Origin of the sequence: Rhodococcus rhodnii NBRC 100604 (genome assembly GCF_001894925.1) — a bacterium.
Lineage (GTDB): Bacteria > Actinomycetota > Actinomycetes > Mycobacteriales > Mycobacteriaceae > Rhodococcus_F > Rhodococcus_F rhodnii.
On record NZ_BCXD01000031.1, the window covers coordinates 1 to 42190 of the forward strand.

Consider the following 42190-nt stretch of genomic DNA (forward strand, 5'->3'; position numbering starts at 1 on the left):
AGTAAGTGCGGTCGGAGAAGCGCGTCAACCGTCGATGGCGATTTGAGACGTCCGACACATAATCGACAGTGGCCGTGCGGTTTTCGAGTGGGGCCGTACACGATCTTGCGGATTTGGTCACCTGTCCGGTTGGTTAGGCTCGCTTGCCGTGACGGACATGAATACGGCAACCGGACCGCCGACATCTCTTCCACCGGGCGCTCGCCGATACGGGCAGCGTCTGTACCCGCGAGGGGACCCGAGCCGCGCGCGACTGTGGGCGACCGCCACTGCAGTGGTGGGGATTCTTGCGGCGATCGCGATCCCATTCCTTCCGGTGCAGCAGACGGAGGCGAGGATCTCGTGGCCGCAGAACAATTCGCCGACCGGGGTGACGGCACCATTGGTGTCGTACACACCGACCGATCTCGAGTTCGGTATTCCGTGTGTGGCCGTCGGGGAGTCGGCCAGCGCGGGTGGTGGGACGGTGGTGTCGACCGCGCCGCTCGGGGCGGCCGAGCCGGACCGGTGGGCGTTGTCGGCGCGGGTGACGTCCGGCGAGGGCGACCAGCCTCGCAGGTTGGATGTGGTTGTCCGGAACACGGTTTTGCTGTCGGTGCCGGTGGAGTCGCTGTCGGGGGCCGGATGTGTGGTGTCGGTGTCGTCGACGCCGACTCGTACAGTTGCTGCCGTCACCGGTAGTGGTGATGGTGACGTCGAGCAGATTTTCGATCGGGATCTGCGGCCGCAGATGGTGGGGGTGTTCTCGGGCCTCGACGGTGCCGCGCCGGACGGACTGCGGGTCGACGCGACACTCGACACACGGTTCACGACGTCGCCGACAGTTCCGAAGCTGGCTGCGATGCTGTTGGCGGTGGCGGCGACTGCGCTCGCGTTATGGTCGCTGCACCGACTCGATGCCGCTGATGGGCGACGCTCGCGCCGGTTCCTTCCGCGATCGTGGTGGTCGTTCACCCGCGTCGACGCGGTGGTGGTCGGTGTGCTGGCGTTGTGGCATGTCATCGGTGCGAACACCTCTGATGACGGCTACCAGCTCGGAATGGCCCGTGCCGCGGGCGAGGCCGGCTACATGGCGAATTACTTCCGGTGGTTCGGTGTGCCGGAAGCCCCGTTCGGGACACCGTACTACGACCTTCTCGCCGCGATGACGCATGTCTCGACTGCGAGTGTGTGGATGCGGTTACCGGCGCTGGTGGCGGGTCTGCTCGCGTGGTGGTCGATCAGTCGAGAGGTTGCGCCGCGGCTCGGTGCCGCGGTGCGTCGAACATCGGTACCTCTGTGGACCGGGGCGTTGGTGTTCCTGGCGTTCTGGCTGACGTTCAACACGGTCTGCGGCCGGAACCGATCGTCGCGACTGGTGTGCTGCTGACGTGGTGCTCGATCGAACGAGCTATCTCGACCCGGCGTCTGCTGCCGGCGGCAGCAGCGATCCTGATCGGGGCGGTGACTGTCACCGCAGGCCCGTCCGGGATCATCTGTTTCGCCGCGTTGATCGCCGGCGCGCGCCCGATCGCTCGGATCATCGCTGACCGGGCCCGCGCCGTCGGGTACGCCCCGTTGCTGCTACCGATGGCCTCTGCCGGTCTCGTCATTCTGGTGGCCGTCTTCTCCGACCAAACCTTCGCGGCGGTGCGGGAGATGCAGCGTGTCCACGAGATTTCCCCCAACTCGCCGTGGTTCGAGGAGTACCTGCGCTACCAGTGGCTGTTCCAGGACGGCGCCGACGGATCCCTCGCGCGACGCTTCGCGGTCTTCACCATGGTGCTCTGTCTGATCACCGTGATCTTGGCGATGTTGCGTCGCGGCGGCCGAATCCCCGGTATTGCGCCGGGGCCGGCCCGGCGGATCGTCGGCATCACGATCGGCGCGATGGTGCTGATGATGTTCGTTCCCACGAAGTGGACCCATCATTTCGGGATCTACGCCGGCCTGGGGGCGTCGGTGGCGGTCGTCGCGGCGGTGGCGGTCGGGCCTGCGGTGCTGCGGTCTCGCCGCAACCGGGCCTTGTTCGCGGCAGCGGTAACCGCGCTCGTGTCGGTGTCCTTCGCCGGCCGGAACGAATGGTGGTATTTGTCGAGCTGGGGTGTGCCGTGGTTCGACAAGGCGCCCTCGATCGCCGGGAACGGATTCGCGGTCGCACTGTTGGCGGTGGCCGGCCTGCTTCTGGCAGTGGCGGCGTGGTTCCACATCCATCCGGTCGCCTCGACCCGCACCGACCCGCCATCGCGGTGGTGGGCGATTCCGCCCTTGACGGTGGCCGCTGGGGCCATGGTGTTGTTCGAGGTCCTCTCGTTCGCCAAAGCTGCGGTCTCTCAATATCCGGGGTACTCGGTCGCCCGCTCCAACGTCGACACCCTCGTAGGTGCGTCGTCGTGTGGTCTCGCCAACGATGTTCTCCTCGAAACCGACCCCAACGCGTCGATGCTGCAACCGTTGTCCGGCGCCCTCGCCACGGCCCTGTCCGCCGGTGGCGCGGACGGGTTCACCGCCAACGGCGTGGCACCGGACCTGACCCCGGACGACGAGGACCTGGCTTCCGGTACGGCGAACACCATCGACCGCACCGGCGACGACCAGAAGACCTCGGGAGAAACTGCCGGCACCGGCGGCGGCTTCGGCGGCGAAGGCGTCAACGGCAGCACTGTCGCGTTGCCATTCGGCCTCGATCCCGCCACCACACCGGTGCTGGGGAGTTACGGCAGCGACACCGCGGCTACTGTCACCACCGACTGGTATCGGCTGCCCGAGCCCGCGGCCGACGGCTCACGCGGGGACATCGTGTCCATCTCCGCCGCTGGCCGGATTCGCTCGGTCGATCGGGACGGCATCGAAACCTACGGACAGAAACTCGAACTCGAATACGGTTCGACCGACATTGGCGGCGCGGTCACTACGCTCGGGTCGATCGTGCCGATCGATATCGGTCCTGCACCGTCGTGGCGGAACCTGCGCGTTCCGCTCGAGCAGCTTCCGCCCGACGCCGATGTTGTGCGGATCGTCGCGGCCGACAACGACATCCAGAAGGACCAGTGGCTCGCCTTCACCCCACCCCGGGTGCCGCAGACCCGCACCCTGCAGGATGTTCTCGGTCGTGACACCCCGGTGCTCCTGGACTGGACCGTGGGCCTGAACTTCCCCTGTCAAGACCAGATGCTCCACGTCGACGGAGTCGCCGAAGTCCCCGAGTACCGGATCTCCCCGGACCGGCCCGGCGCCGTCGTCACCGGGCTTTGGCAGGACCACTACGGCGGCGGCCCGCTCGGCTGGACCCAGGTCCTGCTCGGTGCACGCACCATCCCGTCCTACCTGAACCACGACTGGGATCGGGACTGGGGCTCGATCGAACAATTCGTACCGATCGACCGCGAAGCGACCCCAGCGCAGATCCACACCAGCACCACCACCCGATCCGGCTGGTGGACACCAGGGCCCATCAATATCGACTCCTGACCGCAAGGCCTCGACCCTGCCGTCGTTTCGCGTCGTTCCCGCCCGCGCAAGGACGGGAACGACGCGAAGCACGGGCGCAGTTCGGCGAACCTTGTCCAGAGGCCGCGAGGGTCAGGACCGGTTGCCGGCGGCGCGGCGGTAACCGCGGATCGCGGGCCAGGCGAACAGCACGATCGCACCGAGCGACCACGCGAGTGCCTTGATCAGCGGCTCGGCGACAGGGCCACCGAGAGTGAGGCCACGCATCGCGTCGATCGCACACGACATCGGCTGATTGGCGACGAATCCCTGCATCCACGTCGGATACGCGCTCGTCGGGACGAACCCGGAGTTGAAGAACAGCAGGAACGACGTCGTCAGCGAGAGCAGTTCGACGAGCGGCACCTTCGAGGAGTTCACCGCGAGCGCCGTCACGAGCGTCGCGAAACCGATCCCGAAGAGCAGCGGGATGCACAGCATCATGATCCCGGGCAGCAGACCCTGATCGAACCGAAAGCCCAGTGCGAATCCCACCGACACGATCAGCGCCGTCGTCACGACGATCCGCACCGCCTCGGCGAGGAGTCTGCTCACGAGCCCCGCGGCGCGATGCATCGGCAGCACCCAGAAGCGCGCGAGCAATCCCTCGTCGCGTTCGCGGCGCAGCGCGAGCCCACTGGCGATCGATCCGAACATCGCACCGACGAGCGTCATCAGCGGGGTCGTGCCGTAGATGCTGTCGACGCCCGTCGCGTTGGTGATCGAGATGCCGAGCACCGCCCACAGCATGAGCAGCATCACCGCGGGATACACGACAGCCTGCACGATCGTGTACGGATCCCGCCGCCACCGCAGCAGCAGCCGGCCCGCCTGGATCCCGCTGTCGCGCAGCAGCGACCGCAGCGACGTCTCGGGGGCACGATCGGCGTCGGCGAAGCGCAGCGCGGCGCCGTGCCGGTCGTCGCTCACCGTCGCGGCCGCAGCCGGCGCGGGTGCGTTCGCGGGCTTCACCGTCGTCATGGGTGTGGTCCGGTCCTCCCTGATCTGAGGGTTCGCCGTGATCGGGGGGTCCGCCTGGTGCTGGGGTTCGCCGCGTGCCGGGGTCATCCGCGCCTCACATTCGCCCACACCGCGAGCGGAACGAACACCGCGAGCAGGCCCACACACCACAGCAACGACGGCGTCGCCAGGTGCCACGTGATCGATCCGTCCGCCATCGCGCGCATCGAGATCGAGAACTGCGAGATCGGCTGATTGCGGACGAAACCCTGCGCCCACTCGGGGAACTGGGTTACCGGAACGAACCCGGCCGAGAACATTCCGAGCACCAGTTGGGGGATCGTCAGTGTCTGGCTCGTGATCTCCGGCCGCCGCACCAGCGATCCGAGCGCGTCGGCGGCCGTCGTCAGGACGAACGCCACCAACAGCGCGAACACGCAGAACAGCACGGCGTCCCGAAGCCCCGACTCGAAGCGGAAGCCGATGACGTGGCCGTAGATCAGTGCCGCGGTGAGCGAGACCGTCGCGTGCGCGAGACTCGCCGTCATGCGCGCCGCGAGCGGAACCCCGGTCGTCACCGGCATCGTCTGGAACCGCGAGTTCATTCCGTTTGACGCCTCGGTCGCCGCGCGATGCGCCGCCGAGATCGCCGTGAACGCCATCGCCTGCAGCACGATGATCGGCATCACGAACTGCGCGTAGTCGATTCCCTGGAACCGCATCACGAGCCGCAACGGCAGATAGAAGCCGACGGTGAAGATGAGCGGCGCGAGCACGGCGACGAAGAACTGGCCGTACACCACCATCGTGTGCAGATTGCGGCCCGAGAGCGCGAGCCACTGCCGGCCGGCTCCCGTCAGCGTTCCCGCGGTGTCGGGACGCCGATGCCGGCCACCACGCCGCGACCCGGTCGGAGCTAAGAGCGAACCGTCGACGGCCGCCGTCACGAGTGCGGCCCCGTCGGCGCATCCCGGTGCTCGGCGCGGTCCGGCCGGGGCGTCGGGTGCGAAGCCGCGGGATCCCCGGGGGGCTCGGTGGTGGGCGCTGGGGGACCCGCGGGCTCCTGCGGATCCACACGCCGGGTCTCGCCGGCGGGCTCCGCGTCGGGCACGCCCGTGAGGGAGAGGAACACGTCGTCGAGCGACGGGCGGCGCAGCGCGACGTCGGCGAGCGGGATCCGCCGGGCGTCGAGCATCCGGACCACCTCGGTGAGGGTGCTCGCGCCGCCGGGAGCCGGGATCGCGACGCCGTCGGAATCCACGCGCACCCGATCCGATCGGCCGCCGAGCAGGTCGGTGAGCGCCGCGCGCACCGCGGGCAGCGCCGCGGGATCGGCGGGCACGACGTGGCACCAGCTCCCGCCCGTGCGCTCCTTGAGCTCGTCGGCGGTGCCCCGGGCGATGACGGTGCCCTTGTCGATCACGACGATGTCGTCGGCGAGGAGGTCCGCCTCCTCGAGGTACTGCGTCGTGAGCAAGATCGTGATGCCCTGCTCGCGCAGTGCGGTGACGAGCGACCACACGCCCTGGCGGCTGCGCGGATCGAGCCCCGTCGTCGGCTCGTCGAGGAAGATGACCTCGGGCCGCGTGACGAGGCCGCACGCGATGTCGACGCGCCGCCTCATGCCGCCCGAATAACCGGCGACCTTGCGGTCCGCGGCCTCCTCGAGGTCGAAGCCCGTGAGCAGATCCGCGGCGCGGGTGCGTGCATCCCGCTTCGACAGACCCATGAGCCGACCGAAGAGCACGAGGTTCTCGCGGCCCGTCAACGACTCGTCGAGCGCCGCGTACTGCCCCGTCATCATGATCGAACGCCGTACCGCGGCAGGATCGCTCGTGACGTCGTGACCGGCGACGAGCGCGCGTCCGCGGTCGGGGCGGATCAGCGTCGACAGGACGTTGACGGTCGTCGTCTTACCGGCACCGTTGGGGCCGAGCAGGCCGAGGACCGATCCTCGGGGGACCGTGAACGACACCCCCCGGATCGCGTGGACGTCGCCGAAGGACTTCTCGATCCCCTCGACGACGAGCGCGTCGTCGCCGCCCGTGCGCGTGCGTCCGGTCGGTGATGCTGCTGCCGTCTCGGGAGGTGGCATGAATCCGAGTATGTCATGCGTCACGAGCAGTCATGGAGGGTCCACACCGCCGTTCACCTGCGAATTTCACAGTAACGCCGAGGCGCTCTCGCGCGATGGAGCAGCCTCGGCGCAGCTCACGCGGGTGTGACCCACGTGGTGATCCGCGCCGTGACCACGGGGGTGCCGCGGCGATCACGGATCGTGATCGGAACGGTCAGGTCGACGCCCTCGGTCAGCGACGCGAAATCGGGAATCGCGTCCAGCGTCGCCTCGGCGGTGAGCGACGTCGTCGCCTTGGTGAGGTACTCGACGCTCATCTCCTTCGGGATCCATCGGTGCGTCGCGGGGACCGTCGCCTCGCACAGCATCCCCATCGACACCTCGGCCAGATTGCACGCGGCGATCGCGTGGAACGTCCCGAGATGGTTGTGCACGCCCCACCACTTCGGGGCGCGCACCACGCAGCGGCCGGGCTCCATCGTCTCGACGGTGGGCAGGATCGTGCCGAAGTACGGCACCCGCACGCTCATCCCCGCGGAGAAGAGGGCGCGGCCGAGGCGATTCGCGGGCAGCTTCTGCCACATCCGGTAGGTCGGGGAGGGCGGCGCGGCGGCGTCGGTGGGGGCCGGTGAGTTCATGGATGTGATCTTACTCATCGGTAAGTTCGTGTCACGTCGATCACGCTTCGCTCGCGTCGTCGCATCTCGCCGGCGCGTTCGCTACCCTCGAACGAGGCAGTGGTGTCGCCGAGCCGACGCACCGCCGGATCTCCGGGTCCGAGTGGGGCGAGTTGAAAGCGTTCGGGTCGATGCTGCATACTGTTCAGGTTGCCTTCGATCGGAACGTGGCTGCTCTGCGGCCACGGACCCACCGGGGCAGAAGTCGCGAGGTGAATCACGCGTTCCGCGCGTGCGCCGCCGGCGGCCGATGCAAGACGAGTTCTCCGGAACTCGACACTGCAACACGACAAACGAAGCAGTACCCCGCGCCCATCACGGGCGCATCCGGTGCGATCCGTCGTGCGTGTGTCCCTCGGGATGCATGCCGGGGGAGAAGCGGCGCGGCGACACGCCCGACCGCGTGGACCGGAGAACCATGACAGATGAACAGCGGCAGCGGATCGAGTCCACGCGCATGAATGTGCCTCGGTCGCGGAAGGTGTTCTCTCTGTTCGGGTTTCACGAGCTTCGGCTCGCGGGGTCACTGCGGCAGACGAGGTAGGACGGCTCGACCGGGCCGGGCTACACAACGCGGCAAGAAAAGGACACTCAGCGTGGCGGGACAGAAGATCCGCATCAGGCTCAAGGCCTATGACCATGAGGCGATCGACGCGTCGGCGCGCAAGATCGTGGAGACGGTGACCCGCACCGGTGCTCGCGTCGTCGGGCCCGTGCCGTTGCCGACCGAGAAGAACGTGTACTGCGTCATCCGCTCGCCTCACAAGTACAAGGATTCGCGCGAGCACTTCGAGATGCGTACTCACAAGCGGCTGATCGACATCCTCGACCCGACGCCGAAGACCGTCGACGCGCTCATGCGCATCGATCTTCCGGCGAGTGTCGACGTCAACATTCAGTGAGCCCGGAAGACGCAGCGGAGATAACACATGACTAACCAGATCAAGGGACTCCTGGGCACCAAGCTCGGCATGACCCAGGTCTTCGACGAGAACAACCGGGTCGTCCCCGTGACCGTCGTCAAGGCCGGGCCGAACGTCGTGACCCAGATCCGCACCGAGGAGCGCGACGGCTACAGCGCCGTCCAGATCGCCTTCGGCGCCATCGACCCGCGCAAGGTCGTCAAGCCCGTCGCCGGTCAGTTCGCCAAGGCCGGAGTCACGCCGCGCCGCCACATCGTCGAGCTGCGCGTGTCCGACGCCGCCGAGTACGAGGTCGGCCAGGAACTCACCGCCGAGGTCTTCGAGGACGGCGCGTTCGTCGACGTCACCGGCACCTCGAAGGGCAAGGGCTTCGCCGGCACCATGAAGCGCCACGGCTTCTCCGGTCAGGGCGCCTCGCACGGCGCACAGGCCGTGCACCGCCGTCCGGGCTCGATCGGTGGCTGCGCCACGCCGGGCCGCGTCTTCAAGGGAATGCGCATGTCGGGCCGTATGGGCAGCGACCGCGTCACGACGCAGAACCTCTCGGTCCACAAGGTGGACGCCGAGAACGGTCTGCTGCTGATCAAGGGAGCGATCCCGGGTCGCAAGGGCGGCCTCGTGATCGTCAAGAGTGCAGTGAAGGGTGGTGCACGGGCATGACCAGCACCGAGACCAAGTTGACGCTCGACGTCAAGATCGCCGGCGGCGGAACCAACGGCACCGTCGATCTGCCGGCGGAGATCTTCGACGCGACTGCCAACATCGCGCTGATGCATCAGGTCGTCGTCGCACAGCTCGCCGCAGCGCGGCAGGGCACGCACTCGACCAAGACGCGTGGCGAGGTCCGTGGCGGCGGCCGCAAGCCGTACCGCCAGAAGGGCACCGGCCGTGCGCGTCAGGGCTCGACCCGTGCGCCGCAGTTCGCCGGTGGTGGCACCGTCCACGGCCCCAAGCCGCGCGACTACAGCCAGCGCACGCCCAAGAAGATGAAGGCCGCCGCTCTGCGCGGAGCCCTCTCGGACCGGGCGCGCAGCGAGCGCATCCACGTGATCACCGAGCTCGTCGCCGGTCAGGTCCCCTCCACCAAGGCGGCCCGGTCGTTCCTCGGCGAGATCACCGATCGCAAGAAGGTCCTGCTCGTCGTCGGCCGTGAGGACATCGCGGCATGGAAGAGCGTGCAGAACCTCGAAGGCGTTCATCCGATCGCACCCGATCAGCTCAACACCTACGACGTGCTCGATTCCGACGACGTCGTGTTCAGCATCGAAGCGCTGAACACCTTCGTCCACGGGCCGGCCGAGGCAGCACAGGAAGAGAAGGAGGAGGCCAAGTGACCACGATCGCTGACCCCCGCGACATCCTGATCGCTCCGGTCATCTCCGAGAAGTCCTACGGACTGATCGAGGAAGGCACCTACACCTTCCTGGTGCACCCGGACTCGAACAAGACGCAGATCAAGATCGCCGTCGAGAAGGTTTTCGGCGTCACCGTGACCAGCGTCAACACCGCGAACCGTCAGGGCAAGCGCAAGCGGACCCGCTTCGGTTACGGCAAGCGCAAGAACACCAAGCGCGCGCTCGTGACCCTCGCGGCCGACAGCAAGCCCATCGAGATCTTCGGAGGGCCGGTCGCGTAGCGGCCGGACCTCGAGAGATTAAGGACGAGAAGACTCATGGCAATTCGTAAGTACAAGCCGACTACCCCGGGCCGCCGCGGCTCGAGCGTCGCGGACTTCGCCGAGATCACTCGGTCGACGCCCGAGAAGTCGCTCGTGCGCCCGCTGCACGGGCGCGGTGGACGCAACGCGCACGGCCGTATCACGACCCGTCACAAGGGTGGTGGACACAAGCGCGCGTACCGGCTGATCGATTTCCGTCGCAACGACAAGGACGGCGTGCCGGCCAAGGTCGCTCACATCGAGTACGACCCCAACCGCACCGCGCGCATCGCGCTGCTGCACTACGCGGACGGCGAGAAGCGCTACATCATCGCCCCCAAGGGCCTGGGGCAGGGCACGCGCGTCGAGTCCGGCCCGAACGCCGACATCAAGCCCGGCAACAACCTGCCGCTGCGCAACATCCCGACCGGTACCACCATCCACGCGGTGGAGCTCCGTCCGGGCGGCGGCGCCAAGATGGCCCGTTCGGCAGGCTCGAGCATCCAGCTCCTCGGCAAGGAAGGTCCGTACGCGACCCTCCGTATGCCGTCGGGCGAGATCCGCCGCGTCGACGTGCGCTGCCGCGCCACCGTCGGCGAGGTCGGCAACGCCGAGCAGAGCAACATCAACTGGGGCAAGGCCGGCCGCATGCGGTGGAAGGGCGTTCGCCCGACCGTCCGTGGCGTCGTCATGAACCCCGTCGACCACCCGCACGGTGGTGGCGAGGGCAAGACGTCCGGTGGCCGCCACCCGGTGAGCCCGTGGGGCACCCCCGAGGGCCGTACCCGCAAGAACAAAGCCAGCGACAAGCTGATCGTCCGCCGACGCCGTACCGGCAAGAAGCGCTAAGGAGGGAGTGAAGGATGCCTCGCAGCCTGAAGAAGGGCCCGTTCGTCGACGACCACCTCCTTGCGAAGGTGGACGTGCAGAACGACAAGGGAACCAAGCAGGTCATCAAGACCTGGTCCCGTCGTTCCACGATCATCCCGGACTTCATCGGACACACGTTCGCCGTTCACGACGGACGTAAGCATGTTCCGGTGTTCGTCTCGGACTCGATGGTCGGGCACAAGCTCGGCGAGTTCGCACCGACCCGCACGTTCAAGGGTCACATCAAGGACGACCGGAAGAGCAAGCGTCGATGAGCAACGCGAAGAGCTCGGTGAAGAGCAACGAAACCGCCAACCCGACAGCGAAGGCGATCGCGCGCAACGTGCGCGTGACGCCGATGAAGGCTCGCCGTGTCGTCGACCTCGTCCGTGGTCGTTCGGTCGAAGACGCCCTCAACATCCTGAAGTTCGCGCCGCAGACGGCCAGCGAGCCGGTCGCCAAGGTGATCGCGTCCGCAGCCGCCAACGCGGAGAACAACCTGGATCTCGACCCCAGCACGCTCGTGGTCGCCACGGCGTACGTGGACGAGGGCGTCACCCTCAAGCGGTTCCAGCCGCGTGCACAGGGTCGTGCGTTCCGTATCCGTAAGCGCAGCAGCCACATCACCGTGATCGTGGAGAGCCTGCCGAAGACCGGAACATCGACCCGCAACCGCCGGAAGGGAAGTGCTCAGTAGTGGGCCAGAAGATCAACCCGCACGGCTTCCGCCTGGGCATCACGACCGACTGGAAGTCGCGCTGGTACGCAGACAAGCAGTACTCCGAGTACGTCAAGGAAGACGTCGCGATCCGCAAGCTCCTGTCCAAGGGACTCGAGCGCGCCGGCATCGCGAAGGTCGAGATCGAGCGCACCCGCGACCGCGTTCGTGTGGACATCCACACCGCGCGTCCCGGCATCGTCATCGGTCGCCGTGGCGCAGAGGCAGACCGCATCCGTGCGGAACTCGAGAAGCTGACCGGCAAGCAGGTCCAGCTGAACATCCTCGAGGTCAAGAACGCGGAGTCGGAAGCCCAGCTCGTCGCGCAGGGCGTCGCCGAGCAGCTCAGCAACCGTGTGGCGTTCCGTCGTGCGATGCGCAAGGCCATCCAGTCGGCCATGCGTCAGCCGAACGTCAAGGGCATCCGCGTGCAGTGCTCGGGCCGCCTCGGCGGCGCCGAGATGAGCCGCTCGGAGTTCTACCGCGAGGGTCGCGTCCCGCTGCACACGCTGCGTGCGGACATCGACTACGGCCTCTACGAGGCCCGCACCACCTTCGGCCGCATCGGCGTGAAGGTCTGGATCTACAAGGGCGACATCGTCGGTGGCAAGCGTGAGCTCGCCGCTGGTGCCGCACCTGCCGGCGACCGCCCCCGTCGCGAGCGTCCGAGCCGTCCGCGCCGTTCCGGCGCAGCCGGCACGACCGCCACGAGCACCGAGGCCGGCCGCGCGGCCACCGCAACCGCCGATGCACCCACGACACAGCAGAAGGAGGGCTGACGCATGTTGATCCCACGTCGGGTCAAGCACCGCAAGCAGCACCACCCGAGCCGTACGGGTGCCGCCAAGGGTGGTACCAAGGTGACCTTCGGTGAGTACGGGATCCAGGCCCTCGAGCCCGCCTACATCACCAACCGGCAGATCGAGTCGGCTCGTATCGCCATGACGCGCCACATCAAGCGTGGCGGCAAGATCTGGATCAACATCTTCCCGGATCGCCCGCTGACCAAGAAGCCCGCCGAGACCCGCATGGGTTCCGGTAAGGGTTCGCCCGAGTGGTGGGTCGCGAACATCAAGCCCGGCCGGGTCATGTTCGAGATGAGCTACCCCAACGAGGAGATCGCTCGTGAGGCCCTGCGCCGCGCGATGCACAAGCTCCCGTGCAAGTGCCGGATCGTGACGAGGGAGGAGCAGTTCTGATGGCAACCACAGGTACGCCCGCCGCAGAGCTCCGCGAACTGTCGAACGAGGAACTCGTCGACAAGCTCCGCGAGTCGAAGGAAGAGCTGTTCAACCTCCGTTTCCAGATGGCGACGGGGCAGATGGACAACAACCGCCGGCTTCGCACGGTTCGCCACGAGATCGCTCGCATCTACACGGTGCTGCGTGAGCGGGAGCTCGGTCTCTCCGTCGGCCCGGACGCAGGTGACGTGGCATGAGTGAGGAAAAGAACGTGAGCACGGAGCAGCGCGGCAGCCGCAAGGTCCGCACCGGATACGTCGTGTCCGACAAGATGAACAAGACGATCGTGGTCGAGCTCGAGGACCGCCATCGCCACCCGCTGTACGGCAAGATCATCCGTACGACGAGCAAGGTGAAGGCACACGACGAGAACGAGATCGCCGGCATCGGCGACCGCGTCCAGGTCATGGAGACCCGTCCGCTGTCCGCCACCAAGCACTGGCGTCTCGTCGAGGTGCTCGAGAAGGCCAAGTAAGGCCCGTTCGGCACCCGCCGCGAACCTCGCGAGCCCGGCACCTCTCGGTGCCGGGCTCGTGTCGTCTCCGCGGTACTGTGCGCTCGGCGTTCCGGAGGACCGGAACGTGACCACGACCGCAGGGGGAGACACAGATGAACGACTCGACGAACGCCGGCGGCACCGATCCCAACGGCGGCGCCGAGCAGAGCGGCCAGCAGTACCCGGGTTCGCCGTACGACGCCGGCCAGCAGCAGGACCAGCAGGGCGCGCAGTACTACGGCGCTCAGCAGCAGCAGCAGTCGGGCGGTCAGCAGCAGCCGGGCGGCCAGCAGTACCCCGGGGCGCAGTACGGTCAGCCGCAGTACCAGCAGTACGGCCAGCCCGGAGCGTGGGGCGGGCAGCAGCAGTACGCGCACCCCGGTCAGCCCCAGCCCGGCCAGCCCCAGTACGGGCAGCCGCAGCCCGGGCAGTACCCGGCCGGATATCCGCAGCCGGGCGGTGCACCGACCGGTGGGTCGAGCGACACCGGATTCATGGCGGCCCTGTTCGACCTGTCCTTCAACCGCTTCGCGGCGCCGTCCGTCGTCCGTGTGCTCTACATCCTGCTCATGGTCCTCGTCGGTCTCGGCTACGTCGCGTTCGTCGCGGCGGCGTTCGTCGACGGCATCGTCTCGGGGCTCGCCACCCTGGTCGTGGGTGCGCTGATCGCCATCGTGTACCTCGCACTCGCACGGGTGAGCCTCGAGTTCGTCATCGCCGCGGTCCGGACTGCGCAGAACACCTCCAAGCTCGTCGAGATGGCCGAGAAGAAGTAGCCCGAATCCGGGACGGGGCAGCCCGCGCGGCCACCGCTGCTCGACCAGCAGCGATTTGGACACGAGCTGGGCTTTCCCTTAGACTGGAACGGTTGCCTCTGGCACTGCCGGAGGCGCGTGTGTCCGTCGCGTCGGCCGCGAGGCCGGATCGGCGGGCAGGACCGCGCGTGATCGGGTCGGATATCCGGCGCGCACGACGACTCCACACCGCGAACTCCCTCACGGAATTCGTGCGGCGTCGTCACACAATCCAGGTCAAGGAGAAGTCAGTGATTCAGCAGGAGTCGCGGCTGCGCGTCGCCGACAACACGGGTGCCAAGGAGATTCTCTGCATCCGCGTTCTCGGTGGATCGTCGCGCCGCTACGCCGGGATCGGCGACGTCATCGTCGCGACCGTCAAGGACGCCATCCCGGGCGGCAACATCAAGAAGGGCGAGGTCGTCAAGGCCGTCATCGTCCGTACCGCCAAGGAACGTCGTCGTCCGGACGGGTCGTACATCAAGTTCGACGAGAACGCCGCCGTCCTCATCAAGCCCGACAACGATCCGCGCGGCACGCGCATCTTCGGCCCGGTCGGCCGCGAGCTGCGCGACAAGCGGTTCATGAAGATCGTCTCGCTCGCCCCGGAGGTGCTGTGATGAAGGTGCACAAGGGTGACACCGTGCTGGTCATCTCCGGCAAGGACAAGGGCGCCAAGGGCAAGGTCATCCAGGCCTTCCCGGCGACCGGCAAGGTCCTCGTCGAGGGAGTGAACCGGATCAAGAAGCACACCGCCGTCTCGGCGAACGAACGCGGCGCGTCCTCGGGCGGAATCGTCACGCAGGAAGCCCCCATCCACGTCTCCAACGTCGCGGTCGTCGACTCCGACGGAAACCCCACCCGCGTGGGCTACCGGACCGACGAGGAGACCGGCAAGCGCGTTCGGATTTCCCGCAAGAACGGGAAGGACATCTGACATGACCACCACTGAGAACAAGCTCGTGCCGCGTCTGAAGACCCGGTACCGCGAAGAGATCCGTGACTCGCTGAACAGCGAGTTCGACTACGCGAACGTCATGCAGATCCCCGGCGTCGTCAAGGTCGTCGTCAACATGGGTGTCGGCGACGCAGCGCGTGACGCGAAGCTCATCAACGGCGCCGTCTCGGACCTGATCCTCATCACGGGCCAGAAGCCGGAGATCCGCAAGGCACGCAAGTCGATCGCGCAGTTCAAGCTGCGTGAGGGCATGCCGATCGGCGCGCGCGTCACGCTGCGCGGCGACCGGATGTGGGAGTTCCTCGATCGCCTCGTGTCGATCGCGCTGCCCCGTATCCGCGACTTCCGTGGCCTCAACGGCAACCAGTTCGACGGCAACGGCAACTACACGTTCGGCCTCAACGAGCAGTCGATGTTCCACGAGATCGATGTGGACAAGATCGATCGCCCGCGGGGTATGGACATCACCGTCGTCACCACCGCCACCAACAACGAAGAAGGCCGTGCCCTGCTCAAGCACCTCGGCTTCCCGTTCAAGGAGAACTGAGTCCATGGCGAAGAAGGCACTGGTCAACAAGGCCAACAAGAAGCCGAAGTTCGCGGTTCGCGCGTACACCCGTTGCCAGAAGTGCGGCCGTCCGCACTCGGTCTACCGCAAGTTCGGCCTGTGCCGAATCTGCCTGCGGGACATGGCACACGCGGGCGAACTGCCCGGCGTCCACAAGAGCTCCTGGTGAGCTGACGCCACACGGCGACAACCGAAAACGAAGGGCACGGACTCGAATCGAGTCCGTGCCCTTCGTCGTTCCGGGGTCTCACCCCCGGCAGTGCCCTGCTCCCACGCTACGTCCGGGAACTTCTCCTTGCCGATGCGATCATGTCGGCCGAGATGTCCACAGCGTGAACCCGGGCGCGTCCGGCAGCAGTGGCAACAACGCCTCCAGAGCGATCCCCGTGCCGGCACCCGCGTCCACCACGACGGGACGTTCCTGCTCCGGCAGCAATGGCACGAGCGGGGTAAGAGTGAGGAAGGCAGCGGGTGGCGTGAAGACGACCGCACGTGGGATCTCGGCTCGCATCGTCCCGTCGTCCTCGTCGAGATGAGACTCGATGGCGCAGCAAGTGTGAGCGTTCTCTCGCGGCAGATCGGCTCCCGCGAAAACCCGACCACACGAGACGACTCGTCTCGATACTGGAGGGAGTCGTGCGACGGGTGGTGTGAGGTGGCGGAGAGCGAGACTCCGGGTCACGGTCCCGCGCTGAAGCGCGTCATCGGGCCCGGCTTGCTGTTGCTCTTCATCGTCGGCGACATCCTGGGCGCCGGCATCTACGCCGTCACGGGTCAGATGACCGCGCAGGTCGGGGGTATCGCCTGGCTGCCCTTCGTCCTCGCGTTCGGTGTCGCGACCCTTACCGCCTTCTCGTACCTCGAACTCGTCACGAAGTTCCCGCAGGCGGCGGGCGCCGCGCTCTACACCCACAAGGCCTTCGGCCTGCACATCGTGACGTTCCTCGTCGCGTTCGCCGTCATCTGCTCGGGCGTGACGAGCGCGTCGACGTCGTCGTCCGTCGTCGCCGGCAATCTCCTCGCGGGTCTCGACGAGACGTTCGGCCGCGAGAACGGTCTCGGCTGGTTCGACGTCCCCGACGGCGGCACCGCGGAGCTGCTCGTCGCTGTCGGCTTCATCGTGGTGCTCGCGCTCATCAACCTGCGGGGCGTCGGGGAATCGGTGAAGTTCAATGTCGTCCTCACCCTCGTCGAGATCCTCGCGCTCGCGATCGTGATCGGCATCGGATTCGCCGCGGCGGCGCGGGGGAGCGGTGACGGCGACATCCGCAACCTCGTGATCTTCGAGGACCCGAACGACAAGGGCTGGTTCCTGGCGATCACCGTCGCGACGACCATCGCGTTCTTCGCGATGGTCGGCTTCGAGGACTCCGTGAACATGGTCGAGGAGACGAAGAATCCCGAGCGGATCTTCCCGCGCACCATGCTCTCGGGGCTCGGGATCGCCTGCCTCACCTACGTTCTCGTGGTGGTAGCCGTCGTCGCGGTGCTGCCGGTCGACTACGACTCGGGAGACGAGGGGATCCTGCTGCACGTCGTCAGGGTCGGCGCGCCGTCCCTCCCGATCGACGAGATCTTCCCGTACCTGACCGTGTTCGCCGTCGCCAACACCGCGCTCATCAACATGCTCATGGCCAGCAGGTTGCTCTACGGCCTCGGCAGGCAGGGGGTACTTCCCCCGATCCTCGGCGCAGTCCTGCCCCGCCGCCGGTCACCGTGGGTGGCCATCGTCTTCTCGACGGCGCTCGCTGTCGGACTGATCGTCGTCGTCGATCGGTTCGCGCAGTCGTCGATGGTCGCGGCACTCTCCGGCACGACCGGCCTGCTGCTGCTCGTCGTCTTCGCGGTCGTCAACATCGCGTGCCTCGTGCTCAAGCGCAAGCCGGGGCGCGGCTTCTTCGTCGCGCCCACGTGGATTCCCGTCGTCGGCGCGGCGGTGTGCCTGTTCCTCGTGGGACCCTGGGCCCGGACGTCGGAACAGATGATCCAGTACCGCATCGCGGCGGGCATGATCGGAATCGGCGTCGTGCTGTGGGTGATCACCTACGCACTGCGGCGCCGCGCTCACGAGTCGACCGGCTTCACCGACGTCGAGTCCCTCGGCGACGATCGGTGATTTGGCCCGCGAACTGGGCGTCCTCTACACTGGAACAGTTGCCGGGGCACACGTGCGTCCAACGCACGGTACCTCGCGGCCAACGACCCTGACCGGCAACAGTCGGTCAGGACGCTCTTTCGTTTCGTGGTAGGCCCACGATGTGTCGAACGATACCGGTGAACTCCGGCGTCGTCCGCGCGTGCTGGATGGGAACCGCTGCGAGAAAGGTTGTCGATCTGTCATGACCATGACCGATCCGATCGCAGACTTTCTGACACGTCTGCGCAACGCCAACACGGCGTACCACGACGAGGTGACCTCCCCGCACTCCAAGATCAAGGCGAACATCGCCGAGATCTTGAAGAAGGAGGGCTACATCTCCGACTACCGCACCGAAGACGCCGAGGTCGGCAAGAGCCTCGTCGTCACGCTGAAGTACGGCCCCAGCCGCGAGCGCAGCCTCGCCGGCGTGCGCCGTGTCTCCAAGCCGGGTCTGCGTGTGTACGCAAAGTCCACCAACCTGCCCAAGGTCCTGGGCGGCCTCGGCGTCGCGATCATCTCGACGTCCGCCGGCCTGCTCACCGATCGCCAGGCGGCCAATCGAGGAGTGGGCGGGGAAGTCCTCGCCTACGTCTGGTAAGGGAGGCCACCACAATGTCGCGTATTGGAAAGCTGCCCATCGCCGTTCCGTCCGGAGTCGAGTTCACGCTCGACGGCCAGGACGTCACGGTCAAGGGACCGAAGGGCGAACTCTCGCTCACGCTGCCCGAGCCGATCACCATCGCGAAGAACGAGGACGGCACCGTCTCGGTGTCGCGTCCGGACGACGAGCGCCGCAACCGCTCGCTGCACGGCCTCTCGCGCACGCTGGTCGCGAATCTCGTCACGGGCGTGACCGAGGGCTACGTCACCAAGATGGAGATCCACGGCGTCGGCTACCGCGTCGCACTCAAGGGCAAGGACCTCGAGTTCGCGCTCGGCTACAGCCACCCGGTGCCGATCGAGGCGCCCGAGGGCATCACCTTCGCGGTCGAGTCGCCCACCAAGTTCTCGGTCTCCGGCATCGACAAGCAGAAGGTCGGCCAGATCTCGGCGAACATCCGCCGTCTGCGTCGCCCCGACCCGTACAAGGGCAAGGGCGTTCGCTACGAGGGTGAACAGATCCGCCGCAAGGTCGGAAAGACGGGTAAGTGATATGAGCCAGACTGCAAACCAGAAGGCCAAGCGCATCCCGCTGGGCAAGGACGCCGCGACGCGGCGTCGTCTGTCGAAGACGCGTCGTCACTTCCGTCTGCGCAAGAAGATCTCCGGCACCCCCGAGCGGCCCCGCATGGTCGTCAATCGCTCCTCGCGCCACATCCACGTGCAGCTCGTGGACGACCTCGCCGGCCACACGCTGGCCGCGGCGTCGACCACCGAAGCCGCACTGCGTCAGGCCGAGGGCGACAAGAAGACCCTGAGCGCTCAGGTCGGTCAGCTGATCGCAGAGCGTGCCAAGGCAGCTGGCGTGGAGGCAGTGGTCTTCGACCACGGTGGCCACGGTTACCACGGCCGCATCGCGGCCCTGGCGGACGCCGCTCGCGAAGGCGGGTTGAAGTTCTGATGACCAGCATGATCTCTCACGGCACGACCAACGGAAGGACAGCCTGATGCCGGGACGTCAAAGGCGTGACGGCGGAAGCGGACCCGCCGGACAGAATGGCCCCAACACCAACAACGAGGGCCGCGGCGGTCGTGGTGACCGTCGTGACAACCGTCGCGATGCGGCGGAGAAGTCGAACCACATCGAACGCGTCGTCACCATCAACCGCGTCTCGAAGGTCGTCAAGGGTGGTCGGCGCTTCAGCTTCACCGCTCTCGTGATCGTCGGCGACGGCAACGGACTCGTCGGTGTCGGCTACGGCAAGGCCAAGGAAGTTCCCGCGGCAATCCAGAAGGGCGTCGAGGAAGCTCGCAAGAACTTCTTCCGCGTCCCGATGATCGGCGGGACCATCACGCACCCCATCCAGGGTGAGGCCGCTGCCGGTGTCGTGCTCCTGCGTCCGGCCAGCCCCGGTACCGGTGTCATCGCCGGTGGCGCGGCGCGTGCCGTCCTCGAATGCGCGGGCATCAACGACATCCTGTCGAAGTCGCTCGGTAGCGACAACGCGATCAACGTCGTGCACGCGACCGTCGCAGCCCTCAAGGGTCTGCAGCGTCCGGAGGAAGTCGCCGCACGTCGCGGGCTGCCCGTCGAGGACGTCGCTCCCGCCGGAATGCTTCGTGCACGCGCCCAGGCCGGGAGCGTGAAGTAATGGCGAACATCAAGATCACGCAGATCAAGAGCACGATCGGCACCAAGCAGAACCAGCGCGACTCGCTGCGCACGCTGGGCCTCAAGGGCATCCGCAAGTCGGTCGTCCGTGAGGACAGCCCGCAGAATCGCGGCCTGGTCAACGTCGTGCGCCACCTCGTCACGGTTGAGGAGGTCTGACCATGACCATCAAACTGCATCACCTGCGCCCCGCGCCGGGATCCAAGACCGACAAGACTCGCGTCGGTCGCGGTGAAGGCTCCAAGGGCAAGACCGCAGGCCGCGGCACCAAGGGCACCAAGGCACGCAAGAACGTCTCCGCGGCGTTCGAGGGTGGCCAGATGCCGCTGCACATGCGTCTGCCGAAGCTCAAGGGCTTCAAGAACCCGAACCGCGTCGAGTTCCAGGTCGTCAACGTCGGCGACCTCGCGCGACTGTTCCCCGAGGGTGGCGCCGTCACCGTCGCGGATCTCGTCGCGAAGGGTGCGGTTCGCAAGAACCAGCCCGTCAAGGTTCTCGGTGAGGGTGAGCTGAACGTCGCCGTGCAGGTCACGGTCGACAAGTTCAGCGGCTCCGCCAAGGAGAAGATCGCCGCAGCCGGTGGGAGCACCACCGAACTGTGATCGCCGCGTCCGATGGCCGCAGTACAGCGTCACGCTGTACTGCGGCCATCGGCGTTCGGTCCCCGTCCCGCGCGGGCGTACGCTCGTAGCCGCTCCACGCCGGTGCGCACGAGTCCGGCAGTGGGGCACTGTTAGAGTTCTAGAGTTCAGCCATCTCGAGCGGGCGCGTGTGCCCACATCGCTCGACGTCGAAGCCGCCAAGCACAGGAGGATCGTTGCTCTCCGCCTTCGTCTCGGCCCTCAGGACCCCGGACCTGAGGCGGAAGATCCTCATCGCGCTCGGACTCGTCGCGCTCTATCGCGTCGGCGCGCTCGTTCCGTCTCCGGGCGTGGACTACGGCAACGTCCGCCAATGCATCGACCAGATCTCGGGTGGCGATCAGGCGGGCATCTACTCGCTGATCAACCTCTTCTCGGGCGGAGCGTTGCTCCAGCTGTCGGTGTTCGCGATCGGCATCATGCCCTTCATCACCGCCAGCATCATCGTGCAGCTGCTCACCGTCGTCATTCCGCGGTTCGAGCAGCTCCGTAAGGAAGGCCAGGCCGGACAGGCCAAGATGACGCAGTACACGCGTTATCTCGCCGTCGCGCTCGCGGTGCTGCAGTCGACGGGCATCGTCGCGCTCGCCGCGCAGGGTCAGCTGTTGCAGGGCTGCCAGCTCCCGATCATCGCCGACGACTCCGTGTTCGGGCTCGGCATCATCGTCCTCGTCATGACCGCCGGTGCCGCACTCGTCATGTGGTTCGGTGAGCTCATCACCGAGAAGGGCGTCGGCAACGGCATGTCGCTGCTCATCTTCGCCGGTATCGCGTCGCGCTTGCCGTCGGAGGGCTCGAGCCTCCTCGAGACGCAGGGTGGCCTGACCTTCGCGCTCATCATGGTCGCCGCGCTGGCCGTCATCGCCGGTGTCGTCTTCGTCGAGCAGGGCCAGCGCCGCATCCCGGTGCAGTACGCCAAGCGCATGGTCGGCCGCAAGATGTACGGCGGCTCGTCGACGTACCTGCCGCTCAAGGTCAACCAGGCCGGCATCATCCCCGTCATCTTCGCGTCGTCGCTGCTCTACCTCCCGAACCTCATCGCGCAGCTCACAGGCGCCGCGACGGCGGCCGAGCCCTCGTGGTGGCAGCGGATCATCAACGAGTACTTCGTGAACCCGAGCAACCCGGTCTACATCTCGATCTACTTCCTGCTGATCGTGTTCTTCGTGTTCTTCTACGTCTCGATCACGTTCAACCCCGAAGAGCGCGCAGACGAGATGAAGAAGTTCGGCGGCTTCGTGCCGGGCATCCGCCCCGGGCGTCCCACTGCGGACTACCTCAACTTCGTCCTCATGCGCCTGACCGTCGTCGGCGCGATCTACCTCGCGGCCATCGCGACGCTGCCGCACTTCTTCCTCTCGGGCAGTGAGACCGCGACCAGCATCTTCGGCGGCGCCGCTGTCTTGATTCTGGTGAGCGTCTCGCTCGACACCGTGAAACAAATCGAATCCCAGCTGATGCAGCGCAACTACGAAGGGTTCCTCAAGTGAGACTTGTTCTGCTCGGTCCTCCCGGCGCCGGTAAGGGCACGCAGGCCGCCCTCCTCTCGGAGCACTTCGGTGTTCCGCACATCTCGACGGGCGATCTCTTCCGGGCCAACATCGGCCAGCAGACGCCGCTCGGACTCGAGGCCAAGCGCTACATGGATGCCGGCGACCTCGTCCCCGCCGAGATCACGAACAAGATGGTCGAGGAGCGCGTCGCCGAGCCCGACGCGAAGAACGGCTTCCTGCTCGATGGGTTCCCTCGCTCGGTCCCGCAGGCCGACGCACTCGGCCGCATCCTCGGCAACCTCGACACCAAGCTCGACGGCGTCGTGTCGTTCGTCGTCGACGAGGACGTCGTCGTCGAGCGGATGCTCGCCCGTGGCCGCGCCGACGACACCGAGGACGTCATCCGCAACCGGATGCGCGTCTACCGTGCCGAGACCGCACCGCTGCTCGAGTACTACGCCGACGAACTCGTCACGATCGACGCCGTCGGCGACGTCCAGGACGTGTTCCAGCGCGTCCTGGCATCGCTCGGCACGTAGTCGGAAGGAGTCGAGCGATGGCGTTCGGCCGTAAGCGCAAGGTCGTGCCGTTCCGCACGGCCGGCGAACTCGACGCGATGGCCGCGGCCGGCGCGATCGTCGGGTCCGCGCTCGTCGCCGTCCGTGCGGCGGCGAAGCCCGGCGTCAGCACGCTCGACCTCGACGCGATCGCCGAGGCGACCATTCGCGACGCCGGCGCCGTGCCGTCGTTCAAGGGCTACCACGGGTTCCCCGGCTCGATCTGCACGTCCGTCAACGACCGCGTGGTCCACGGCATCCCGTCCGCGTCCGACGTGCTCGCCGACGGCGACCTCGTGTCGATCGACTGCGGTGCGATCCTCGACGGGTGGCACGGCGACTCGGCGTGGACGTTCGCGGTCGGCACGGCGAGCGAGGCCGACGCCGCACTCAGCGCCGCGACCGAGTTCTCCATGAACGCCGGTATCGCCGCGATGATCGACGGCAACCGGCTCACCGACGTCTCCCACGCGATCGAGAACGGCACGCGCGAGGCCGAGCGTCGTGACGGCCGCCGGTACGGAATCGTCGACGGCTACGGCGGACACGGGATCGGGCGCGAGATGCACCTCGATCCGTTCCTCCCGAACGAAGGCGCCCCGGGCAAGGGCCCGCACCTCGTCGTCGGCTCGGTGCTCGCGATCGAACCCATGCTCACGCTGGGAACCGAGGACACCGACGTCCTCGACGACGAGTGGACCGTCGTCACGGCGGACGGCTCGCGCGCCGCGCACTGGGAGCACACCGTCGCCGTGACCGAAGACGGGCCCCGGATCCTCACGCTCCGCCCGGAGTAGCCGGCCACTGCACGTGTGCGGCTCGTCAGACCTCGACGAGAATCGTGATCGGGCCGTCGCCGACGGACGACACCGTCATGTGCGCCCCGAAACGGCCGGTCGCGACGGTCGTGCCCTGCTCGCGGAGGGCGGCGACCACGCGGTCCACGAGCGGCTCGGCGACGGCTCCGGGAGCGGCAGCGGTCCACGACGGCCGCCTGCCCTTCGCCGTCGCGCCGTAGAGGGTGAACTGCGAAATCACGAGGATCGGGGCGTCGACGTCCGACGCGGAGCGCTCGCCGTCGAGGATGCGCAGCGACCGGATCTTGCGCGCGAGCTCGTCCGCGGACGCGGGAGTGTCCGAGTGCGTGACACCCACATAGGCGAGCAGGCCCTGCCCGCCAGGGCGGCCCGTGGGATCGATCGCACCGACGATCTCGCCGTCGACCGTGACCGACGCCGACGTCACTCGTTGCAGAACTGCGCGCATGGTCGCGATGCTGCCAGAGGGCACGGCGACGACGGTATTTGGCCTGGTCGGGCATTTCCCGTAACATGGTGAGGCGGTGCGTGCTGCGCGCCGGTCGATCGCATGTCCACTGCCGGGCCATCCGGCCCGTGATCTGCGTGTTCGCCGGTCGCCGTTCGCGCCACAGTATCGGAAGACATGCACATCAGGCAGGCCGGGGAACCCCGGTCGCACCCGACACGGATCGCGGAGGATATGGCCAAGAAAGACGGAGCCATCGAGGTCGAGGGACGAGTGGTCGAGCCGCTGCCCAATGCGATGTTTCGCATCGAGCTCGAGAACGGCCACAAGGTTCTCGCCCACATCAGCGGAAAGATGCGTCAGCACTACATTCGCATCCTCCCCGAAGACCGAGTGGTCGTGGAGCTCTCGCCCTACGACCTCTCACGCGGCCGCATCGTCTACCGCTACAAGTAAGCGTTCCGGGCCGTCCGGCCCGGACAGCAGTGAGCGCAGCGCGCCGACGTGCCGCGCCCACCACATCAAGGAGATCAGGACGTGAAGGTTCAGCCGAGCGTCAAGCCGATCTGCGAGAAGTGCAAGGTGATTCGTCGTGACGGACGGGTCATGGTGATCTGCGAGAACCTGCGCCACAAGCAGCGCCAGGGCTGAGCATCACCGCCTCCTCGAGGCACGGCTTGAAAGCAAGCAACGAAGACCTCTCAGCACCAGCCGATGTGACAGGCGTGCTCCCTCGACGTGAGTCGACGGAACACGCACCATCGGTCCACCCCCGGCACGGAGGCCGGGGCCCCACTCGAATCGCGACATCGCGGGGCGTGAGGGACGGACTGGGAGCAGACCTCCGCACACCGAAGAAGGACATGCCACATGGCACGACTCATGGGTGTCGATCTTCCCCGCGAAAAGCGGATGGAGATCGCACTGACCTACATCTACGGCATCGGCCGTACCCGCTCGCACGAGATTCTCGACGCGACCGGCGTCAGCGCGGACCTGCGGAGCAAGGACCTCACCGACGACGACCTCACCAAGCTCCGCGACTACATCGAGGGCTCGGAACTCAAGGTCGAGGGCGACCTGCGCCGTGAGGTGCAGGCGGACATCCGCCGCAAGATCGAGATCGGGTCCTACCAGGGCCTGCGGCACCGTCGCGGCCTGCCCGTTCGCGGCCAGCGCACCAAGACCAACGCGCGCACCCGTAAGGGCCCGAAGCGCACCGTCGCCGGAAAGAAGAAGTAATGCCTCCCAAGTCACGTAGCACCGGTCCCAAGAAGACCCAGAAGGCGCGCCGCAGGGACAAGAAGAACGTTCCGCACGGTGCCGCTCATATCAAGAGCACCTTCAACAACACCATCGTCTCGATCACCGATCCCAACGGAAACGTGATCTCGTGGGCGTCGTCCGGCCACGTCGGCTTCAAGGGTTCGCGTAAGTCGACCCCGTTCGCCGCACAGCTCGCCGCCGAGAACGCTGCCCGCAAGGCGCAGGAGCACGGCGTCAAGAAGGTCGACGTCTTCGTCAAGGGCCCCGGTTCGGGCCGCGAGACGGCGATCCGCTCGCTGCAGGCTGCCGGACTCGAGGTCGGCACCATCTCCGATGTCACCCCCCAGCCGCACAACGGCTGCCGTCCGCCCAAGCGGCGTCGCGTCTAACGGGAAAGGAAGGTAGAAGAACATGGCTCGTTACACCGGCCCCGTTACTCGCAAGTCGCGTCGCTTCCGTGTCGACCTCGTCGGAGGAGACCAGGCGTTCGAGCGTCGCCCCTACCCGCCCGGCCAGCACGGCCGCGCGCGGATCAAGGAGAGCGAGTACCTGCTCCAGCTGCAGGAGAAGCAGAAGGCTCGCTTCACCTACGGCGTCATGGAGAAGCAGTTCCGTCGCTACTACGAGGAAGCGGTCAACCGCCCGGGCAAGACCGGCGAGAACCTGCTCCGCATCCTCGAGTCGCGCCTCGACAACGTCGTCTACCGTTCGGGCATCGCTCGCACGCGGCGTCAGGCCCGCCAGATGGTGACCCACGGTCACCTGACGGTCAACGGCCAGAAGGTCGACATCCCCAGCTACCGCGTCTCGCAGTACGACATCGTCGACGTGCGCGACAAGTCGCTGCAGACCGTGCCGTTCCAGATCGCACGCGAGACCCAGGGCGATCGCCCGATCCCGGGCTGGCTCCAGGTCGTCCCGAACCGCCTGCGCATCCTCGTGCACCAGCTCCCCGAGCGGGCGCAGATCGACGTCCCGCTGCAGGAACAGCTCATCGTCGAGTTCTACTCGAAGTAAGGCGCTGCGCGCTCGTGCGTGACTTTCCGGTCCCGAGGCCGGAGTCACGCACGAGCCGCAGGCCTCTCTTCTCCCCATTCGTGGGCGTCAAATAGCGGGCGCCCGTACAGGAGGAAACAACATGCTCATCTCTCAGCGACCCACGCTGACCGAAGAGGTCATCGCCGACAACCGTTCCAAGTTCGTCATCGAGCCTCTCGAGCCTGGCTTCGGGTACACCCTCGGCAACTCGCTTCGCCGAACCCTGCTGTCCTCGATCCCCGGTGCTGCCGTCACGAGCATCCGTATCGACGGCGTGCTGCACGAGTTCACCACCGTCCCCGGTGTGAAGGAAGACGTCACCGACATCATCCTGAACCTCAAGGGCCTCGTGGTGTCCTCCGAAGAGGACGAGCCCGTCACGATGTACGTCCGCAAGCAGGGACCGGGCGACGTCACCGCCGGTGACATCGTGCCGCCCGCCGGCGTCACGGTGCACAACCCGGATCTGCACATCGCCACCCTGAACGACAAGGGAAAGCTGGAGATCGAGCTCGTCGTCGAGCGCGGCCGCGGCTACGTCCCCGCCGTCCAGAACAAGGCGGCGGGCGCAGAGATCGGCCGCATCCCGGTCGACTCGATCTACTCGCCCGTGCTCAAGGTGACGTACAAGGTCGAGGCGACTCGTGTCGAGCAGCGCACCGACTTCGATCGCCTGATCCTCGACGTCGAGACGAAGAACTCGATCACGGCGCGGGATGCGCTCGCCTCGGCGGGCAAGACCCTCGTCGAGCTCTTCGGCCTCGCCCGTGAGCTCAACGTCGAGGCCGAGGGCATCGAGATCGGCCCGTCGCCCGCCGAAGCGGATCACATCGCCGCGTTCGGACTCCCGATCGAGGACCTGGACCTCACCGTCCGGTCCTACAACTGCCTCAAGCGCGAGGGCGTCCACACCGTGGGCGAACTCGTGGGGCGCACGGAGTCCGACCTGCTCGACATCCGCAACTTCGGGCAGAAGTCGATCGACGAGGTCAAGGTCAAGCTGCACTCGCTCGGACTGTCCCTCAAGGACAGCCCCGCATCGTTCGATCCGTCCACCGTGGCGGGCTACGACGCGGCGACCGGGACGTGGAGCGACACCGACGCAGGTTCCTTCGGCGACGCCGACGGCAACGAGGACTACGCAGAGACCGAGCAGCTCTAGCCGTTCGAGTCCCTTTTCTAGGAGAACATCATGCCCAAGCCCAAGAAGGGTGCCCGCTTCGGCGGGTCGGCTTCGCACCAGAAGGCGATCTTCGCCAATCTGGCAACCGCGCTCTTCGAGCACGGTCGCATCACCACCACCGAGGCCAAGGCCAAGGCGCTTCGCCCGTACGCCGAGAAGCTCGTCACGCACGCGAAGGCCGGCACGCTGGCGTCGCGTCGTGAGGTGCTGAAGGTCATCCGCCACAAGGATGTCGTCCACACCTTGTTCGAGGAGATCGGCCCGTTCTACGCGGACCGCAACGGTGGTTACACGCGCATCGTCAAGACGGTGCCGCGCAAGGGTGACAACGCGCCCATGGCGATCATCGAGCTCGTCAAGGAGAAGACCGTGACGTCCGAGGCGGATCGCGCACGCCGCGTCGCCGCGTCGCAGTCCGCTCCGGCAGCCGACGAGTCCGAGAACGTCGTCGAGGCAGTCGAGGCCGAGGCCACCACCGCCGAGGTCGAGAACGCCGACGCCGTCGTCGAGGGTGTCGAGGACGAGACCGCGACCGCAGCGGACGCCGTCGACGCCGACGAGGCCGACGGAGACAAGAAGAAGGACTAGTTCTTCTTGAACCCGGCACACGCTGAACCGAACGAGCCCGCCGTCGCCGACGGCGGGCTCGTTCGTTTGCGTCTCGACGTCTCCTACGACGGCACCGACTTCTCGGGCTGGGCGCGCCAGCGCGGCCTGCGCACCGTGTGCGGCGAACTCGAGGAGAAGCTCGGCGCAGTGCTCCGGACGCCCGTCGTGCTCACCGTCGCGGGCCGGACCGACGCGGGTGTGCACGCCACCGGGCAGGTCGCGCACGTCGACGTCCCGGCCGAGCTGGTCCCGGACGAACCCGACTGCCTCGTGCGCAGGCTCGCGCGCTTCGTCGCGGAGGACGTGCGGATCACCGCGATCACCCGGGCTCCCGCGGAGTTCGACGCTCGATTCTCCGCGATGCGGCGCCACTACGAGTACCGGCTGACGACGGCGCCGTTCGGGGCCGAGCCGCTGCGCGCTCGTGACACCGTCGCGCACCCGCGCGCGCTCGACGTCGACGCCATGCAGGCCGCGTCCGCGCGGCTGCTGGGCCTGCACGACTTCGCGGCCTTCTGCAAACGCAGGGAGGGCGCCACCACCATTCGCGAACTGCAGCGATTCGACTGGCGCCGCGACGGCGACCTCGTCGTCGCATCGGTCTCCGCCGACGCCTTCTGCTGGTCGATGGTGCGCAGCCTCGTCGGCGCCCTGCTCGCGGTGGGGGAGGGGCGACGCGACGAGGAGTGGCTCGCGTCGCTGCTGCACGAACGTGCCCGTTCGAGCGCGGTGCTCGTCGCGCCCGCTCACGGGCTGTGCCTCGTCGGGGTCGACTACCCGCCCGACGACCAGCTCGGCGCCCGCAATCTCACGACGCGCGAGACGCGCTCACACACCGAATGCTGTGGAGGGACCACATGATGTTCTTCGATCCGAGGAACCTCCGGACGACACCGAAACCCGAGAGCGTTATGCTGCCGCGCATGCCTCGTGAAGCCTGGGGAACGTTCGTTCGCGGTCAGCTCGAAGCGAAGGGGATGAGCCCGAACCAGCTCGCCCTCGCGCTGGGACTGCGGCCCCGGCACGTGATCGACTGGATCGACGGTGCCAGTGGATTCACCGTGCAGCCCGCCACCGTCGTGCACGCGACGGCGCGCGCGCTCGGCGTCCCGACGAACGACGCGCTCGTCGCCGCCGGCTACCCGGCGCGCTGACCCACCCACGTACCGAGCCACCGCACGCAGCACCGGGATCTACCATGACGCCATGCCGGCGTCCGATGCCTCACCCGTCCGCGTTCTCGTCCTCGTCGCCTCGATCCGCCCAGGCCGTATCGCGCCCGCTGTAGCCGCGTGGTTCGTCGCCGCCGCGTCACGTCCGGACGTCGCGCTCGATCTCGTCGACCTCGCGGATCACCCGCTCCCTGCCGACCTCACCGACTCCGCCGCGACCGAGGCGCTGCGCCCCCGCATCGCCGATGCGGAGGCCGTCGTCGTCGTGACGTCGGAGTACAACCACGGGTACCCGGCGTCCCTCAAGACCGCGCTGGACAGCTACTCGACGGAGTGGCGAGGAACGCCCGTGGGCTTCGTGTCCTACGGCGGGCCGTCGGGTGGCCGGCTCGCCGTCGAGCAGCTGCGCCTCGTCGCGATCGAACTCCACATGATGCCCGTCCGCCGGGCGGTGTCGTTCGATCGCGCGCGCAAGCGCTTCGCATCGGGAGCCGAGGTCCACGACGACATGGCGTCCGATCACGCGAACCAGATGGTCGATCAGCTCGTGTGGTGGGCCCTGCGGCACGGGCCGCAGGGCCGTACCCGGGCTAGTAGCGGTCGTCGCGGAATCGGCCGTCGTCGGCCCGGCCCGGCTCGTGGCCGTTCGGTGGCCGGAACGGCGGGGGCTCGCGAAACGCAGGGGGTTCCTGGAAGGCCGGCGGCTCCTGGAACGCCGGGGGCTCCCGGAACGCTGGAGGGTCCTGCAGTGCCGGCGGCGCCTGGAAGGTGGGCGGCTCGGCGAACGCCGGAGGCTGCTGGGCAGCGGGGGCCACGTACTGCGGCGCGGGCTGCTCGCGGTATCGCGCTCCGTCGTGACGCGCGCCCGCACCCGCGTACACCGGGGTTCTCGGGCTGCCGATGAAGGCCGTCTCGACGGGAATCGTCATGACCATCAGATCGATGCTGCTGCCACCGGTCGTCAGCCGGATCCGCTGACCCACGGCGTCCGGCTGGACGATCGACAGGTCCGGCGTCGAGTGCGGCCACTGCGACGGATCCGAGAACAGATACACGGCCGTCACGCCAGCGCGGGGCGGGAGCGCCGCGACGCCGTCGAAGAGCACGGTGTTGAACGCGCCCTCGCTCGGCAGATGGACCCCGGCGAGCCGCAGCCGGTCCGGGGAGCCGAGGGCGTCGATCAGCGGCGACCACGAGTCGGGCCGGTCCGTGTGGACGAGCACCCGCGCACCCGTCGCGACGGCCCGGAACACGAGCTGATGCGCGAGATACAGCTCACCGGCGACGAACACGTTCGCGACACCCGCACCCGTGACACGTGCCGCGATGCCGGTGCCGGAGTCGTCGGATCCGACGAGCTGACCACACCCCGCGGGAACGAGACCGAGGTCGTCGAGTCGAGTGACCGGGACGTCGCCGGAGGGCAGGACGTCCTCGAGATCGGGAAGCGCGAGAGGAAGGTTCGCGAGCAGAGCAGCACGGTGGCGGCCCTGCATCGAGACGAGGCCCTTCGCCGCGATCGGCTCCGGCACCTCGCGCGTCGTGATGCGCGCGGCGGCACTCACCGACACGACGCCGTCGCGCCCGGCGGGACGCAGTCGCAACGTGACCGTCGTGCCCAGGCTCGCGGGAGCCCACAGCTTCGCGAGCAGTTCCTGGGAGAGCGCTGCGGGTTCGATCGCGTAGCCGGTGTTGCACACGCCGGGAAGGGGCGCGTGGTTCCACGACTCGGTGAGCTCCGCGGGATCGACACCGCGGCTGATGTGCTGAGCAGCCGTCTCGATCTCGGGTGCCGTGAGAATGCGAGAACGGCAGCCCGCGTCGGCGAGTGAGCGGACGACGCGCGTCGCGGCGACCGTCACCGCGCGTGCGGTGCCCTCGGCGCCCTCGCCGCGGCTCGCGATCGCGTCCAGATTGCCGACGGCGTCGAGCCGCAGTGCGAGCCAGACCATCCGGGTCGCCGTCGCGGGCAGCGGGCCGATGAGGGCGTCGTACACCTCGGTCGCCCTCGTGCCGGGCGCGGCGCGGTAGCCGTGCGAGACGATGTCGATCCCGCTCAGCGTGATGTCGTGCTGACGCAGGCACGACGCGATCGCCGCGGCCGGCAACTCGTGCGTCGCCTCGAATCCGTCGCGTGTGATGCGAGTGAGGTCGCCGAGCGGAGGCTGCACTTCGACGACTGCGACGACGCTCGTACCGTTCCAGCAGAGGCCGACCGACTGGCCGTTGCCCACCTGGAAGTTCTCGACCCGAGGCCGCTGATAGGGCTGCTTGCGCAGGTAGCGCAGCGCCGTCCCGAGCCACTCGATCGTCGACCAGCCGCCGATGCGGACGAGCAGAGCCGCGGCGACGACGACCGCGACCGCGGCGCCCGCCCAGATCGGCGCACCGCACACGGCGACCACGATGCCGATCGCGAGTCCGATCGCCTGCGCCGTGACGACGTGCACGGGCGCGACGCGCGCGACGCCCGAACCCGAGCGTGTGTGCGCGAGCTGGGACCGAGACATGTCCACTCCCCCCGAGAACTCCGATGCCGGCCGCCCCACAGCAGGTGTGCGCAGCGGCGGCCGCGAGGGGAACTGTAACGTGTGCCCGCGAAAGCTGTGCGGTAAGGGGGAGCACCATGGCGTCCACACCCACCACGAGGTGGCAGGTCAGCGGATACCGGTTTCTGGTCCGGCGGATGGAGCACGCGCTCGTCCGGCGCGATGTCCGGATGCTGCACGACCCGATGCGGTCGCAGTCGCGGGCCTTCACCGTCGGCCTCGTCGCCGCCAGCGTCGGGCTCGCGGGGTGCGGCGCACTCGCCCTGCTCCGGCCGCAGGACAAGATCGGCGACTCCGCGATCGTCGTCGGAAAGGACTCGGGCGCAATGTACGTCGCGTACGAGGACACCTTCCGGCCGGTGCTCAACCTCGCGTCGGCGCGGCTGATCCTCGGCTCCCCGGACGAGCCCGCCGTCGTCGCCGACGACGAGATCGCGAGCCGTCCGCGCGGGCCGCTCATGGGCATTCCGGGTGCGCCCTCGGCGCTGAACGAGGCGCAGCAGGCCTCGTGGACCGTGTGCGACACCGTGACCGCCGACGGCGGTGGTCCGCTCGAGACGTCGATTCTCGTGGGCGACACCGACCTCGGCGACGGACGATTCGAACTCGGCGACGATCAGGCCATGCTCGTGTCGAACTCGGGCACGACGTATCTCGTCCATCGCGGTGCCCGCGCGCAGATCGACCTCGACAGTGCTGCGGTACGAAAGGCGTACGGGCTCGGCGACGTGGTCCCGCGGCCGGTGAGCAAGGCATTGCTCAACGCGCTGCCCGAGCAGCCGCGCATCGCGGCGCCCGAGATCGGCGGCCAGGGACGCGAACCCGCCGACAACCGGCTCGGCGTGCCCGTCGGCTCGGTCGTCCGCACCGGAAGCGACGACGCCACCGAGTACTACCTCGTCCTGCTCGGTGGTGTCCAGCGCGTCTCGAAGCCGGTGGCGGACATCGTCTTCGAGACGAACGGGCTCGGTGCACTCGAGATCCCGCAGGTGCGTCCCGACGTCGTGAACAAGATCGCCCAGGTCGACGACGTCGCGGTCGGCACGTTCCCCACCGCGGCCCTCGACATCGTCGACACGAGAAGCGATCCCGTCGGCTGCCTGTCGTGGACCAAGCTCGCCGACTCCGATGTCGACGGGACGCGGAACGCCTCCGTCGGCCTCATCGCGGGCCGGTCGCTCCCGATGCCCGCCGACGCGCGCACCGTCACGCTCGCGCAGGCCGACGGTCCCGGCGACAACGCCGACGCGGTGTGGGTGCAGCCGGGTGCGTCGGGATTCGTCCAGTCGACCGGGATCTCGCCCGACAGTCAGCGGGTCGGCAGCGTGTTCGTGCTGTCCGACACCGGCGTTCGCTACGGGCTCGCCGACGGCGGAGCATCACAGACGGGCGGGTCGTCGCACCCCGCGGCTTCGGCGCTCGGTGCCCCCGCGCATCCCGCACTCGCGCCGTGGCCGGTGCTCGACCTGCTGGCCCCCGGCCCGGTGTTGTCGCGGAGCGATGCACTCGTCGCACACGACGGAATGGCCGCTGCGCAGGGCTCCGTGGCCGTCACCCCCGCCAACTGACGACGACCTCGCCGGACGGAGCCGAGTCCGGCCGGCGAGGTCGTACGGAGAATCGGCGATCAGCGGCCGCGGCGTGATGCCGGGCGCGCACGCAGGCGTCTGCCGAGCGGGAACGATGCGGCGATACCGAGCCCGAACAGCACCACCAGGATTCCCGCTGCCGTCAGCGCGACCGTCCGCGGCCGTGGATCTGCGACGGGTGGGGCCTGGGGCGCCGCGACGGCAACCGAATCGGGTTCTTCGACCGACGCACCCTCGAACGGCAGTTCCGACGTCACCGCGGCGAGCGGATCGACGACGCCGTACCCGATCTTGAGTCCGCGATCCTCCGCACCCGAATGCGCTGTGCGCGTGATGCGTTCCATCACCTGGCGTGCGTTCAGCTCAGGCCGGTAGGACCGCACCAGTGCGGCGGTCGCGGACACGAGCGGAGCGGCGAACGACGTTCCGTCGGCCACGGCCATTCGGTCGGACTTCTGCGAGAGGGACGTCACCCGGCTGCCCGGGGCCGCGACGTCGACCCACGGGCCTGCGAGCGAGAAGTCGCTGGGACGGCCGTTCTGATCGATCGAGCCGACCGTGAGAACCAGATCGTCGTGCCACCCCGGCGTCGAGGCGAGCGAGACCGAATCCCACGGGCTGACGGTCGGATCGGTCGGCAGATCGATCGGATTCTGTGCCTCGCACCCGGACCCGACGTTGCCGGCCGCCGCGACGACGACGACGTCACGCACGTTGACCGCGTAGTCGAGCGCCGAACCGATGTAGGCGTCGTCGGGCCCGATGCCGCCGCGTGAACACGTCACGACCGAGATGTTGATGACGGTCGCCCCGGCGTCCGCTGCGGTCCGGATCGCGCGGGCGAGGTCGGTGAGATAGCCGTAGCCGCCTTCGTCGCTCGCCGAGGTCTCGGCATGATCGCCCTCGCTGCGTCCCTGGGGGCGGTGATAGTCGCTCGTCTGGCGGATCGACAGGATCTCCGCGTCGGGGGCGCCACCGGCGAAACCCGACCCGCGTGCCGGTGCGGCACCGATCAGGCCGGCGACCAGGGTGCCGTGGCCCTGGCAGTCCTGCAGTCCGTCGCCCCCGCCCACGAGATCGCCGCCGCCCGCCAGCATGCGCAGTCGGGGATGCGGTGAGACTCCGGTGTCGATGACCGCCACCTTCTGCCCGGCCCCGGTCGTGAACGGCCATACCGACGCGAAGTCGAGCATCGCCTGCGGGTAGGGGACGGACGGGGAGTCGCCGACGGGTTCGACACCGCCGCTGAAGCATCGGTGCTTCTCCTCGGCCGGCAGCGGAGCGGGCGGCGGAGTGAGGTTCGGCATGATCGGTTGCGGGACGATCGCACCGGCCGGTCCCGGCGCGATACCCGCCGTCAGTGCGGCGATCGCGGCGACGAGGACCGATCGTGCTGCGAGGCGCTTCACAGCCCGCGCATGAGGGCGTGGAGGCCGAGGACCCAGCACACCAGTGGCAGCACCGTCGCGATGATCGCGAGGTCGACCAGCTCGGTGGCCCGGCGCATCACCGGCGAGAAGGACTGCGTGGGCGCGAGGAAGCCGAGGGCGAGGGCGCCGAGCACGCCGAGCAACACGACTCCGAAGACGACGAGCGCCATCGCCGACGTCGTGATCGAGGCACCGACGAGCAGGGCCGCGACGAGGACGGTGCCTCCGCCGATCAACGGAACCGCCTGGCGGACACTGCCGTAGGTCCTGCCCCGGAACATCAGGACGACGGCTGCCGCGAAGGACAGAAGGATGCCGGGCCAGTACACGATCGTGTCGTTCTCGCCGCGGGCCGCCAGCAGCGATCCGACGACCGTGAGTACGACCGACGCGACGACGATGCCGGTGAGATACCGCCGTGCCTGCGCGGCGCGCTGGGCCAGCACGTCGAACGTCGGCATGGTCCGGGCGTCGTCCGGGTCGTCCTCGGCGGGATCGACCGAGGTGCCCGGCGCCGGTACGGGAGGCAGCGGGAGTTTCGCGAGCAGGATCGCGAGCCGGGGCGCGGCCCCGAGCAGCAGCAGCGCGACGCCGACGACGCCCGCGCCGAGCCGGTACGTCGGTGCGTCGGCGAGGGTGTCGACGGTCGCCGCCACGGCGGTCGCGAGCGACACGAGGGCCGTCGCGGTGTAGGTCGTCGTCCCGACGCCAGAGACGCGCAGCAGGAGAATCGCCGTCGCGGTGACCAGCGCCGCGCCCAGCAGAACGTGTGGCGCACCGACCGCACCGGGAACGAACAGGAAGCCCGCGGTGAGCGACAGCGGAAGGGCGCACGTGCCGAGCACGAGCGAGGCACCGGTGTCGCCGTACACGCGACCGACGACCGAACCGGCGACGAGGAAGACCACGGCGGCGAAGAAGGCCGCACCGGCGGCGAGATACGAACTCGTCCCGGCCTCGGCCCACAGCAGCGAGAACGACGCCGTCGCCGTGAGCGCCACCGCGGCGATCGCGCCCATCGTGCGTGCCCATGCGGGTGACCACTCCTTCTCGGTGTCGGCGCCCGAGAGCGCCACCGAGTACATGATGTCGTCGAACAGCGGTGGGGGAGCCGCGGTGTCGGCGTGCTCGAGAACGAGGAGGTCCCCGTCGCGGATGCCGTGTTCCTGGAGGGTGAGGGTCGACGACAGCGGCGCCTGGCCGATCTTCGCCAGTACCCACTCGCTGGGTTCGAGCTGCTCGTGCGAGTCGTCGAAGTCGTTCTCGCCGTGATGGCCGCGAATGGTGTCGAGGACACCCGGGATCAGCATCGCGAGCGGGACCGACGCCGGAACGGCGAGGTCGACCTGCGTGTGCGCGGCGAGGATCGTGAGCCGGCAGAGATCGGGTGCCGCGCCGCGTCGTGGCGCGCCACCGGTCCGCGGGCCGGGTGCGAAGCCCCGCTGGTCGCTGGTGATCGTCACTGCTACGTCCCCCTCCGACGGATTCGCGGGTGGCCGCGCCGTCCTGATTCGCCCCCGGCGTGGATCGATCCCACGCGTGATCGACTGGCACGATAGCGGAGCGCGGCGACGCAGGCATCAGCGCCCGGTGCGAGCCCGCCGTGTATCGCACTCGCCGTCGGGTGCGCTAGTCTGCCGATGCACCGGGCGGGAACCGGCACAGGGGGGCCGGCGCCGCGGTGGCGAGCCCGTCCGGGACAGCGTTGGGGGGAACGATCACGTGAGCACGGTCCGATTCGCGCGCAGAGCGCGTCGTGAGGTGCCGCGCATCCCCGCGGGCGAGGTGAGCCTGCAGGCGCCGCCCGAGATCCCCAGAATCGTCCCCGGCAATCTGCTCATGAAGCTGCTGCCCGTCGTCATGGTCGTGGCGATGATCGGCATGATGGCGCTGATGTTCACATCGGGCATGGCGCGCAGCCCGATGGCGATGCTCTTCCCGGTCATGATGATGGTCTCGATGCTCGGCATGCTCGCCGGCGGCGGACGCGGCAACGGCCCCAAGGCGTCCGAGGCGAACGAGGACCGCAAGGACTATCTCCGCTACCTCGACCAGTTGCGCAAGGACGTCGGCGACACCGCGCAGGCGCAGCGTGCGTCGCTCGAATGGAGCCACCCCGATCCCGGGACGCTCTGGACGCTCTCCGGTACACCCCGAATGTGGGAACGGCGCATCACCGACCCCGACTACTGTCACGTGCGCGTCGGGCGCGGCAGCCAGCGGCTCGCGACCCGGCTCATCGCTCCCGAGACCGGGCCGGTGGACGACCTCGAACCGGTCGCGGCGGTCTCGCTGCGGCGCTTCGTCCGGACCCACTCGGTGGTGCCCGAACTGCCCACGGCCGTCTCGCTCCGCGGGTTCGCGTCGCTGTCGATCGACGGCGATCGCGCCGCCGCCCGGTCGCTCGTTCGCGCGATGCTCATGCAGCTGTGCACCTTCCAGGGACCCGACACGCTGCTGGTCGCCGTCGTGTGCGGACCGGACACCGCGCGCGAATGGGAATGGGTCAAGTGGCTCCCGCATTCCCAGCACCCTGACGTCGTCGACGGCGTCGGCAGTGCCCGCATGATCTACGGATCGATCCTCGAACTCGAGTCCGCGCTCGGCCCGATGCTGGCGCTGCGGAGCCGTTTCTCCCGCAATTCGCCTCCGAGCGCGGGAGTTCCGCAGATCGTCGTGGTCGTCGACGGCGGAATCCTCGACGGCGACTCCGGAGCAATCACCGACGGTGGCGTCGACTCGACCATCGTGATCGATCTCAGCCACTTCTGCGCCCGGCTGACCGCGACGCGCGGCCTCCAGTTGGTCGTGGACGCGGACTCCGTCGGTGCCCGCAGCGGTTCCGGCGTCGAGAAGTTCGCTGTGCCCGACGTCATGTCCGCGCACCGCGCCGAGACACTCGCTCGCCGGCTCGCCCCCTATCGCGCCCCGTCGCAGTCCGTCGCGGACGTCGAGGACGACGACGCGCCCGCGCAGTCGTGGGGCCAGATGATCGGTGTCGGCGACATCACGCGGCTCAACCCCGAGCACGCGTGGCAGCCGAGGCTCGGCCGCGAACGGCTGCGCGTCCCCATCGGTCTCGGCGTCGACGGCAGCCCGGTGGAGATCGACCTCAAGGAATCCGCCGAGAACGGCATGGGTCCGCACGGACTGTGCATCGGCGCGACGGGCTCGGGCAAGTCGGAGTTCCTGCGCACGCTCGTGCTCGGCCTCGTCGCGACGCATTCGCCCGACGCACTCAACCTCGTGCTCGTCGACTTCAAGGGTGGCGCGACATTCCTCGGGCTCGAGGACGCACCCCACGTCGCCGCCGTCATCACCAACCTCGCCGAAGAACTCGCAATGGTCGACCGCATGCGTGACGCGCTCGCCGGCGAGATGAACCGGCGACAAGAACTGCTCCGCTCGGCGGGCAACTTCGCGAACGTCACCGAATACGAGAAGGCGCGCATGGCCGGCGCGGATCTCGACCCGCTGCCCGCGCTGTTCATCGTCGTCGACGAGTTCTCCGAACTGCTCAGCCAGCAGCCCGAGTTCGCCGAACTCTTCGTGGCGATCGGTCGGCTCGGCCGCTCGCTGCACATCCATCTGCTGCTCGCCAGCCAGCGTCTCGAAGAAGGAAAGCTCCGCGGCCTCGACAGCCACCTTTCCTACCGCATCGGCCTGAAGACCTTCTCCGCCAACGAGTCACGCAGTGTCCTCGGCGTTCCGGACGCCTACCATCTGCCCGCCTCGCCCGGCGCCGGATACCTCAAGTGCGACTCCTCCGAGATCGTCCGCTTCCAGGCGTCCTACGTCTCGGGTGTGTACGAGGGCGGCCACTACGACATCCGCCGTCACGACGCCGTCGAGGCGATCGAGGCCAGGCCCAAGGTGTTCACCTCCGCTCCCGTCGCGCTCGACGCACCGCCGCCGAGCATCGAGGCCGTCGTTCCGGACGTCCCCGTCGTCGCCGAGACCAGGACGACGATCGAGATCATCGTCGATCGCATTCGCGGACAGGGCAATCCCGCGCACGAGGTCTGGCTGCCGCCGCTCGAGGAGGCGCCCACCCTCGATCTCATGCTGCCGCGTTCCGCGCTCACCGATCCGGTGCCCGAACTCAGTTCGCTGCGCGCGCCGATCGGTGCCGTCGATCGTCCCTACGATCAGCGGCGTGACCTCATGGTCGTCGACCTCGCGGGATCGGCCGGCAACGTCGCCGTCGTCGGTGGTCCGCAGTCCGGCAAGTCGACGGCGCTGCGCACCCTCGTGATGTCGCTCGCACTCACTCACAGTGCCGAGCAGGTGCAGGTGTACTGCCTCGATTTCGGTGGTGGCACGCTCTCCGGCATCGCCAACCTCCCGCATGTGGGATCGGTCGCGGGTCGCCGAGACGTCGACCGCGTGCGCCGCACCGTCGCCGAGATGACGACGATCGTGCGAACTCGCGAAGAGCGGTTCCGCGATCTCGGTATCGAGTCGATGGCGGAGTTCCGGCGTCTGCGCGCCTCCGATCCGGCGTCGAGCGCGTCCGCCCGTGGCGCTCACGAGGATCCGTTCGGCGACGTCTTTCTCGTCATCGACGGTTACGCGAGCATCCGTCAGGACTTCGAGCCGCTCGAAGCCCAGCTCACCGCGCTCGCCGCTCAGGGCCTGTCGTACGGCGTCCACCTCGTGATCAGCCTCTCGCGCTGGGGTGAGGTCCGGCCCGCCGTCAAGGACCAACTCGGCACCCGCATCGAGTTGCGGCTCGGCGATCCCTCCGACTCGGACCTCGGCCGCAAGGTGGCCGCGCTGGTTCCCGAGGGGCGGCCCGGACGCGGCATCACGCGCGACGGACTGCATCTGCTCATCGGTCTTCCCCGTGTCGACGCCACGCCCGACGTCACCGACCTCGCGTCCGGTGTCGCGGACGCCGTCGCGCGGATCGGTGAGGTCACCCGTGGCCGTGCGCCGCGGGTGCGCATGCTGCCGGAATCGTTCGGTCGCGACGAGTTGCTGCGGGAACTGCCGGGCTGGCCCGAGGGCCTCGACCCCACGCGCAAGACGCTGCGCATCCCTGTCGGGCTCGACGAGGCGAATCTCGCACCGGTCTTCCTCGACTTCGCGGACCAGCCGCACTTCCTGATCTTCGGTGACACCGAGTGTGGCAAGACCACGGTGCTGCGCAACATCGTCGCCGGCGTCATGGCGTCGAACACCCCGCAGCAGGCGAAGATCATCATCGGCGACTACCGCCGGACGATGCTCGGAGCCGTCGAGACCGATCACCTCGCGGCCTACGCGCCGTCCTCCGAGATGTTCACGCGCAACATGGGCGATCTCGCGGGAATCCTGCGGTCGCGCATGCCGAGTCCCGATGTCAGTCAGCAGCAACTGCGCGATCGGTCGTGGTGGAGCGGACCGGACATCTACGTCGTCGTGGACGACTACGACCTCGTCGTGACGTCCAGCGGCAACCCCGTCGCGGCCCTGCTGGAGTACCTCCCGCACGCCAAGGACATCGGGTTCCACCTGATCATCGCGCGCCGCTCCGGTGGCGCGGCGCGAGCACTCTACGAACCCGTCATCGCCCGGATGCGCGATCTCGCCTCCGCCGGTCTGGTGATGAGCGGCTCGCGCGACGAGGGCAATCTCATCGGCACGGTGCGGGCGAGTGCGATGCCGCCCGGTCGCGGAACCCTGGTGTCGCGTCGCGCCACGGGGCTCGTGCAGATCGCATCGATGACGGCGAGCTGACATGACCACGGTCCTCGTCACCGAGCCGAGGTGCTGGATCGCCGACCGATCCGACGTCCGCAGCGGCCCCGCCCGTCTCGCACCCGACGAGGTGCGCGGCGGAGTCCGCGCGTCGACCACCGGGCCGGACGTGCTCGCGACGACCGGCGCGCGGTGGGTGCTCGTCGAGGGCGAACCGATTCGGGTGGCCGATGCGCTCGCCGCCGTCACCGGTACCGTCCACGGCTCGCGCGATGCGACGTGGATCGTTCCGTCGTACTGGGGCGCGCGACGGCGCGGCGCGGTTCTCACTGGAGCGGGGGAGCCGGCGTCGTCGATTCCGCTGGCGCGCGCCGCGAGCCTGCGCGCGTCGATGCGTGCGGACGTCGCTGTCGTCGAGATCTATGCGACGGCGGTCTGTGCGGTCCGCACGCCGGGCGTCGTGACGACCGATCTGGACGCGCCCGTGGCCGCGGAGTACGCGCGCATCGACGCCGACCCCGTGGAGTGCGTCGCACGGGTCCTCGCCGCGGTGTGCGCCGGGGCCGCGGTGTCGGAAGTGCTCGTGTACTCGGCGTCCGGGCAGCCGGTCGGTGAAACGCTCTACCGTGCAGTGCGGCCGATCATCGGGCCACACACCGCGATTCGCGAGATGGGGGCCGACGAGATCGTCGCGGCCGTCGAAGCGGCGTACGCGGCGTCGGGTGGTTCGTCCGCGCCGCGGCGGCGTCGACCCCGCGGAGTGCTCGGAGTGCCGGGTGCGTCCGCACCGCGACGGAGAGCTCCGTCGCGTCCGCTCTGGGTGGGTGTGGCCGTCGTCGGAATGCTCGTCGCGGCGGTGGGTGTGGTGCTCCAGACTCAACGAGGGGACACGGCTGCCCCGAATGTCGCTTCCCCGAATGTCTCGGCGCCGGACGGCGAAACCCCCGCGGCCCCGCCCGTTCCGGTCGCGTCGGCACCCGGGGTTGCCGCCGTGGTCGACCTCGGTGCGGGCCTCGAGGCCGTGCTTCCCGCTGGCTGGCGTGACGCGCCCGAGCGTCGCGGCGACCTCGACGGTGTCGCACGCGCGGAGCTGCTACCGGAGTCCGGCGATCCGGCGAGGATCGTGATCGAACGGAACTCCCTCGACGGCCCGCGCTCGCTCGCGGACATCGGTGCAGAACTCGCGGACGCGGCGACGGCGACCGACGGGCGGATCGACGGAGTCGACGCGAGCGCGACGTTCGGCGGACGTCCCGTGGTGGCGTACGTCGAGACCCCGGGCGACGGCTCGACCGTCCGCTGGTTCGTGATCCCGTTCGGCGAACGCGAGATCCAGATCAGCGTCGGATGCCAGTACCGGGACTCGTGGTTCGCGGTCCACCGACCGTGCCAAGAGGTCGTGGCCGGCGTGGGTGCGCCGTGACGGCCGCCACGGAGAAAAACTTCCACGCGAGTGGAACCGATGGACGCGGCGCCGCGTCCATACACAACAGGGGTGGGCAGGCGTCGTCCAGCGGGGAGCGCTCCACCGAGATCAGAGGGAGGAATCGATGGCAGGCGTAACTACCGACGTCGCACAGATGGAGGCCTCGGCCGGACATGTCGAGGACGTCAACGCTCAGCTGCAGGGGATCATCAGCAGCCTGCGTGGCCGGGTCGAGGGGTCGCGCGCATCGTGGCAGGGCGGCGCGCAGGTCGCGTTCCAGACGCTCATGACCAACTACGACGACGCCTCGCGTCGCCTGCAGGAAACGCTCCAGTCGATCGCCGACCGGATCCGCGAGAACGGCAAGGGCTACGACGCTGCCGAGCAGGAGAACCTGCAGGCGATCAACAGCGTCGGCAGCAGCCTCAATATCGCCGGCTGAGTCCACAGCACCACCGAGACCATTAACT

The 42190-nt window shown here is 68.3% G+C and carries 48 protein-coding genes and 2 pseudogenes; 41 read left to right on the forward strand and 9 right to left on the reverse strand.

Annotated elements, in window-relative coordinates:
- The first annotated feature begins 157 nt into the window (after positions 1-157).
- Positions 158-3450, forward strand: a pseudogene (locus RR1_RS18475) (arabinosyltransferase domain-containing protein).
- 111 nt (positions 3451-3561) lie between these two features.
- Here the strand turns inward: RR1_RS18475 and RR1_RS18480 are convergent.
- The 4 genes from RR1_RS18480 to RR1_RS18495 form a co-directional block, all read right to left on the reverse strand.
- Positions 3562-4449: an ABC transporter permease gene (locus RR1_RS18480; protein WP_010840052.1), complete on the reverse strand. Its 888-nt coding sequence runs from the start codon at positions 4447-4449 to the stop codon at positions 3562-3564.
- Between the two features lie 83 nt (positions 4450-4532).
- Complete coding sequence (locus RR1_RS18485) at positions 4533-5375, reverse strand: ABC transporter permease (RefSeq protein ID WP_010840051.1); 843 nt, start codon at positions 5373-5375, stop codon at positions 4533-4535.
- Positions 5372-6523, reverse strand: a complete 1152-nt coding sequence (locus tag RR1_RS18490) for an ATP-binding cassette domain-containing protein (protein WP_010840050.1) — start codon at positions 6521-6523, stop codon at positions 5372-5374. Before RR1_RS18490 ends, RR1_RS18485 begins: the two co-directional genes overlap by 4 nt.
- 116 nt (positions 6524-6639) lie before the next feature.
- On the reverse strand, positions 6640-7143 hold the full coding sequence (locus RR1_RS18495; protein ID WP_010840049.1) for a hotdog fold domain-containing protein: 504 nt from the start codon (positions 7141-7143) through the stop codon (positions 6640-6642).
- Between the two features lie 635 nt (positions 7144-7778).
- On the opposite strand from RR1_RS18495, the gene rpsJ reads away from it, so the two are divergent.
- From rpsJ to RR1_RS18575, 16 genes are all read left to right on the forward strand, one after another.
- Positions 7779-8084, forward strand: coding sequence for a 30S ribosomal protein S10 (gene rpsJ / locus RR1_RS18500; protein ID WP_003938093.1), 306 nt, complete (start codon positions 7779-7781; stop codon positions 8082-8084).
- A 27-nt stretch (positions 8085-8111) separates the two neighbouring features.
- On the forward strand, positions 8112-8765 hold the full coding sequence (rplC, locus tag RR1_RS18505) for a 50S ribosomal protein L3 (RefSeq protein ID WP_010840047.1): 654 nt from the start codon (positions 8112-8114) through the stop codon (positions 8763-8765).
- On the forward strand, positions 8762-9439 hold the full coding sequence (rplD, locus tag RR1_RS18510; protein ID WP_010840046.1) for a 50S ribosomal protein L4: 678 nt from the start codon (positions 8762-8764) through the stop codon (positions 9437-9439). The genes rplC and rplD overlap by 4 nt, the downstream gene beginning before the upstream one ends.
- Positions 9436-9741 carry a 50S ribosomal protein L23 gene (gene rplW / locus RR1_RS18515; RefSeq protein WP_010840045.1) on the forward strand — a complete coding sequence of 102 codons (306 nt, stop codon included), beginning with the start codon at positions 9436-9438 and terminating at the stop codon, positions 9739-9741. Before rplD ends, rplW begins: the two co-directional genes overlap by 4 nt.
- Before the next feature lie 36 nt (positions 9742-9777).
- Positions 9778-10611 (forward strand): 50S ribosomal protein L2, encoded by an 834-nt coding sequence (rplB, locus tag RR1_RS18520; protein ID WP_010840044.1) that lies wholly within the window; start codon positions 9778-9780, stop codon positions 10609-10611.
- A gap of 14 nt (positions 10612-10625) precedes the next feature.
- Positions 10626-10907 carry a 30S ribosomal protein S19 gene (gene rpsS, locus RR1_RS18525; RefSeq protein ID WP_010840043.1) on the forward strand — a complete coding sequence of 94 codons (282 nt, stop codon included), beginning with the start codon at positions 10626-10628 and terminating at the stop codon, positions 10905-10907.
- A gap of 17 nt (positions 10908-10924) precedes the next feature.
- Positions 10925-11329 carry a 50S ribosomal protein L22 gene (gene rplV, locus RR1_RS18530; protein ID WP_040775243.1) on the forward strand — a complete coding sequence of 135 codons (405 nt, stop codon included), beginning with the start codon at positions 10925-10927 and terminating at the stop codon, positions 11327-11329.
- Positions 11329-12129 carry a 30S ribosomal protein S3 gene (gene rpsC, locus RR1_RS18535; protein WP_010840041.1) on the forward strand — a complete coding sequence of 267 codons (801 nt, stop codon included), beginning with the start codon at positions 11329-11331 and terminating at the stop codon, positions 12127-12129. Before rplV ends, rpsC begins: the two co-directional genes overlap by 1 nt.
- Positions 12130-12132: 3 nt before the next feature.
- Positions 12133-12549 (forward strand): 50S ribosomal protein L16, encoded by a 417-nt coding sequence (rplP, locus tag RR1_RS18540; protein WP_010840040.1) that lies wholly within the window; start codon positions 12133-12135, stop codon positions 12547-12549.
- A complete protein-coding gene (gene rpmC / locus RR1_RS18545) occupies positions 12549-12788 on the forward strand; it encodes a 50S ribosomal protein L29 (RefSeq protein WP_010840039.1) in 240 nt (79 codons plus the stop codon). Before rplP ends, rpmC begins: the two co-directional genes overlap by 1 nt.
- Positions 12785-13066 carry a 30S ribosomal protein S17 gene (gene rpsQ, locus RR1_RS18550; protein ID WP_010840038.1) on the forward strand — a complete coding sequence of 94 codons (282 nt, stop codon included), beginning with the start codon at positions 12785-12787 and terminating at the stop codon, positions 13064-13066. The genes rpmC and rpsQ overlap by 4 nt, the downstream gene beginning before the upstream one ends.
- Positions 13067-13200: 134 nt before the next feature.
- The gene (locus RR1_RS18555; RefSeq protein WP_010840037.1) at positions 13201-13863 is read left to right on the forward strand and encodes a DUF4282 domain-containing protein; all 663 of its coding nucleotides are present in this window, start codon (positions 13201-13203) and stop codon (positions 13861-13863) included.
- A gap of 269 nt (positions 13864-14132) precedes the next feature.
- Entirely contained in the window at positions 14133-14501 is a 369-nt protein-coding gene (gene rplN / locus RR1_RS18560; RefSeq protein WP_040775237.1) for a 50S ribosomal protein L14, read from the forward strand.
- Positions 14501-14818: a 50S ribosomal protein L24 gene (gene rplX, locus RR1_RS18565; protein WP_040775218.1), complete on the forward strand. Its 318-nt coding sequence runs from the start codon at positions 14501-14503 to the stop codon at positions 14816-14818. Before rplN ends, rplX begins: the two co-directional genes overlap by 1 nt.
- A gap of 1 nt (position 14819) precedes the next feature.
- Positions 14820-15386, forward strand: a complete 567-nt coding sequence (gene rplE / locus RR1_RS18570) for a 50S ribosomal protein L5 (protein ID WP_010840034.1) — start codon at positions 14820-14822, stop codon at positions 15384-15386.
- A gap of 4 nt (positions 15387-15390) precedes the next feature.
- The gene (locus RR1_RS18575; protein ID WP_010840033.1) at positions 15391-15576 is read left to right on the forward strand and encodes a type Z 30S ribosomal protein S14; all 186 of its coding nucleotides are present in this window, start codon (positions 15391-15393) and stop codon (positions 15574-15576) included.
- A 138-nt stretch (positions 15577-15714) separates the two neighbouring features.
- Here the strand turns inward: RR1_RS18575 and RR1_RS18580 are convergent, their stop codons facing one another.
- Complete coding sequence (locus tag RR1_RS18580; RefSeq protein WP_051111321.1) at positions 15715-15918, reverse strand: hypothetical protein; 204 nt, start codon at positions 15916-15918, stop codon at positions 15715-15717.
- Positions 15919-16062: 144 nt separating this feature from the next.
- Here RR1_RS18580 and RR1_RS18585 point away from each other — a divergent pair, with 144 nt between their 5' ends.
- The 10 genes from RR1_RS18585 (at position 16063) to map (ending at position 23307) form a co-directional block, all read left to right on the forward strand.
- A complete protein-coding gene (locus RR1_RS18585) occupies positions 16063-17523 on the forward strand; it encodes an APC family permease (RefSeq protein WP_010840032.1) in 1461 nt (486 codons plus the stop codon).
- Positions 17524-17746: 223 nt separating this feature from the next.
- Positions 17747-18145, forward strand: a complete 399-nt coding sequence (gene rpsH / locus RR1_RS18590; protein WP_010840031.1) for a 30S ribosomal protein S8 — start codon at positions 17747-17749, stop codon at positions 18143-18145.
- A gap of 14 nt (positions 18146-18159) precedes the next feature.
- Positions 18160-18699, forward strand: coding sequence for a 50S ribosomal protein L6 (rplF, locus tag RR1_RS18595; RefSeq protein WP_010840030.1), 540 nt, complete (start codon positions 18160-18162; stop codon positions 18697-18699).
- Between the two features lies 1 nt (position 18700).
- Positions 18701-19108: a 50S ribosomal protein L18 gene (gene rplR, locus RR1_RS18600; protein ID WP_010840029.1), complete on the forward strand. Its 408-nt coding sequence runs from the start codon at positions 18701-18703 to the stop codon at positions 19106-19108.
- Positions 19109-19154: 46 nt separating this feature from the next.
- Complete coding sequence (gene rpsE / locus RR1_RS18605; RefSeq protein WP_010840028.1) at positions 19155-19799, forward strand: 30S ribosomal protein S5; 645 nt, start codon at positions 19155-19157, stop codon at positions 19797-19799.
- The gene (gene rpmD / locus RR1_RS18610; protein ID WP_010840027.1) at positions 19799-19978 is read left to right on the forward strand and encodes a 50S ribosomal protein L30; all 180 of its coding nucleotides are present in this window, start codon (positions 19799-19801) and stop codon (positions 19976-19978) included. The genes rpsE and rpmD overlap by 1 nt, the downstream gene beginning before the upstream one ends.
- A gap of 2 nt (positions 19979-19980) precedes the next feature.
- A complete protein-coding gene (gene rplO / locus RR1_RS18615; RefSeq protein ID WP_010840026.1) occupies positions 19981-20421 on the forward strand; it encodes a 50S ribosomal protein L15 in 441 nt (146 codons plus the stop codon).
- Positions 20422-20636: 215 nt separating this feature from the next.
- Positions 20637-21950, forward strand: a complete 1314-nt coding sequence (gene secY, locus RR1_RS18620; protein WP_010840025.1) for a preprotein translocase subunit SecY — start codon at positions 20637-20639, stop codon at positions 21948-21950.
- On the forward strand, positions 21947-22492 hold the full coding sequence (locus RR1_RS18625) for an adenylate kinase (protein WP_010840024.1): 546 nt from the start codon (positions 21947-21949) through the stop codon (positions 22490-22492). Before secY ends, RR1_RS18625 begins: the two co-directional genes overlap by 4 nt.
- Positions 22493-22509: 17 nt before the next feature.
- Positions 22510-23307 (forward strand): type I methionyl aminopeptidase, encoded by a 798-nt coding sequence (gene map / locus RR1_RS18630; protein ID WP_010840023.1) that lies wholly within the window; start codon positions 22510-22512, stop codon positions 23305-23307.
- Positions 23308-23332: 25 nt separating this feature from the next.
- Here map and dtd read toward each other — a convergent pair whose 3' ends face one another.
- Positions 23333-23776, reverse strand: coding sequence for a D-aminoacyl-tRNA deacylase (gene dtd / locus RR1_RS18635; protein WP_010840022.1), 444 nt, complete (start codon positions 23774-23776; stop codon positions 23333-23335).
- Between the two features lie 234 nt (positions 23777-24010).
- Here dtd and infA point away from each other — a divergent pair, with 234 nt between their 5' ends.
- The 10 genes and pseudogenes from infA (at position 24011) to RR1_RS18685 (ending at position 29638) form a co-directional block, all read left to right on the forward strand.
- A complete protein-coding gene (gene infA / locus RR1_RS18640; protein WP_003418601.1) occupies positions 24011-24232 on the forward strand; it encodes a translation initiation factor IF-1 in 222 nt (73 codons plus the stop codon).
- An 81-nt stretch (positions 24233-24313) separates the two neighbouring features.
- A complete protein-coding gene (rpmJ, locus tag RR1_RS18645) occupies positions 24314-24427 on the forward strand; it encodes a 50S ribosomal protein L36 (RefSeq protein ID WP_010840021.1) in 114 nt (37 codons plus the stop codon).
- Between the two features lie 219 nt (positions 24428-24646).
- Positions 24647-25018, forward strand: coding sequence for a 30S ribosomal protein S13 (gene rpsM, locus RR1_RS18650; RefSeq protein WP_040775202.1), 372 nt, complete (start codon positions 24647-24649; stop codon positions 25016-25018).
- On the forward strand, positions 25018-25431 hold the full coding sequence (gene rpsK, locus RR1_RS18655; RefSeq protein ID WP_003938066.1) for a 30S ribosomal protein S11: 414 nt from the start codon (positions 25018-25020) through the stop codon (positions 25429-25431). Before rpsM ends, rpsK begins: the two co-directional genes overlap by 1 nt.
- 22 nt (positions 25432-25453) lie before the next feature.
- The gene (gene rpsD / locus RR1_RS18660; RefSeq protein ID WP_010840019.1) at positions 25454-26059 is read left to right on the forward strand and encodes a 30S ribosomal protein S4; all 606 of its coding nucleotides are present in this window, start codon (positions 25454-25456) and stop codon (positions 26057-26059) included.
- Between the two features lie 121 nt (positions 26060-26180).
- Positions 26181-27242 (forward strand): DNA-directed RNA polymerase subunit alpha, encoded by a 1062-nt coding sequence (locus RR1_RS18665; protein ID WP_010840018.1) that lies wholly within the window; start codon positions 26181-26183, stop codon positions 27240-27242.
- A gap of 30 nt (positions 27243-27272) precedes the next feature.
- Complete coding sequence (gene rplQ / locus RR1_RS18670) at positions 27273-27851, forward strand: 50S ribosomal protein L17 (RefSeq protein WP_010840017.1); 579 nt, start codon at positions 27273-27275, stop codon at positions 27849-27851.
- Positions 27852-27917: 66 nt separating this feature from the next.
- Complete coding sequence (truA, locus tag RR1_RS18675; RefSeq protein ID WP_040775235.1) at positions 27918-28733, forward strand: tRNA pseudouridine(38-40) synthase TruA; 816 nt, start codon at positions 27918-27920, stop codon at positions 28731-28733.
- A gap of 62 nt (positions 28734-28795) precedes the next feature.
- A complete protein-coding gene (locus RR1_RS18680) occupies positions 28796-29026 on the forward strand; it encodes a helix-turn-helix domain-containing protein (protein WP_143153926.1) in 231 nt (76 codons plus the stop codon).
- A gap of 52 nt (positions 29027-29078) precedes the next feature.
- Positions 29079-29638, forward strand: a pseudogene (locus RR1_RS18685) (NADPH-dependent FMN reductase).
- Here RR1_RS18685 and eccE read toward each other — a convergent pair.
- Positions 29635-31554 carry a type VII secretion protein EccE gene (gene eccE / locus RR1_RS18690; protein WP_040775233.1) on the reverse strand — a complete coding sequence of 640 codons (1920 nt, stop codon included), beginning with the start codon at positions 31552-31554 and terminating at the stop codon, positions 29635-29637. The pseudogene RR1_RS18685 and the gene eccE sit on opposite strands and share 4 nt — an antisense overlap.
- A 116-nt stretch (positions 31555-31670) precedes the next feature.
- On the opposite strand from eccE, the gene eccB reads away from it, so the two are divergent.
- Positions 31671-33161, forward strand: a complete 1491-nt coding sequence (eccB, locus tag RR1_RS18695; protein WP_010840013.1) for a type VII secretion protein EccB — start codon at positions 31671-31673, stop codon at positions 33159-33161.
- A gap of 59 nt (positions 33162-33220) precedes the next feature.
- On the opposite strand, the gene mycP is transcribed toward eccB, so the two are convergent.
- Positions 33221-34591 carry a type VII secretion-associated serine protease mycosin gene (gene mycP, locus RR1_RS22550; RefSeq protein WP_010840012.1) on the reverse strand — a complete coding sequence of 457 codons (1371 nt, stop codon included), beginning with the start codon at positions 34589-34591 and terminating at the stop codon, positions 33221-33223.
- Entirely contained in the window at positions 34588-36075 is a 1488-nt protein-coding gene (gene eccD, locus RR1_RS22555; protein WP_010840011.1) for a type VII secretion integral membrane protein EccD, read from the reverse strand. The genes mycP and eccD overlap by 4 nt, the downstream gene beginning before the upstream one ends.
- A 259-nt stretch (positions 36076-36334) precedes the next feature.
- On the opposite strand from eccD, the gene RR1_RS18710 reads away from it, so the two are divergent.
- The 3 genes from RR1_RS18710 (at position 36335) to RR1_RS18720 (ending at position 42162) form a co-directional block, all read left to right on the forward strand.
- Positions 36335-40333 (forward strand): type VII secretion protein EccC, encoded by a 3999-nt coding sequence (locus tag RR1_RS18710; protein WP_010840009.1) that lies wholly within the window; start codon positions 36335-36337, stop codon positions 40331-40333.
- A 1-nt stretch (position 40334) separates the two neighbouring features.
- Positions 40335-41717 carry a type VII secretion-associated protein gene (locus tag RR1_RS18715; RefSeq protein WP_010840008.1) on the forward strand — a complete coding sequence of 461 codons (1383 nt, stop codon included), beginning with the start codon at positions 40335-40337 and terminating at the stop codon, positions 41715-41717.
- A gap of 127 nt (positions 41718-41844) precedes the next feature.
- Positions 41845-42162: a WXG100 family type VII secretion target gene (locus RR1_RS18720; RefSeq protein ID WP_040775198.1), complete on the forward strand. Its 318-nt coding sequence runs from the start codon at positions 41845-41847 to the stop codon at positions 42160-42162.
- Positions 42163-42190: the final 28 nt, after the last annotated feature.

Bases quoted from the DNA above. Each gene is read 5' to 3' on its own strand.
- RR1_RS18665 (WP_010840018.1), top strand. From the start codon at position 26,181: ATGCTCATCTCTCAGCGACCCACGCTGACCGAAGAGGTCATCGCCGAC.
- RR1_RS18720 (WP_040775198.1), top strand. From the start codon at position 41,845: ATGGCAGGCGTAACTACCGACGTCGCACAGATGGAGGCCTCGGCCGGA.
- dtd (WP_010840022.1), bottom strand. From the start codon at position 23,776: ATGCGCGCAGTTCTGCAACGAGTGACGTCGGCGTCGGTCACGGTCGAC.
- RR1_RS18480 (WP_010840052.1), bottom strand. From the start codon at position 4,449: ATGACGACGGTGAAGCCCGCGAACGCACCCGCGCCGGCTGCGGCCGCG.
- rpsM (WP_040775202.1), top strand. From the start codon at position 24,647: ATGGCACGACTCATGGGTGTCGATCTTCCCCGCGAAAAGCGGATGGAG.
- rpmC (WP_010840039.1), top strand. From the start codon at position 12,549: ATGGCAACCACAGGTACGCCCGCCGCAGAGCTCCGCGAACTGTCGAAC.
- rpsK (WP_003938066.1), top strand. From the start codon at position 25,018: ATGCCTCCCAAGTCACGTAGCACCGGTCCCAAGAAGACCCAGAAGGCG.
- rplE (WP_010840034.1), top strand. From the start codon at position 14,820: ATGACCACCACTGAGAACAAGCTCGTGCCGCGTCTGAAGACCCGGTAC.
- rpsE (WP_010840028.1), top strand. From the start codon at position 19,155: ATGCCGGGACGTCAAAGGCGTGACGGCGGAAGCGGACCCGCCGGACAG.
- rplQ (WP_010840017.1), top strand. From the start codon at position 27,273: ATGCCCAAGCCCAAGAAGGGTGCCCGCTTCGGCGGGTCGGCTTCGCAC.
- eccE (WP_040775233.1), bottom strand. From the start codon at position 31,554: ATGTCTCGGTCCCAGCTCGCGCACACACGCTCGGGTTCGGGCGTCGCG.
- RR1_RS18715 (WP_010840008.1), top strand. From the start codon at position 40,335: ATGACCACGGTCCTCGTCACCGAGCCGAGGTGCTGGATCGCCGACCGA.
- infA (WP_003418601.1), top strand. From the start codon at position 24,011: ATGGCCAAGAAAGACGGAGCCATCGAGGTCGAGGGACGAGTGGTCGAG.
- RR1_RS18490 (WP_010840050.1), bottom strand. From the start codon at position 6,523: ATGCCACCTCCCGAGACGGCAGCAGCATCACCGACCGGACGCACGCGC.
- rplP (WP_010840040.1), top strand. From the start codon at position 12,133: ATGTTGATCCCACGTCGGGTCAAGCACCGCAAGCAGCACCACCCGAGC.
- rpsD (WP_010840019.1), top strand. From the start codon at position 25,454: ATGGCTCGTTACACCGGCCCCGTTACTCGCAAGTCGCGTCGCTTCCGT.
- RR1_RS18575 (WP_010840033.1), top strand. From the start codon at position 15,391: ATGGCGAAGAAGGCACTGGTCAACAAGGCCAACAAGAAGCCGAAGTTC.
- rpsS (WP_010840043.1), top strand. From the start codon at position 10,626: ATGCCTCGCAGCCTGAAGAAGGGCCCGTTCGTCGACGACCACCTCCTT.
- RR1_RS18680 (WP_143153926.1), top strand. From the start codon at position 28,796: ATGCCTCGTGAAGCCTGGGGAACGTTCGTTCGCGGTCAGCTCGAAGCG.
- rpsH (WP_010840031.1), top strand. From the start codon at position 17,747: ATGACCATGACCGATCCGATCGCAGACTTTCTGACACGTCTGCGCAAC.
- rplX (WP_040775218.1), top strand. From the start codon at position 14,501: ATGAAGGTGCACAAGGGTGACACCGTGCTGGTCATCTCCGGCAAGGAC.
- map (WP_010840023.1), top strand. From the start codon at position 22,510: ATGGCGTTCGGCCGTAAGCGCAAGGTCGTGCCGTTCCGCACGGCCGGC.
- RR1_RS18555 (WP_010840037.1), top strand. From the start codon at position 13,201: ATGAACGACTCGACGAACGCCGGCGGCACCGATCCCAACGGCGGCGCC.
- rplB (WP_010840044.1), top strand. From the start codon at position 9,778: ATGGCAATTCGTAAGTACAAGCCGACTACCCCGGGCCGCCGCGGCTCG.
- rplF (WP_010840030.1), top strand. From the start codon at position 18,160: ATGTCGCGTATTGGAAAGCTGCCCATCGCCGTTCCGTCCGGAGTCGAG.
- RR1_RS18580 (WP_051111321.1), bottom strand. From the start codon at position 15,918: ATGCGAGCCGAGATCCCACGTGCGGTCGTCTTCACGCCACCCGCTGCC.
- rpmD (WP_010840027.1), top strand. From the start codon at position 19,799: ATGGCGAACATCAAGATCACGCAGATCAAGAGCACGATCGGCACCAAG.
- rplD (WP_010840046.1), top strand. From the start codon at position 8,762: ATGACCAGCACCGAGACCAAGTTGACGCTCGACGTCAAGATCGCCGGC.
- rplO (WP_010840026.1), top strand. From the start codon at position 19,981: ATGACCATCAAACTGCATCACCTGCGCCCCGCGCCGGGATCCAAGACC.
- eccB (WP_010840013.1), top strand. From the start codon at position 31,671: ATGGCGTCCACACCCACCACGAGGTGGCAGGTCAGCGGATACCGGTTT.
- RR1_RS18495 (WP_010840049.1), bottom strand. From the start codon at position 7,143: ATGAACTCACCGGCCCCCACCGACGCCGCCGCGCCGCCCTCCCCGACC.
- rplR (WP_010840029.1), top strand. From the start codon at position 18,701: ATGAGCCAGACTGCAAACCAGAAGGCCAAGCGCATCCCGCTGGGCAAG.
- rpsQ (WP_010840038.1), top strand. From the start codon at position 12,785: ATGAGTGAGGAAAAGAACGTGAGCACGGAGCAGCGCGGCAGCCGCAAG.
- rplC (WP_010840047.1), top strand. From the start codon at position 8,112: ATGACTAACCAGATCAAGGGACTCCTGGGCACCAAGCTCGGCATGACC.